Consider the following 57671-nt stretch of genomic DNA (forward strand, 5'->3'; position numbering starts at 1 on the left):
CACCCCCACGATGAGCACCGTGGCCCACAACGAGGACAGGAACACCCCGCTGCCGAGCACGTTCGCGTAATTATCGAACCCCACGAACCGCTGCTGGCCCGGACGCAGCAGATTCCACTCCCGGAACGAATAATAGATCGTCACCAGGAACGGCACCTGCGTGATCACGATCGCAGTGATCAAAGCCGGCCACACAAGCAACCGAGCCAAACGGATTCCAGACCTCGCCCGGGCAGAAGAACCCACCCGGCGCGGCGATGCCTGCGGGGAGGCGGTGACCGTGACCATGACTCTCTCCTTCGAGTGCGTGGATCGATTCCGACCGATCCTTCGACGAGAGCGCGGTGCCCCACGTGTTCACGGGGCACCGCGCCGCGCTGCTATTTCTGTGCGTCGCCGGCCTTCTGGGCCAACTCTTGAACCTCGGCCAAGGCGTCGTCGACCGACTTTCGGCCCGCGTACACCTCGGCGAAGACCTGCGAGGCGCTATTTCCCAGGTCCTGCCACTCGGGGATCGTGATGAACTGAATCCCGACATAGGGCTGGGGGTTGACGCCCGGATGCTCCGGGTTCACGCTCAGCATCGTCTCTTTGGTGATATCCGCGAAGGCGCCGGCCGCCTCCTGATATTCCGGAATGTCGTAGGTCGACAGTCTCGCGCCGGGGGGCACGCGGCTCCAGCCGAGCTCATTGCCGACCAGGCTCGCATAGTCCTTGCCGGTCGCCCACTTGATGAACTCCCACGCGGCCTCCTGCTTCTGGGAGGTCTTGGGGATCGCGAGGTTCCACGACCACAGCCATCCGGACTCGTCGGTCTCGACCACCGGGGCGTGTACGTAGCCGACGTTCCCGGCCACCTCGCTCAGGTCGGGATCCTCGACGCTGCCGGCCGCGCTCGTGGCGTCGTACCAGAAGGCCGCCTTCCCCTGCGTGAACAGGTTGAGGCACTCGGTGAAGCCGTAGGAGACCGGATCCGCCTCGCCCGAATCCCGGATCGTCTCCGACCAGAAGGTGAGAGCCTTCCGGAATCCCTCCTGGTCCACCTGCGCGTTCCAGTCCATGTCGAACCAGGAGCCGCCGAAGGTGTTGACGACCGTGTTGAGGGAGGCGATTCCCTCGCCCCAGCCGGGCTTGCCGCGCAGGCAGATCCCGGCGTGGTCGTCGGTGTCGACCTGCTTTGCCATCGCCGCGACCTCCTGCCAGGTCGGGCGCTCGGGCACCGTGATCCCGGCCTCGGAGATGATGTCCCTGTTGTACATGAGGAAGGACGACTCGCCGTAGAACGGTGCCGCGTAGAGGTCGTCGTCGACGGAGACCGAGGTGCGAACCGGCGGGAAGAGGTCGTCGATGTCGTACTCGGCGTCGTCGTCGGCCCATTGCGACAGGTTGACGATCCAGTCGTTCTGTTGCCACAGCCGGACTTCGTAGGCACCGATCGTCAGGATGTCGTACTGCCCGCCCTGGGTCGCGATGTCCTTGGTCACCGCATCACGCAGGTCGTTCTCCTCCATCTGGATGAAGTTGACCTTGATGTCGGGGTGGTCCGCCTCGAACTCCCCCTTGAGCTGCTCCATGTCGACCATCTGCGGGTTGTTCACCGTGGCCAACGTGAGCTCCGTGATGGTGCCGCTGTCGGCCGAGCTGTCACCCGCACCGCCACCGGCACCGGAGCAGGCGGTCAGTGCCAGTGCGGACGCGAAGAGGGCTGTGCCCCAGGCCGCTGCCCGTGATGTATTCAATCGTGAACTCATGAAAACCTCTCTGTCCTCAACGTACGGGTCTGCCACGTAGCTCTGGGAGCCGTGGCATGTCACCGGTGTCACGACGGACTATACAGACGCATGTCACCGATGACAAGCATCGTTCGTCAAGGCTACGATCGGACCGCGGCATGGCTGGACCAGCATGTCGGCCTGCGAATGTTCGGCGGCGTCGAGGTGCCGGTCGAGTTCGTCCGTAGGTGATCTGATTCGTCATGCAATCGAGTGGAAGGACAGACAGATGGGCGACTTCGGTGGGCGGACAGTCCTGGTCACGGGCGCAAGCGGAGGGATCGGCGGTGAGATCGTGCGCCAGTTGTGTAGCGCCGGGGCCGCGGTGCTCGCCGCGGGGCCGGATGGCGACTCGCTCGAAGCGATCGTCGCGGACACAGGCGCCCGCCCGCTTCCGTTCGACCTCGAATCCGAGGACGCAGTCCGCGGAGCCATCGAAGGTGTCGACCTCTACGGCGTCGTGAACTGCGCCGGGTGGGGCGGAATCGTGTCGCCGACGACTGAGGCCGATGTCGACGTCTTCGACAGGGTCATGGGGATCAACGCCCGCGGGACGCTCCTCGTGACCAAGTACGCGTCGCGGGAGATGATCCGCCTCGGGGTCGGCGGCTCGATCGTCAACGTCTCGAGCCAGGCAGCGCTCGTTGCGCTCGACGGGCACGGCTCCTACGGTGCCTCGAAGGCCGCGATCGATGCGATCACCCGCGTGGCGGCACTGGAGCTCGGTGCGCATGGAATCAGGGTCAACAGCGTCAATCCGACCGTCGTGATGACCCCGATGTCGGCCGGCTACTGGGGGCGTCCTGAGATCGGAGGGCCATTCCTGGAAATGATGCCCTTGGGTCGATGGGCGACCGAGAAGGACATCGCTGCGCCGATCGTCTTCCTGCTCGGTGACGGGGCATCAATGATCTCCGGGGTGTGCCTACCGATCGATGGCGGCTACTGCAGCCGATGAGGGCACGTCGCCCATTGCCCGGGTTCGAGGTGCCTCGACTGCCATGCACGACGAACGCTCGATGAGCGACACCGCCAGCACGTTGGACTTCTTCACGCGTCGACCGGGGAACTCGAGACGCAGCATAATGCGTTCGGCCGCGAGACGGCCCAGTTGAGCAGGATCCTGATCGATGACGCTCAGTGGGGGGTCGAGGAGGTCGGCCATCGGGAAGTCGCCGAAGCCGACCATCGGAATGGGTGCCGACCGCATCGCGCGGACGAGCATCATCGAACTGCGTGCATTGGAGGAGAAGATCGCAGTCGGCGGATCCGGGAGGGATATGAGGCGGCTGAGCGTGGCGTTCGTTCGTGACTGATCGGAGACATGGACGGCCACCAGGTCGTCGTCTGTGCCTCCGAGGGCCTCGTCGTGCGCGCGGCGCCACCCCTGCAGCCGCTGCCGTTCGGTGGACAAGTGGATCATGTCGCCGATGTAGGCAATCCTCGTATGGCCGTGTTCGAGGAGGTGTCGCGTCGCGACGTAGGCGCCTTCCTCGTCATCGTCGGTGAACGAGTCCGCGTTGATCCCGATGGGAGTGCGGTCGACGAACACGATGCTGGTGTGTTGCTGCCAGCGCGCAAGCCATGAATGATCGGTGCCGACAGGGGCGATGACCAGCCCGGAGAGCTGTCGGCTCAGGAGTGTCTCGATCGTTGCACGTTCCTCGTCCGGGTCCTCCCCGAGGCTCGTCACCACGGTGGACATACCGTGCTCGCGCGCGACCCGGTCGACCGATCGGATGATGAGCGCGAAGTACGGATCGACGACATCCGGGACCGCGACCCCGAGAACGAGACTACGGCCGGCGCGGAAATTGGTCGCGAGCACGTTGGGCACGTAGTTGAGATCCTTCATGACCTTCTCCACGAGCGCTCGCGTCTCCGGCAGCACATGGGCGTCGCCGTTGAACACCCGCGATACCGTTTTCGCGCTCACGCCCGCATGAGCTGCGACATCGCGCATCGTCACCAATGGATTCCACCTCCGGATCGGGAACGCCGTCCTGTCGACTACCGTACCGGAGCCCGCACAGGCGCGACTCCCGCCTGCCTTTCCGGCGGGAGTCGCAGCGACTAGCCGATCATCCGATGACGCCGGCCAGTTCGCGAAGGCGCGGAAGGGCGCGCTCGGTGAGGAGCCGGCGACGGGTGAGTTCGTCGTGCGAGAGGCTGTCCTTCCACAAGGCCCGGCCGGCCATCGCCCCCGCGGCACCGTTGGCCATCGCGATGCGAACCTGCTCGATGAACGTGCTGTGGTCCACTCCGGCCGACAGGGCCGCCCACGGCGCCCCGTGGGCTGCACGGGTGACGTCGCGACACGCCTCGGCGGATCCCGGGTACTGAAGCTTCAGCACCTTTGCGCCGCACTCGACGGCGAGGCGGGCGCCGTCCGCGACCAGGCCCGGGAACCGGCGGGCGTAATCGGCGTCGCTCTCCCCCTCGAGTTGGTACGTGAGGAGTTCGACGATGAGGAGGACCCCCTCTCGCGTGCACGAGTCCGTGAGGTCTCGGATCTCGTCTGCCAGCCGCGACGTCGCGTCCTGGCGGTCGGGTCGCGAGTAGAAGAGCATCTTCGCGGCGTCACCGCCGAGGTCACGGACGGTTCGTGCCGTGACTCCGGGGACGTACCGTGTGTATCGGAGTCCGTCGACGGTCTCGAAGCCCGAGGCATCCATTCCGACGACCAGACCGGTGTCGCGGCCGAGGATGCCGTCGTCGACGATCGCGGGTAGCGCGACCTCCGGATCGAGCAGGACCGCGGGTGCGTTGTTGGCGAGGTCTCGAACGAGGTCGGCCTTGACGGTGGCCAGTTCGGCTGTCGTGATGGCGGATGGGCCTTCCGGAGCGTCGGGGATGGCGGCCTTCATACCGTTGCGTTGGTCGGCCGCCACGATGAGCAGGTTGCCATCGGCGGTCGAGATGCGTCGCATGGCGCGACGTTCGAGGACGTTCAACGGATTCGCCGTTGCAGTCTTCATGGGTATTCTCTCCAATTCACTGTGGGTCTAACGGAGGGTCGGTTCTGCGTAGGCAAGCCGCAGTGCGGTCCGGGCCGCGCCGAATGCCGTCTCCTGTTCGCGCGTCGAGACGGACATGTTCGGAAGAATGTGGTCGCGGGCGCGCTGGACGGCGCGCATGCTCGCCCAGCCGCCGGTCAGTGTGCTCGACTGGGCAGGCGGAAGCTCACGGTCCATCGTGGCGAGGAGGAGTGCGATCTCATCGTTGCTGTGCCTCAGAATCGCGGCGAATATCTCTGCCGGGTTCACGTCATCGGTGCGGATCGCGAGCTGGAGCACGCCGTCGTCATTGCGGGCGCCGGAGACCATGACGCCCCCGTCGGCCAGCGTGCCTCGGTAGGGCAGAGCCATGACGGCGTCGTCGAGGCGATCTCGGCCCGAACGGTCTGTGATACCGGCGAGTTGCAATGCTCGACGCAGCAGCAGGCCCGTCTTGACCCCGGCAACCAGAACATGCTTGCCGGGGATGACGTGACGGACCTCGTTGATGAGATTCGCTGCGAGCCTGGAGCGGGCGTCGAAGCCGAGCGGGGTGTCGATGACGCGCACGAGGACTTCGGCGGTGCCCATCGATACGTGGTAGCGGTCGGAGTCCGCATCTTCGCCCGCCTGCATCGCTACGAGGTGATCGTGCCCGGCGACGGTCAATCGGGAGTCCGAGAACTGCGACGGCAGATCGGCTACTGCCCGCCCCCAGGCGTCCCCGGCCTCACGCAGGGGAGGGAGGAGCGCGGCCGTGGCTCCCAGCTCCTTGAGGATCTCCGGCCACGGCGCCCCCGTGTCCTGGTCGAGCAGGCCGGTGCGTGAGGTCAACGAGTACTCGAGCGCGACGTCACCTCCCAGTGACATCGCAACGAACTCAGGCAGATTGAGCCAGCGCAGTTCATCGAGTCGCAGGCCTTGATCGCGGAAATAGGCGAGCTTGGACACGGATACCTGAGCGCCGAGTGGAAGGCCCGTGCGACCGGAGAACTCATCGCGAATTCGCTCGGGGAACGGGGTCATCGGCTCCCGTGGATCGAACCAGGCGATCGCGGGCGTGACGGGCGAGCCCGCGCGGTCGATCAGGATTCCGGATTCGCCCATTCCTGCGATCGCGATCGACGACACTCGCGCGCGAGTCAGGGTTTCCAGACGCGCCGACGTCTTCTTCAGAAGCGCTCGGACTGCCGCGATGAGCCCGTCGGCAGTCATCTCGGTCGTGCCGGCGTTGCCGGCGCGCCACGGCGTGGCGATCTGCTCGCTCACGACCTCCTGGGCGGCTTCATCGACCACCAGCAGTTTGATCGATGTACTGCCGAGATCCAGGCCTGCCGCGAGGGCGTCGTGCCCAATTCTTCCGGTCGGCGATGAATCGGGCCCCAGGCACGTCGCCACAGCTCTCCCTCTCGTTGGTCTGGACAGATCCTGTTCAGTCGCACGATCTCAACGATGACACCGGTGACTTGATGTGTCCATCCTGGGTGTGCGCCAGTGCCGTGTCAAGTCCGCGAGTATCGACGCCGCGCGTGACTCGCGGGTCGGACCCGCACCTTGTAGCATTCCGCGTGACATCGGTGTCACTTCTCCGATGTCACGCCGTGCCCGGCAAGGGGCTCGGCCTGTCGACAGCGAGAGGATTTCCGATGACGGACTTCAACGGCCGGACGATTCTGGTGACGGGTGCGACCGGAGGGATCGGTGGCGAGATCGTGCGTCGGCTGCAGGCAGCGAACGCCGATGTGATCGGTGCCGGTCGGGACCCGGAGAAGCTCGCGGTCCTCGCCGATGAGACCGGTGCCCGTACGGCGCAGTTCGAGCTGACGTCCGAGGATGAGGTCGCGGGTGCTCTTGCGGGGTTGGAGCCGTGGGGAGTGGTCAACTGCGGCGGCTTCGGCGGCGAGATCGCGACGCCGATGGATACCGACATGGAGGTCTTCGACCGTGTCATGGCGATCAACGCTCGGGGAACCATGCTTGTCACCAAGCACGCCGCTCGTGCGATGGTCCGGCTCGGGCGGGGCGGCTCGATCGTCAACGTCTCCAGCCAGGCCTCACTCGTGGCGCTGCCGGGGCATGTCTCCTATGCGGCCTCCAAGGCGGCCATGGACAGCCTGACGAGGGTCAGTGCGCTGGAGCTCGGCCCGTACAACATCCGTGTCAACAGCGTCCACCCGACCGTCGTGATGACAGAGATGTCGGCCTTCTACTGGGGCCGCCCCGAGATCGGCGGGGCGTATCTCGAGCAGATGCCGCTCGGGCGCTGGGCAACCGAGGCCGAGATCGCCGAGCCTGTTGTCTTTCTGCTCAGTGACGGCGCGTCGATGATCACGGGGGCGCACCTGCCCATCGACGGCGGCTTCACCTGTCGCTGAGGCCACCGTCGATGAGTGTAGGCCCGATGTCGAACTCGGGCCGACACGCGACGAGTCGCGGGACACGGTCGATGGAGCGGGGGTGGGCGCTCGCGGTGTCGTGAGCGGGTACGACATCGGCGGCCCCGCCGGAACGGGGCCGCCGATGGTCGGGTCAACGGGTCAGCATTCGGAGGCGTAGAGCGCCGCCTGGCCTTCCTCCGTGTCGAGGTTCTCCTTCGTCACGATCGTGAAGCCGGTCTGGATCTTCTCCTCCGTCGGCTCACCGTTGATTGCGGCGATTGCCTGTTCCACACCCTGGTAGCCGATGTCGTAGGGCTGTTGGGCGATGATCGCCTGGAGCACGCCGTCCTCGAGCGCATCGACCTGTGCGGGACCCGCGTCGAAACCGACCACGTCGACTTCACCGACCGCGCCGGCCTGTTGGATTCCGGTCGCTGCGCCTTCGGCGCTGAAGATGTTCGTGGCGAAAATCGCCTTGAGGTCGGGGTAACGCTGCAGGGTGGACGTCACGATGTCGGCGGCCTTCGCGGGCTGGTTCTTCGCATACTGCACGCCGACGTATTCGAACTTCGGATCCTTCGCGACCGCCTCTTCGAAGCCCTTGACGCGGTCGACCGAGGTCGAGATCCCGGGCTGGTTGTCGATGACGAGGACCTTGCCACCGTCCGGAACGAGGTTCTGGATCGCCTCGAATGCGGCGGCTCCTCCGCCGATGTTGTCGGAGGCGATCTCCGAGACCGCGATCGAGGGATCCTCGATGGTCGTGTCGACCAGCACGATCTTGCTGTTCTGGGCGGCTTCTTCCAACGGCCGCTGCAGTGCACTCACGTCATTGGGGGCGATGAGGATCGCGTCGGGCTCGGTGGCGGTGACCGATGCCACGATCGGTTGCTGCAGCGCGGGATCCCACTTCTGGGGCCCCTGCACGCTGACCTCGGCGCCGAACTCATCGGCGGCTGCGCGGACGCCACATTCCATCGAGATGTAGAACTCGTCCCCGATGACGCCCTGGATGAAGGCGATGCTCGGTGCACCGGAGTCGTCCCCTCCGGTGTCGGTGGAGTTTGCGTTGCTCTCGGGGCTGTTGCCGGTGGAGCAGGCGGCCATGCCTGTTGCCATCGCCAACGCTGCGGTGGCGATGAGGATGCGGTTCCTGGCCATGTCAGACGTCCTTTCGGTTGGAGGAGAACATGCGGGTGAAAAGGTTGGTTGTGGCCTTGCCGCGGTTCGCCGCGGCTCGGCGGACCTGGTCGGCGTACACGGCGGCGATGAGGAACGCGCCGACAACGACCTGCTGCCAGTACGGCTGGACTCCGAGAATCACGAAGCCGTTCCGGAGCGTGGCGGGGATGAGCAGGCCGATCACGGTGCCGAACACTGCGCCGATTCCGCCGAACAGGCTCGTGCCGCCGATCACGACGCCGGCGATGACGTCCAGGTTCGTCAGACTGTGTCCGGCGATCGTCGTGGAGCGGAAGAAGGCGAGGTTGAGCACTCCCGCGAGGCCGGCAAGGAGGCCGGCGAAGGCATACACCTTGATCAACTGGCGATCGACGTTGATCCCGACCCGCCGGCATGCCTCGGGGTTGGAGCCGATTGCCGAAGTGTGGAGTCCGAACTTCGTACGATGGAGGAGGACGATGCCGAGGATGACGACGGCGGCAGCGATGAGTACGAGGATCGGAACGCCGAGGATCCGACCGAAGCCGACCGTGTCGACGAGGACGTCGGGTGCCGCGCGCAGGTCGATACCACCGGTGAGTACCTGTGCGAGCCCGAGCGCGGCAACGAACGTGCCGAGGGTGACGATCATCGGTGGCACCTTGAGTTTGGCCACGCAGAATCCGTTGAGGAGTCCCCAGCCGACGCCCGAGAGGAGGGCGGCCGCGATACCGGCGATTGCGACACCCCAGCCCTGTCCGTCCCCCATGCGTTCCATGACCATCGAGGAGACGACGCCGGAGAAGACCAGGATCGTACCCATCGAGAGGTCGATGCCGGCCGTGATGATGATGAACGTCGTGCCGACTCCGAGGACCGCGAGGATCGACACGCTGATGGCGATGTTCCGGAAGTTCGATCCATCGAAGAATGCAGTCGGGCTCAGCACGCTGAAGAGGATGACGATTCCGAGCCACACGAGCACGATCTGCATCGCCTGGGCCGCGACGGCGGCGCGGACACGTTCGCCGAGTCCCTTCTTCGGGAGCGTGGGGACGGCGGTGGGCGCGGGTTTGGTTTCGATGCTCATGCTGCATCCCTTTCATCCAGGGCGCCGGTCATGGCACCGACGAGTTCGTCGACGTTCGTCTCGGAGGACTTGTACAGCGCGACCCGTCGGCCGTGCCGTAGGACGTGGATCCGGTCCGATACCTGCAATACCTCGGGCATGGAGTGGCTGATGAGCACGACCCCCAGTCCGGTATCGCGAATGCGGCGTACGAGGTCGAGTACTCCCTTGGTCTGGACCACACCGAGTGCGGCCGTGGGCTCATCGAGGAAGATGACCTTGCTCGCCCAGGCGGCGGCGCGCGCGACGGCGATGGCCTGGCGCTGCCCGCCTGACATGCCGCCGACCGGACCGTCGTAATCCCGGACGGTCGCGCCGAGGTCGGCGAAGGCCTGCGCCCCGTGGTTGCGCATCTTGTTCCGCTCCATGAATCCGAGCTTTCCGAGCAGACCACGACGCATGACCTCGCGGCCCAGGTACATGTTCTGGATCGGGTTGAGATGGTTGGCGAGTGCGAGGTCCTGGAACACGGTCTCGATCCCGAGTTCTCGGGCATCTGTCGGGTTCGTCAGGGTGAGGGGCCGACCGTCGAAGTAGAGCTGGCCGGCGTTGGGCGAGTCCGCCCCCGCGAGGATTCGTACAAGGGTCGATTTCCCGGCCCCGTTGTCGCCGATCAATGCGGAGACCTCGCCGGGGCGGACATCGAAGTCCGCGCCCTGGAGGGCCTGGACGGATCCGAACGTGCGGGCTATTCCGCGCGCTTCGTAGATGGGAGCTTCGCTCATGGCAACGGTTCCTCCTAGGACGCGGTTGGTTGGGTGTCGCGGAGCGGTGAACGCGGTTGCGGGCGCAGTTCCCCGGATCCGCGTTGCACGAGATCCGCCGGTACGTAGATCACGGGCGTGACCGGGTCGGGCCGGTCGGGTTGGAGTCGGTCGAGCATGGCTGTTGCCGCGGTCGTCCCGATTGCTCGCGGTGAGTGGTCGATGATCGTCACGGCCGGGGAGAGGCTCTCGGCCATCGGGAAGTCTCCGAAGGAGATGAGGGCGATATCCGTGCGCCGGAATTGGTGCAGGGCGGGGAGCAGGCCGAGGGAGAGGCGCGTGTTGGTCGAGATGAGAGCAGTCGGCGGTTCGGCGAGGGCGAGGAGTTCGACAAGTGCCGGCAACACGTCTGGGGACTCCAGGCAGTCGGCACGGATCAGGCGTTCATCGACCCGAATGCCGGCCTCGCGCATTGCTGCCCGATAGCCCTCGTGTCGACGGCCGGTCGTTGCGACTGCCGGGGTGTCGCTCAGCAGGGCGATCCGCGTATGCCCGTGTTCGAGGAGGTGTCGGGTCGCCAGACGGGTCAACCCGTGGTCGTCGGCCACAACCGACTGGGAGTTGGATGTGGCTCCGACTCGGTCCACGAAGACGAGTGGGAGGTCGCCGATCCGTGCTTCTGCGAGGCAGTCGCGGTCGGTGGGGGAGAGGATGATTCCGGCGCAACGACGTTGAGCCAGACTGTGAACCGTTTCCAATTCACGCTTCGGGTCACGGTTGCTCGAGGCGATCAGGCAGCGGTACCCGTGGGCGTCGAGCACAGATTCGACTTGCGCCACGAGCGTCGCGAAGAAGACATCCGCGATGCTGTCGACGACGACGCCGATGGTGCGGTCTCGACCGGCCCGGAGGGACCGCGCTGCCGGATCCGGAACGTAGTGCAGTTCGAGCATCGCGGCCTGCACGGCCGCCCGGGTGTCGTCGGCGACTTTTGGATGCTCGTTGAGCACGCGGGAAGCGGTCTTGGTGCTCACGCCCGCCAGTTCGGCCACGTCCTTCAGGGTGGGGCCGGATTCATGAGGCCTCATCGCGCGGTCCGGGTGGAGAGCGCGCGAGGGGAGGCGGATCGGGTCGCCATGCGGGTCTCCTCGTCGAGTCGATGTCATCGATGTCATCGGTGTAGGAAAGACTATGACCCCCGCGGCACGTCCCTGTCAACCTTGTGTTCTGACGGTGACCTGATCGTGTTCCAATCGTGTCTGAATCGCCGCGACTTGGAGCGTGGCCGCCTCGTGTGAATCCACCTCGATGAATGGAACGGCCGGGGCCGTGAGGTCGAGCGATGCGACGTAGCCCTCCAGGTCTGCGAGCTTGGCCCGGTCGCGTGCGGCCGAGCGGGACCGGAGCCGCCGGACCAGCTCGCCGGCGCTGATCCGGAGCCATACGAGGTGTGCGGTTCCGCCGTGCGCCTCGATGCGGCGGGCGAGCTCCGCCCAGGCTCGTGGATCGCGACGTTCGGCGGTGAACGGAGCCACGACGACGGTCGATATGCCGGCGTGCAGGCAATCCTGGACGACGCGATGGACACACTCGTAACGTGGCTCTCGGACGAGCGCGGCGAGCCGTGGGTCGTCGAGCCCCGCCGCCCCGATGAGCGAGGCCACGACGTCCACGAGTGGGTTCGTCATCGAGTCCTGGTCCAGCAGCGTCGCACGGAGTCGGCTCGCCAGTTCGAGGGCGGTCGTCGACTTCCCGGAGCCCGGAGGGCCCGTCATGATGATCACCTGCGGTGCTGATGCCACGATCACGAGCATAGTGCCGAGACAGGCCCGGTTCCGAGACCGCACGTCACCCGCCTGGAGAGGAAGCGCTCTCGCCGATGACAGACTGTCCATCGTGAGGACGACGTACGATTCAGCTCCCGCTTCCCTCGATCCCTCCGGCCCGCTGCACGAGCTCCGCCTCGCCGCGGGCCGAGCGCTCCGGGCGAAGGTCGCCGGCCCGGAGGCCCGCGCCCGAACCCAGGAGATCTGGGGAACCCCCGGGAGCCGGTGGTTCACCCCGACCGATCCGATCTGGCGCGTGCACAATGACGCGGCCATGTTCGCCGGCGGCATCACCGCGCTGCTCGTGCAGATGCTCCACCCGGCCGCGATGGCGGGCGTCGGGGACTTCTCCGGCTACAAGTCCGACCCGTGGGGCCGGCTGCAGCGCACGGCCGACTACATCGCGGTGACGACCTTCGGCACGATCGAGGCCGCCGAGCAGGTCTCCGCCCGCGTCGCCCGGATCCACGATCGGGTGAGCGGCACCGACGAGCTCGGCCGGCCCTACCGCGGCAACGATCCCGACCTGCTGCTGTGGGTCCACGACGCCGAGATCGACGCGTTCCTGCGCGCCTACCAGGCCTACAGCCCCACGCCGCTCACACCCGCCGAGGCCGATACGTACGTCGAGCAGACCGCGATCCCCGCCCGGCTCCTCGGCATCGCCGACCCGCCGCTCACGGTGGCGCAGCTGCGATCACAGCTGCGCGGGTTCCGCGCCGACCTCGCGATCACGAACTCGGCCAGGGAGGCCTCCCGGTTCGTCGTGCTGCACCCGCCGGTCGGCTTGGCGGCTCGGCCCGCCTACGGGATGCTCGTCGCCGGCGGGGTGGCACTCGTGCCGGGCTTCGCGCGCCGGATGCTCGGCCTGCCGCTCGGCCCGCGCGCCGCGCGCTGGGTAGCCCGGCCGTTCGGACACGGGGCGGTCGCGGGAGTGCGGTGGGCCCTCGGCGGGCTCGACAAGGCGAACCGTCTCGCCCCGGCGGCACGCGGTCAGGGGCTGTGAGCGTGGGCGGGGCGCCGATCGCGGCACCGCCGGGGCGCGGTCTGCGGCGCGCGGGCGTGATCCTGGCCGTCGTCGGCGCGGTGCTCCTGGTCGGCGCCATCGCCGGGGGAGCGCTCCTGGCGAGCGCCGGCATCGGCGGCGAGATCGACAAGGTGCGCGACGCCGTCCCCGTCTCCGGGCGCGCCGAGCTCGACCTCGAGGACGGGCTCGACCTGCGCCTCTACCGCGAGGTCGGCACCGCGACACCGGACTGCCTCGTCTCGGACGAGGCCGGGACCGACGTGTCCACCGCGTTCTTCGGGTCGAGCACGATCAGCACGGGCGGTCGATCATGGACGGCGTTCCAGGCCTTTCGTACGGTCGGCGCCGGCACCTACTCGATCGAGTGTGGCTCGGCCGAGGTGCTCGTGGCGCAGCCGCTCTCACCGGGTGGGATCGTCGCCGGCGTCGGGGGGATCCTCACCGCGATCTTCGGCGGCTTCGCCGGCGGGATCGTGCTCGTGGGCGGGATCGTGCTCTACGTCGTGGGCCGGGTCAAGGCGAAGCGCATCGCGCCGCCTCCCGCCTGGGGAACGCCCCCGTTCTGACCCGGCTCCCGCTGGACTGGGGAGCGGTTTGGTTTCCTCGGCTGGGGAGCTTCGTGGTGGCGGGGCCCCGAGGTGTTTCCCCGCTCGGCTGGGTGGCGGTCTGGTTCGCTCGGCTGGGGAGTTTCCTGGTGGCGGGGCCCCGGAGAGTTTCCCCGCTCGGCGAGTGGCGGATGGCGGCACTTGTGACCACGCGTCGGTGCCGGCGACTGGTGACCACGTGTCGGCGGCGACTGGTCACCACGCGTCGCTGGCGCCGTGGCGGTGCGGCGTCGTGGTCACGCGGCGCAGGAACGCGACGAGCCGGCCGAGCGCGAGGCGGGCGTCGGAACTGCCCAGGTCGAAGTCGAACACGTGCCCGGATCGAGAGGTCTCCTCGAGCACCACCTCGTCGACGTCCCCGCCGACCTCGCGCAGCCGCGCGGCGAGCGCATGGGACTGCACCGCGAGCGGATCCCTGGGCCCCGAGGTGAGGAACGCCGGCGGAAAGTCGGCGTGGACGTGCGGGGTGATCGAGGAGTACGCGAACTCCGGGTCATTCGCGAAGCTGCGCGAGCCGCTGTAGGCCCACAGCACCGTGCGCAGGTACCACCGGAACGGCCCCCGCACGGCCATGGCCGCGGCCGGGTCGAACGGACCGCTCGCCAGCGCCACGCCCACGATCCGTGCGGGATCGAGGAACTCCGTGATCCCGGCGCCGGCCGCGTACTCGCGGTCGAGGGAGGCGAGCACGGCCTGGGCCACGATGTGGGCCCCGGCGGAGTCGCCGCCGAGCACGAGCTGGTCGGGGTCGATGTCGAGTTCGGCGGCGTGATCCACCACGTACTGCACCGCCCGGCCCAGCTGGTGCACCTGGTCGGGGTGGAGGGCCTCGGGAGCCGGCGTGTAGTCGAGGTTGACGGTCGTGAAGCCGTGGGAGGCGACCACCGACAGGTACGGGCGCAGCGGCTCCTTCGCGCCCGTGACGAAGCCGCCGCCGTGCACCCAGATGAGCGCGGGCAGCGGCCGGGTGCCCTCGTGCTGGTAGACGTCGAGCAGGCACTCCGGCCGGGAGTCGTCATAGCGGAGGTCGAGCCGCTGTTCCAGGCCCGGCTGGATATGCGGAGCCGTCGCGGAGACCGGATCCGAGCCGTCGCCGGCGAAGAAGCGCAACAGCCACACCCGTGGCCACGGACTGGCCTCGTACGCGACCGCGGCCGTCGCCACGGCCGCCGCGAGCCCACCGAGCACCCAGCCGCGCCGCATCGTCACCGCCCTGCCCGCACCGGGGGAGTGCGGCGCCCGCCGGTCGGCTCGGCGCCATCGATGCCCATGTCTCCATCATCCCTCGCGGCCGATCCCCCGGCCAGGGGTGGCGAGCTCTGCCGGCGCGGGACCGGGTGGGATCGGGGGTGCCGGGTGGCCCTCGTCCACCCCGGTGGAGCGGGTGCGGCCGGGCCGGCCGCGAACGCGCTTCGGGGTGGTCAGCGTGCCGCGATCGCCGACAGCGCCCGGGTGAGGATCGCCGGGAACGACGTGCGCCCGGGAGCCCCCCGGGACCAGGCGCGCAGGGCGGCGAGCAGCGCCCCCGCCTGCGCGGCGCCGACCACGTCGGCCTCGAGCGCGTCCATGCCGCGACGGCGCAGTCGACCGGCGAGTATCCGGGCCAGCCGCTGCTGACGCAGTGCCGCGGACTCCTCCAGCTCCGCCGCGACGCCCATCGGCTCGGCGTTGGCGAATGCGAGCACCACGGTGCCCGGGGTGAGCCGCTCGGCCAGGTGGAGCAGGGCCGCGGCCGTCTCCTCCCGCGGCGACGGCGCGGGCCGCACCGATGGCGCCGGCCCGGCGGATCGATCGTCCTGCGCCGCCGCGCCGTCGAGTCCCGTGCCCTCGAGTCCCGTGCCGCCGACTCCCGTGCTGCCGAGTTCCGTGCCCTCGGGGTCCGTGCCGTCGAGGCCGGCACCCTCGAGCTCGGCGGCCAGGGACTCGAAGGCCTCGTCGATCGAGGTCCACAGCAGGTCGCTCTTCGTGGGCACATAGTTGAAGAACGTGGCCCGGCTCACCCCGGCCCGGGCGGTGATGTCGGCCACAGACGTCGCGGCGTAGCCCTGCTCGAGGAAGAGTTCGCACGCCGCCTCCTCCAGGATCTCGCGGGAAGAGGCCCGTGGCCGGCCCGCGCGCTGACGTTGCCGCATCCCGAGATCCTACGGCAGCGGCCGGCTCGCGAGGCCTATTGTTAGACGCAGACCAACAATCCCGATCCGAAGGAGAACGACGTGGCCGATCAGGCGACCCGGGCCGGCGGGCCCTCGAGCACGCGCCGCACCCATCGCACCGCGGCACGCGCGGCCCTGGGCGCCGGCGCGGTCGTGGCCACCCTCGTGCTCGGCGCCTGCTCGGGCGGGGGAGCTGCGGAGGGCGAGGGGGCGTCGTCCGTCGGCTTTGACGGCTCAGAAGGATCAGCAGGCTCGGAAGGCGCAGCGGGCGGAACGCTCGTGTACGCGACCGGCGACGCGGAGCCCGACTGCCTCGATCCGCACGTCGGCGGGAACTACCCGCAGGCACTCATCTCCACCCAATACCTCGAGCCGCTCGTGGGCCGCGACGCGAGCGGGCGGATCCAGCCCTGGCTCGCCACGGACTGGGAGGTCTCCGCGGACGGCCTCACGTGGGACCTCACCCTCGCAGACGGGATCACGTTCACCGACGGCACCCCGCTCGACGCCGAGGCCGTCAAGGTGAACATCGAGCACCTCCAGGATCCGGACACCGCCTCCTCCACCGGCTACCTCGCCGTGGCCAAGATCGAGACGGTCGAGGCGGTCGACGCCACCCACGTGCGCTTCCACCTGAGCGAGCCCGACTCCTCGCTGCTCGAGTCCCTGAGCCAGCAGTGGACCGCGATCCAGTCCCCGGCCGGAATCGCCCGCGGGATGGACGCCAACTGCGCCGCCCCGATCGGCACCGGCCCGTTCACCGTGGCCGAATGGGTGCCCCAGCAACACGTGATCCTCGAGCGCAACGAGGACTACGCCACCCCCGGCCCCGGGACCGAGAACACCGGGCCCGCCCACCTCGAGCGCATCGAATGGCGGTTCATCCCCGACCCGGCCACCCGCTGGGCCGCCCTGCGCTCCGGGGAGGTGAACGTGATCGACAACCCCGAGCCCGGCGCGATCACCGCCGCCGAGGCGGGCGAGGATATCGCCCACATCGACGCCCCGCGCCCCGGCTCCGTCAACCGCATCGAGCTGAACTCCGGCCAGGCGCCCTTCGACGACATCCGGGTGCGGCAGGCCTTCGTGCTCGCCGCCGACCCGAACCCGGGCATCGCCTCCCTCTACCAGGGCACGGCCACCCGGTCGTACTCGCCGCTGTCGAGCGTCGAGCCGGACGCCTACTCCGATCCGGACCTGTTCAACACCGACCCGGCCCGGGCGAACGAGCTCCTCGACGAGGCCGGCTGGACCGGGCGCGACGACCAGGGGTACCGCACGAGGGACGGCCAGCGGCTCACCGTGGCGTTCCCCGTGAGCACGAACCAGTCCGTGGCCGCCGAGCAGTCGCTCTTCGAACAGATCCAGGCGAACGAGAAGGCCGTCGGCTTCGAGGTCGTGCTCACCCCGCTCGACCTGAGCGCCTGGTACGAGGCCCTCGCGGCGCCCGAGAACCCCGAGAGCCCCGACGCCGGATACGACTACGACGCCGTGAGCGCCCCCTACACCAAGGTCGGCCCGGACGTGCTGCGCATCCTCTACCACTCGAGCGGCCTCACCCCGGCCCCGAGCGGCTACTTCGCCAACCACGCCCAGATCGACGACCCGGCGCTCGACGCGCTGCTCGAGGAGGCGGCCGCGGCCACCGATCCGGCCGAGCGCGCGAGCCTGTACACCCGGGCCCAGCAGCTCGTGCTCGAGGGCTACTACATCCTGCCGCTCTACGACCAGCAGAACCACTTCCTCGTGCGCGGCGCCACGGGGGTGCGCACCCTCGGCACGGTGGCCACGCCGACGTTCGTCGACGCCCGGCTGACCGACTGATCGGGCGGGTGGGCAATGGCCATCCTGCGCTGGCTCGCCGGCCGGCTCGCCGCGGCGGTGCTCGTCGCCTGGGTCGTGGCCACGCTCGTGTTCTTCGCGCTCCGGGCGGCCGGGGGAGACCCGAGCGAGGCCATCCTCGGCGGGCCCGGCTCCCAGGCGAGCCCGGAGGCGATGGCGCGGGTGCGCGAGGAGTACGCCCTCGATCGGCCGATCCTCGTGCAGTACCTGCACCAGCTCGCGCGGGTGGCCACGTTCGACCTGGGCGATTCCTATTCGAGACGGCGCCCGGTCGCCGAGCTCATCGGCGCTCAGCTCGGGGGCACGCTCACCCTCGCGGTCGTCTCCCTCGCGCTCGCCTGGGTCCTCGCGCTCGCCGTGGCCACGGTCGCCGTGCTCTCGCGGGGACGACGCGGCCGGGCCGGTGTCGGCCTGCTGCGGGGGGCGGAGGTGGTTGCCTCCGTCATGCCGCACTTCTGGCTCGGCGCGGTTCTCATCGCCGTGTTCGCCGGCGGGCTCGGGTGGCTGCCGGCCACGAGCAGCGGGCTCGCCCCGGCCGGGCTCGTGCTGCCGGCGATCACGCTCGCCGTGCCCGTGGCCGGATTCCTCGGACAGGTCATGCGCGACGGCCTCGACGAGGCGCATGCGGCCCCGTTCGCCACGACCGCCCGCACCCGGGGGGCGAGCGAGGCCCGCGTGCTGTGGTTCCATTCGCTGCGGCACGCCGCCCTGCCGGCGATCGCGCTGAGCGGGTGGGCGTTCGGCGCGCTGCTGTCGGGGGCCGTGGTCGTGGAGACCCTGTTCGCCCGGCCCGGCCTCGGGCGGCTGCTCATCGAGGCGACCCACTCCCGGGACGTGCCCCTGGTCATCGGGGTGGTGCTCGTGGTGGCGCTCGGCTACGTCGTGGTCATGTCGGCCACCGACGTGCTCGAACGCATCGTGGACCCGCGCCTGCGCGGCCGGACGCAGGTGGTCGCGGCCGCCCCGGCGGGGGAGGTCGTCGGATGAGCACTCGACCGGGCGGGTGGCTCGCGGGGCTGGGCCTCGGCGGCACGGTGAGCCTCGCGATCGTCGCGGCGCTGCTCGTCGCCGCGCTCTGGCCGGGCCTGCTCGCCCCGGGCGACCCGACGGCGATCGCGCCCACGGAGGCGTTCGCGCCACCGGGGCGGGCGGGGATCGCCGGCACCGACGCCTCGGGCCGCGACGTGTACACCCGCATCGTCCACGGCACGGGCCTCTCGCTGGGCATCGCGGCGGCCGCGACCGCGATCGGCCTGTCCCTCGCGGTCGTGCTGGGATTCGGCGCGGCCCTCGGCCCCCGCCGCCTCGACGCCGGCCTCAGCCGGATCATCGAGGTGATGTTCGCGCTGCCCTCGCTCGTGCTCGCCCTGCTGCTCGTGGCCGTGCTCGGCGCCGGGGTCGAGGCCTCCGTCATCGCGGTGGGGCTGGCGACCGCGCCCGGCTACGCCCGGATCCTGCGGGCCCGCGCCCAGGCCGTGGCCCGCAGCCCGTACGTGCTGGCCGCCCGGCTCGAGGGACTCCCCGGCCCGCGGGTGTTCGCCCGTCACGTGCTCCCGAACACCGTCTGGCCGCTCGTGGCCGTGGCCACCCTGGGGGTCGGGCAGGCGATCATCTGGGTCTCGGCGCTCAGCTATCTCGGGCTCGGGTCGCTGCCGCCCTCGCCGGAATGGGGGGCGATGCTCAACGACGGCCGGCTCTACATCGACAGCTCCTGGTGGCTCACCCTCGCCCCGGGGCTGGCCATCACCGTGACCGCCGCCGCCCTGACCCTGCTCGGGCGGCGCATCAGCGCGGCGGCCCCGGCATGAGCGGGCGCGCCGCGGGCGACCCGGTGCTCGACCTCGCCGGCCTCACCGTCGCCTTCCCCGGGGTGGGAACCGTGCTCGACGGCGTCGACCTGCGCCTGGCTCCGGGCCGGTGCCTGGCCGTCGTGGGGGAGTCCGGGGCCGGCAAGTCGGTGCTCGCGCGCAGCCTCGTCGGGCTCGCGGGCGAGGGCGGATCCCCCGCACGGACCTCGAGCGATCGATTCCTCGTCGCCGGCCGCGACGTGCGCCGTGCCACCGCGGCACAGTGGCGCTCCCTGCGCGGGCGGCAGGTCGGCTTCGTGCTCCAGGACGCCCTCGGCTCGCTCGACCCGCTGCGCACCGTCGGCGCCGAGGTCGGCGAGACCCTCCGGCTGCGCGGTGTCGGCCGCATCGAGCGCCGGCGCCGCGTGCTCGAGGCCCTCGCACGCGCGGGCCTCGACGAGCCGCAGACCCGGGCCGCGCAACGCCCGGGGGAGCTGTCCGGGGGGATGCGGCAGCGGGCCCTCATCGCCTCCGCGATCGTGGGCCGGGCGCCGCTCCTCGTGGCCGACGAACCGACCACCGCGCTCGATGCCACGACCGCCCGCGGCGTGCTCGAACTGCTCGCGGGCCTGCGCGATCGGGGCACCTCGATCGTGCTCGTCACCCACGACCTGTCCGCCGTGGCCCGGCTGGCCGACGAGGTCGCCGTGCTCGAGGCCGGCCGGATCGTCGAGCACGGCGAGACCGGCGAGGTGCTCGGGCGGCCCCGCCATCCCCGCACCCGGACGCTGCTCGACGCCGTTCCACGGGGACCCCGGCGCCCGCGCGGGTCGCGAGGGTCACGGGGCCCGAGCGAACCGCTGCCGGAACCCGCGGCGCACCCGAGCACCCGAGGCGAGCGGGCGTCGTCCCCACGCGGTCGCAGCGGCACGGCCTCAGGCGAGGAGCTGGGCGAAGCTCGGGGCGTGGATCGGGGGGAGGCGGGCCGCGAGGTGCTGCGCGCCACCGGGCTGCGGCATCACTACCGGCTCCCGGGCGGGCGCTCCCTCGCGGCCCTCGACGGCGTGGACCTGTCGGTCCGGCGCGGGGAGTCGCTGGGAATCGTCGGCGAATCGGGCAGCGGGAAGTCGACGCTCGCGCGGATGCTGCTCGCGGCGGAGCGCCCCGACGAGGGCCGCGTCGACCTCGCCGGGGCCCCGTGGACCGACCTGAGCGAGCGCCGCCGCCGGATCCACCGCGGCCGCATCCGGCTCGTGCCCCAGGACCCGCTCGGCTCCTTCGACCCGCGCTGGAACGCCGGCACGATCCTGCGGGCGGCGATCGACGTCGCCGGCACCGACCACACCCCGCGCGACCTGCTCGAGGCCGTGCGCCTGCCCGTGGCCGTGCTCGACCGCCGCCCCCGCGCGCTCTCGGGGGGGCAACGCCAACGGCTCGCGATCGCCCGCGCCCTCGCCGCCGACCCCGAGGTGCTCGTGCTCGACGAGCCCGTCTCCGCCCTCGACGTGACCGTGCAGGCCTCGATCCTCGACCTGCTCACGGACCTGGCGCGGCGCACCGGGACCGCGCTCGTGTTCATCTCCCACGACCTGGCGGTCGTACGCACGGTGTGCGAGCGGGTGGCCGTCATGCATCGGGCCCGCCTCGTGGAGGAGGGGCCGGTCGAGGCGGTGTGGGCCGCCCCCGCGCACCCGGCGACCCGGGCGCTGCTCGAGGCCGCCGAGGTGCCGATCCCGGCCCCGGAGGGCGCCTGATCCGGTGCCCATCCGTAACCGATCGACAGGTCACTACCATCGACTGGCATTTATGTCCAGATTATGAGACAATGGTCCAGTCGACTCGCGGAGGTCGGGCACAACCACCAGATGTGATTGTGAATTCCTCCGTGTCTCCACTGCTCCACCCGGAGGGGGAATGGCGGGGAGCGAGACAGTCTCTGGCGGCCGGCAGAACGCGGAAATCGAGGCTGAGTGCGGCGCACTCATGTGGGAAGGGATTCTTCAGTGAAGTTCTCCAAGGGCCAGATCATCGTCCACCCGCAGCACGGACCCGCGACGGTCGACAAGCTCTCCACCCGCAAGATCCGGGGCGAGAGTAAGCGGTACCTCATGCTGACGGTGAGAAGCGACGGGATGGAGGTCGCCTTGCCGGTCGACCTCGCGGAGGAGCTGGGCGTGCGCGCCGTGGTCGACGCCGACGGCGTCAAGGAGATCTTCGAACTGCTCGTGGCCGACAGCGAGCCCTTCGACAACGTGTGGTCGCGCCGCTTCAAGAGCTACACCGAGCGGCTGCGCAGCGGGAACCTGCGCACGCTGGCCGGGCTCATCCGCGACCTCGCCCGCCGGAACGAGGAGAAGAAGGTCTCCTACGGGGAGGCGAACATCCTGCGCGAGGCCACCGCCACCTTCGCCGCGGAGCTCGCGATCGCCCTCAAGGTGAGCGAGGAGCAGGTCGAGGAGATGATCTTCACCGCGGTGCTCGAGCGCGAGGTCCCGCCCCTGACCGCCGAGGCGCTCGCGCTGGCCAGCTGAGTCACGCCTCGTGGGTCGCACCCATGAGGTGGAGGAGTTCGTGCACGGTCGGATCGACCAGCGTGTAGCGAACCGACCGGCCGCTGCGATCGTCGCGCACCCAGCCTTGCAGGCGCAGTAGGCGCAGCGCCTGCGAGGCGGCGGTCTCCGTCATGCCCGCGCTCCGGGCCAGGTCGCCGACCGTCGCCGTTTGCGGGCCGGCCTCGTGCATGGCCGCGAGCAGCCGCAGCCTCGTCGGCGCCCCGAGGAGGCTGAAGCGCTCCGCCCAGGCCGCGATGTCCGGGCCGTGCTCGTCTGCGTGCATCCGCCCACTCTGCCCGATCGGCACAGATCGGGCCATACCTGCTGATATGTGCAGGTGTTCAGATTAGACTCGGCCGATCGTCATGACCCGATCGGAAGGCTCCGCGTGAGAGCGCCAGCGACACGAGCCCGCATCGCAGCGGGGGCATTCGCCGCACTCTCGCTCGCCGCGTGCACGGGCGGCCCCGCCACCGGGTCGGGCGCCGGGTCGGGCGCCGGCGGGGAGGACCCGGGGGCGGCGGGCGAGACCCTCGTGCTCGGCGACCCCCAGCCCCTGGGCGGCTACAACCCGATCAACGGCTACGGCGAGCTGGGTGTCTCTCCCCTCTACGACGGCCTGCTGCGCCCGCAATCCAGCACGGACGGCGCCCTGCCCGCCCTCGTTCCGGCGCTCGCAGCCGCCGACCCCGTGGGCAACGCGGACAGCACCCGCTGGGAGGTCGACCTGCGCGAGGGGGTCACCTTCTCCGACGGGTCCGCCTTCGATGCCGCCGACGTCGTGGCCACCTACGAGGCGGTCTCGGACCCGGCGTCCGCGTCGGCCGTCGCCGCCGCCTACGACGTGATCGGGTCGGTCACCGCGCTCGACCGCCACCGCGTGCGCTTCGACCTCACCCATCCCTACAGCGCCTTCCCCGTGCTCCTCCTGCTCGGCATCGCCCCCTCCGAGGCCCTGACCGGAGGCCCCGCGGTCGACTCGGCCCTCAACCGCGCCCCGATCGGCACCGGACCGTACGTGCTGGCCGACCTGAGCGCCGACCAGGCTGTGTTCGAGGCCCGGGAGGACTACTGGCGCGGTGAGCCCGAGGTGAGCCGGTTCGTGGTCGCCCACCTGCCCGACGACAACGCGCGCGCCCAGCGGATGCGCGCCGGCGGCCTCGACGGCACGGTGCTCCCGCCCCGGCTCGCCGCCACCTTCGAGGGCGTCGACGGCGTCCAGGTGGTCTCCGCGCGCTCGGCCGACTGGCGCGGGGTGTCCCTGCCGGCCACGAATCCGTTCACGGCCGACGAGGCCGCCCGGATCGCGATGAACCTCGGGGCCGACCGGGCCGGGCTCATCGCCGACGTGCTCGCCGGCCGCGGCCGGCCCGCCCACACCCCGGCCGCCGCCGTCTACGGCGACGCCTTCGACCCCGCGGCCACCTTCGCCTACGACCCCGACCGGGCCCGGACAATGCTCGACGAGGCGGGGTGGCTGCCCGGCCCGGACGGGATCCGCGAACGCGGCGACGACCGGGCCGAGTTCACGCTCATGTATCCGGCCTCGGACTCCCTGCGGCGCGATGTGGCCACCGCCTTCGCCGCGGACATGGCCGCGCTCGGCATCCGGGTGGAACTCGAGGGCGCCTCGTGGGACCGCATGGACGCCCGCCTCCCCGACGTCGCCATCCTCTTCGGCGGCGGCGACAAGCCCTACGACCTGGACACCCAGCTGTACGGGGTGCTGCACTCCCGCGGCCCCGAGACCGCGCCGTACGACAACCCGGCCGGGCTGACCATCCCCGGCGTCGACGCCGCGCTCGACCGGGCACGCCGCAGCCTCGAGGAGGGCGAACGGGCCGAGGCCTACCGCGCCGCCCAGGCCGCGTACATCGACCACCCCACGCACGTGCTGCTCACCTTCCTCGACCACACCTACGTCATCGCCGACGACGACTGGGACCGCGGGCCCCTCGTGCTCGAGCCCCATTCCCACGGGGTCACGTGGGGGCCCTGGTGGAATATGGCGGGATGGCGCGGCTCGCCATGACCGACCCGACCGACACGATCGACAGAGTTGACCCAGCCGACAGAATTGCCAGGGCCGCCGTCGGGAGCCCACCACGGGGCAGGTGGCGGCGCCGGCGCGGCGACCTGGCCCGGCTCGGGGGCCGGCGGCTCGCGGCGGCGGTGCCGATCCTCGTGGCGGTCTCGGCGGGGGTGTTCGTGCTCGCGTCCCGCTCGCCGTTCGACCCGCTGGCCGCCTACCTGGGCGACCGGTACCAGCACACCTCGACCGCCCAGAAGGCGTCGATGAGCGAGCACCTCGACCTCGACGCGTCGTGGTGGCACGGCTGGCTCGCGTGGGCCGGGGACCTGCTCGGCGGCGACCTGGGCTGGTCGCGGGTCTATTCGGCCCCGGTCACCCAGGTGATCGGGGAGCGGCTCGGCTGGACCGTGCTGCTCTCCGCCGGTGCCCTGGTGATCGCGGTCGCCGCGGCGCTCGTGGGCGGAACGCTCGCCGGGCTGCGGCCCGGCTCGCCGCTCGATCGGATCTGCTCCGGGTGCGCCGTGGTGATCCAGGCGATTCCACCGTTCGTGCTCGCCCTCGGCGGCGTCGCGGTCGTCGCCGTGCTGCTGCGCTGGGCCCCGGCGGGTGGGGCGAGCGCGCCGGGCCGGGCACCCACGGTCGGGTCGGTGGCCGCGCACCTCGTGCTGCCCATGCTCGTGCTCGCCCTGAGCCAGCTCCCGTGGCTGCTCCTGTCCGTGCGCGCCTCGGTCGCCGCCTCGGTCGGCTCCGATGCCGTGCGCGGCGCGCGTTCACGCGGGCTGGCGCCGGCACGGATCGTGGCCGCCCACGTGCTGCCCGTCTCGCTCGCCCCGCTGGTGACGATCATCGGAGCGCGCCTGCCCGAGCTCATCGTCGGCGCCGTGCTCGTGGAGGAGATCTTCGCCTGGCCCGGCGTTGCCGGCGCGGTGGTCACCTCCGCCCAGGCGCTCGACCTGCCGCTGCTCGCCGCCCTGACCGTGGCCACCACCGCGGCCGTGCTCGCCGGCTCCCTTCTCGCCGACGCCGCCTACCTCCTGCTCGACCCCCGGGTGAGCCGTGACGTCTGAGCCGACCCGGACCGCGCCCTCCCGCCGCCGGACCCCCATCAGATGGACCGGCCGCGCCCGCATGGGCCGGTTCGGGGTGCCGCTCACGGTGCTCGCGCTGGTCGCGGGCTACGCGATCGTCGTGCCCTGGCTCGCCGGCGGGGCGACCGCCGACTTCTCCCGCGCGCTCGAGCCCCCGAGCGCCGCGCACTGGTTCGGGACCGACCACTCCGGCTACGACCTGTTCGTGCGCACCGCCGCGGGCCTGCGGATCTCGCTGATCATCGCGGCCGTGTGCGCCGTGGTCGCGACCGCGGCCGGGGGAGCGGTCGGGGCACTGGCGGCCACGATGGGCGGCCGGTTCGACACCGTGGTCATGCGCCTGACGGACGCCGTCAACGCCCTCCCGCACCTGCTGCTCGGCATCGTGCTCGTGGCCTTCTACCGGGGGTCCGTGCCCGCGATCATCGCCTCGATCGCGCTCACCCACTGGCCCCAGATCGCCCGGATCGTCCGCGCCGAGATGCTCACCGTGCGCGGGGCCGACTACGTCGAGGCCGCCTACCTGTGGGGCGCCACCCGTGGACGCGTCCTGCGTGAGCACCTCGTGCCCGCCGCCCTCCCGCAGGCCGGCATCGCGCTCGTGATGATGCTCCCGCACGCGATCTGGCACGAGTCCACGCTGAGCTTCCTCGGCCTGGGGCTCTCCCCGGACCGGCCCAGTATCGGCACCCTGCTGGAGATCTCTCGCGGTGATCTGCTCACCGGCGCCTGGTGGTCCTTCGCCGCGCCCGCCGGCCTGCTCGTGCTCACCACCCTCGCCGTCGCCGGCCTGGGGGCCGCCGCCCGCGGGCGCCGGCCACGCGAGGCGATCGCGTGAGGACGACGCAGCCCGCCCCGGCCGCGCCCATCCAGGTCGCGCGGCTCACCCTGCGGCTGCCGGCCGGTGCGTCCTGGGTGCATGCGGCCACCGACGTGAGCCTCGACCTCATGCCCGGCACCGTGACCGTGCTCGCCGGCGAATCCGGCAGCGGCAAGACGACCCTCGCCTCGGCGCTGTGCGGATTCCTGCCGCCCGGCACCCGGGCGAGCGGGTCGATCCGCGTCGCCGGCACCGAGATGCTCGGCGCCGCGGACCATCGGTGGCGGCCGCTGCGCGGACGATTCCTCGGGTTCGCCGCCCAGTCCGGTGCGACCACGTTCACGCCCGTGCGCACGCTCGGCAGCCAGCTGGACGAGGCGCTCCGGGCCACCCGGCCCCGCGGTCCCCACGGTCCCCACAGTGCCCGCGGTCCCCACAGCGCCCGCAGTTCCCGTGGCTCCCACCCGCCCCGCCGGATCGGCGGCCCCGGCCGGGACGGTGGGGCCGCGTCCCTCCTGCCCACCGGTGAAGCGGCCGCCTCGACCGCGGACCTGCTCGCGCGCGTCGGGCTCCCCGCCGCCGTGGCGGGGCTGTATCCGCACGAACTCTCCGGCGGGATGGCCCAGCGGGCCGCCGTCGCGGCCGCCCTGGCCGGGAACCCACGGGTGCTCGTGGCCGACGAGCCGACCGCCGGCCTCGACCCGGACCTGTCGAGGCGGATCCTGGCGCTCCTGCGGGAGGTGGCCGACGCCGGCGCCGCGGTCCTGATCATCACCCACGACCTGCAGGCGATCGAGACGACCGGCGTCGCCGACCACCTGGCGATCATGTACGCGGGGCGAATCGTCGAGACCGGGCGAGCGGGCGCCGTCCTCACGCATCCGGTTCACCCCTACACGGCGGCGCTGCTCGCGGCGCTGCCCTCCCGCGGGCTCCAGCCGATCCCCGGGCTGCCGCCCGAGCTGACCGACCTGCCCGCGGACTACTCGTTCGCCGACCGGCTCGCGGCCGCGGGCCCCACCGCGGGAGGTGAGGATGGCGCTCGTGGCCGCTGACGTGGGCTTCCGCTACGACGCCGGCGGGCCCTGGGTGCTCGAGGCCGTGAGCCTGCGGGTCGAGCCGGGCACGGTCGTGGGGCTGCGCGGGCCCTCGGGCGCGGGGAAGACGACCCTGACCCGGATCCTCACCGGCCTCCGGATGCCCGGCAGCGGCCGCGTCACGGTCGACGGTGTGGCCGTCGCGACGCGGCGCGGGCGCATGGACGGGCGCGTCGGGCTCGTGCACCAGAGCCCGCGCACCGCGACCGATCCCCGCCGGCGACTCGAACGGATCATCACCGAGCCGATCCGCCACGGTGCGGGCCGGGCGGGCCGGGCCGGCTCTGCCGATCGGACCGACCGGGTGACTGCGGCCGCCCTCGCGCGCCGGGCCGGGCTGACCGAGGACCTGCTCGACCGGCTGCCGGGGCAGGTGTCCGAGGGGCAGCTGCAGCGGGCGTGCCTGGCCCGCAGCCTCGCCGCCGCTCCCGACTACCTCATCTGCGACGAGCCGACCGCGATGCTCGATGCCGCGGCCACCGCCACGATCGCGCACCTGCTGCGCGGCCTGGCCGCGGCGGGCACGGGGGTGCTCGTGGTCAGCCACGACCGGCTGCTGCTCGGGGCGTTCGCGGATCGAGTGCTCGAGCTGGACGAGCTCGAGCGAACGGGCCGACCCGCTGCCGAACCCGGGACTGCGTGAAGGCTCCGGCCCGATCCCTCGACAGCATCCCGCATTCGGCGCCCGGTGCTAATCAGCTGCCAGGGCGGGGGCCGGGTCCGGGATGAGCGAGGGCTCCGAGGGCTCCGAGGGCTCCGAGGGCTCCGAGGGCGCTGGCGACGCTGAGGACCCTGACGACGCTGAGGGCTCCGATGACCCTGACGACCTTGGGGACGCCGGGGACTCCGGGGCGAGGAACTCCTCGTGCCAGCGGTCCCAGGAGCCGGCCACGGACTCCTCGGCGGTGTGCGCGTGCGGAGCGAGCGCGCGGGCCATCGCCCCGGGGCCCGCGAACCGGGTCTCGTGGCCGCCCGTGACCCGGTCCGGGCGGGAGCCGAGCAGCAGCACCGAGGCCATCGCCCGGTTCGGGCCCATGATGCCGGGCAGCTCCCGGTCGGGGGCGGCGCGCAGGTCCAGATCCTCGACCAGGAGGGCGTGGCCGTCGTGGTTCACGTGCGTGGTGGACCGCAGCGGGCCGCCCGTCGCCTCATAGGTGCGCCCGAACATGAGGGTCTCGCGCAGGAGCGCCCGGGCGCCGGCGGCGAGCTCGACGTGAGTGTGCCGCACGAGGTTCGCCCCGGCGGTGATCACGAACGGGGACGCGGGCCAGACGAGCCGGGCCCCCGGCCCCACCGTGACATCGGCTCTCCAGTGGGCGACGCCGCCCTGCACGTGATACGCCACGGTCCCCGACGGCTCGATCACCTCCAGGTACACGCCGGGGCCGACCTCGAGGTCGATGCGCAGGTCGTCGCCGGCGAGGAGGGTGGCATACGTGCCCACGAGCGCGAGCCGGGCCGAGGCGCCGTCGACGTCCATCGGTCGCGGGCGCAGGTACGTGCCGACGCCGAGGTCGGTGAACCGCGCGCGGCCGTCGACGAGGTGGACCCGCGCGCGCGTCGGCCGGGTCATCCGAGCGATGCCCCGGGCCGGGCGTGACTGTGCCCATGTTCCTCGCCGTCGGCGTGACTGTGCCCATGTTCCTCGCCTTCGGCGTGGCTGTGCCCATGTTCCTCGCCGTCGGCGTGACTGTGCCCATGTTCCTCGCCTTCGGCATGGAAGTGCGGCGCCATGGGGCCGGGGTCGCGGGGGACGTGCCGCCCGTGCCGATAGTCGTCGAGGATCGTGCGCACCCACTCGGCCTGGGCGGCGATCGTGTGCTGGTCGTGCTGGCTCATCGCGAGCACGGGCAACCCGCCGCGGGCCGCGCGGGCGTCGGCGACCATCCGCTCGACATCCACGCCGACGTAGGGGGCCAGGTCGATCTTGTTCACGAGCAACAGGTCGGCGCGTTCGATCCCCGGCCCACCCTTGCGCGCGACGTCCCCGCCGCCGGCCACGTCGAGGCAGAAGATCTGGGCGTCCACGAGCGCGGGGCTGAACGTCGCGGTGAGGTTGTCACCGCCGCTCTCGATGATCACCAGATCGAGCGGGGCGAACTCCTCCTCGATGTCCTCCACGGCGAGCAGGTTCGGGGTGATGTCGTCGCGGATCGCGGTGTGGGGGCAGGCGCCGGTCTCGACCGCGTGGATGCGCTCGATCGGGAGCACTCCGGCCGCGCGCAGCAGCCGGGCGTCCTCGTCGGTGTAGATGTCGTTGGTCACCACGGCGATGCTCAGCTCGTCGGCGAGGGCGCGGCACATCGTGGCGATCAGGGTGCTCTTGCCGGTCCCGACGGGGCCGGCGACCCCCAGTCGCATGGCGCGCCGGGTGGCGGTGTTGTTCTCAGGCACGGAAGATTCTCCTTGTCTTGCCGGCGTGATCGAGGGACCACTGTTCGGCCGATGGGGCGGTCAGGGCGGGCAGGTCGGTGACCGTGTCGATGGCGAGGACCTGGGCGATGAGGGCCTCGATGAGTGGCTCGAGGTCGATCAGCCAGCCGACCGTGTCCACCGGGTCGATCGGGGCGAGCTTGAGGGTGGCCGAGGTGACCGTCTGGATGTCGTCGTAGAAACTGGCGCGGGCCAGCGCCTCCGCGCTCATGCCCATGGCGGCGGCGACGGCCCCGAGCGCGATCGGGCGGAGCGGGGTGTCGATCCCGCGCAGCGCGATCACGCCGGGATGGTCGGGCCACAGGCGCCGGGCCATCCGAAGCAGGCCCCGCCCCAGGAATCCAGAGATCTCCCGCAGCGGCTCGCTCGGGGTGCGTGCGAGCAGCGCCTCATGAACCCGCGCCAGGCGGTCGGGGGCGTCGAGCGCCGATCGCTGCGCGAGCACGGCGGCGCTCGCCTCCACCAGGGCCACGGTCCGGGCGCGGGCACGGATATAGGCGGGAATGTCCGCGGGGGCCAGCCCGGCACCGAGCGCGGGCTCCAGGCCGCCGGAATAGGCGTAGCCGCCCGAGGGCAGGCGCCCGTCGGTCAGGAGCAGGGCTCCGAGCGTTCCGGCCATCGGCGCCGTCAGAACATGAGGTACCGCTGCGCGAGCGGGACCTCGGAGACGGGCTGGGGCCGCACGAGCTCGCCGTCGATCGTGATCGCGAAGGTCTCCGGATCCACGTCGAGGGCGGGCAGGGCGGTGTTGTTGGGCATGTCCTTCTTGCCGATCTCCCGGGTCGGGCGCACGGCGGCGAGGCGGCGGGTGAGGCCGAGCCGGTCGGCCAGGCCGTCCTCGAGGGCGGCCGGGGAGACCCAGGTGGTGGCCAGCCGTGCGGCCGAGGAGGCCTCGGCGGGCAGTGTCGGGCGCACGAACACGGGCTGCGGGTTGGGCACGGCCCCGTTCGGGTCGCCCAGCGGGGCGGCCACGATCGCGCCGCCCTTGATGACCGCCCAGGGCCGGATGCCGAAGAACGCGGGATCCCACAGCACCGCGTCGGCGAGCTTTCCCGACTCGATCGAGCCGATCTCGTGGTCGATCCCGTGCGCCACGGCCGGGCAGATCGTGTACTTGGCCACGTACCGGCGCGCCCGCTCGTTGTCGGCGGGCAGCTCGGAGTCGAGACGCCCGAGCCGGTTCTTCATCACGTGCGCCACCTGCCAGGTGCGCGTGATCAGCTCTCCGATGCGGCCCATGGCCTGCGCGTCGGAGGAGGTGATCGACAGGGCGCCCATGTCCTGCAGGATGTCCTCGGCGGCCATCGTCGAGGCGCGGATCCGGGATTCGGCGAAGGCGAGGTCCTCGGGCACCCGCGGGTTGAGGTGGTGGACCACGAGCAGCATGTCCAGGTGTTCGTCGACCGTGTTCACCGTGTGCGGCAGGGTCGGGTTGGTCGAGGCGGGGAGCACGTTCGCCTCGGCCGCGACCGTGATGATGTCGGGGGAGTGGCCCCCGCCCGCGCCCTCGGCATGGAACACGTGGATGCCGCGGCCGGCGATCGCATCGAGGGTGTCCTGCACGTAGCCGGTCTCGTTCAGACTGTCGGCGTGGAGCGCGACCTGGAGCCCGAACTCGTCCGCCGCCCGCAGCGACGCGTCGATCGCCGCCGGGGTCGCACCCCAGTCCTCGTGCACCTTCCAGCCGCCGGCGCCGGCGAGCGCCTCCTCGGCCAGGGCCGCCTGGGAGACGGTGCTGCCCTTGCCGAACAGGATGACGTTGAGCGGGAGATGATCGAGCGCGCGGTGCATCATCGCCAGCGACCACGCCCCGGGCGTCACGCTCGTGGCCTTCGAGCCCTCGGTCGGGCCGGTGCCGCCGCCGGTGACCGTGGTGATCCCGGTGGCGAGGGCTTCGTGCATCTCGAGCCGACTGAGGAAGTGCACGTGGGTGTCCATCGCGCCCGGGGTGAGGATCTTCCCCTCGCCGGCGATGACGTCGGTGCTCGGGCCGATCTGCATCCCGGCCGTGATCCCGTCCATGACATCGGAATTGCCGGCCTTCCCGACGGCGACGATGCGCCCGTCGCGGATGCCGACGTCGCCGCGCACGATGCCCCAGTGGTCGAGCACGACCACGTTGGTGATGACCAGGTCGAGGGCGCCCTCGGAGCGCAGCGTCGACCCCTGGCCCATGGACTCGCGGATCGTCTTGCCCCCGCCGAAGGACGTCTCGTCCCCGCCGGCGGTGCGGTCCTCCTCGATCTCGATCCACAGGTCGGTGTCACCGAGCCGGATCTGGTCACCCACCGTGGGCCCGTACAGCTGGGCGTATTGACGACGGTCGATCCAGCTCATGAGGGCTCCTCCTCGGACTCTCCGGTGACATCGGCGGCGTCGGGGGCGTCGTCGCTGATGCGGATGTGCATCCCCATCGCCCGCGGAGGCTTCTCGCTCTCGGTATTGGGCGTGCCGAAGGGGACGACGCGGCGCGGCTCGCGTTCGACGGCGTGCCCCTCGAGGGGGCGGTCGCGCAGCTGCAGGCCGGGCACGTGCCTCCGGCCGCCGAGGGCGACGAGATCGACGGTGCGGCTCACGCCCGGCTCGAAGCGGACGGAGGTGCCGGCGGGGATGTCCAGGCGGAAGCCGACGGCCGCCTCGCGGTCGAATTGCAGCGCCGGGTTCGCGTCGGAGAAGTGCAGGTGGGAGCCGACCTGGATGGGCCGGTCACCGCCGTTGACCACCACGAGCGGCTTGCGCTCGCGGCCGGAGTTCATCTCGAGCGGCTCGGGCCGGGTGCGGATCTCGCCGGGGATCATTGGATCGGATCCGTGATCGTCACGAGCTTGCGGCCGTCGGGGAACGTGGCCTCGACCTGGATGTCGCCGATCATCTCGGGCACGCCCTCCATGACCTCCTCCCGGCCGAGGACCGTGCGCCCCTCGGCCATGAGATCGGCGACCATCGCCCCCTCCCGCGCCCGCTCGATCACCCAGCACGACAGCAGCGCCGTTGCCTCGGGATGGTTGAGCAGGACTCCTCGTCCGCGCCGGTCGCGCGCGATCATGCCCGCGACGCTGAGCAGCAACTTCTCTGTGTCGGATGGAGCCAGATGCATGAGTGACCTCTCTTCCGCCTGCTCGGCCGACACTAACAGCGGAAGGTTCCGGCGTCATCGGCTCGCGGGCGATTGCGGGCCCGGTCTTGCACCGACGGGCGGCCACCGCGTTCGGTGACCGCCCGCGTGTGCCCTTCGGATCAGTGCCGGCGCGACTCCTGCGGGAGTTCGTCGAGGGTCGAGTCGATCGAGGCCATGTCGGGCATCGTCAGTCCCTCGACCCCCTTCTTCTTGAGCAGGAAGGAGAAGTAGACGGCGCCGATGGCGAGCATGACGAACACGTACGCCCACGAGGCCCGGAACGACTCGTCCCGGAAGATCGCGAGCTCCCACACGAGCCACACGACCGCCACGACGAGCACGGGGATCTCCCATCTGCCGAGGCTGAACCCGCGGGTGGGCGGCAGCTGCTTGCGCTTGACGATGTAGAGCAGCACGGTGCCGGCGTAGATGCAGGCGGGCAGCAGGGTCGCGGCGGAGAACAGCGCGAACAGCGCGTCGGTGCGGAAGGAGAAGACGCCGAGCACGATTTGGCCGATCGCGAACATGAAGAACGTCGCGTTCATCGGCGTGCCCCGGTTCGGGTTGATCTTGCGCCAGGCCTTCCAGCCCGGGAAGCGCTCGTCGCGGGACATGGCCCACACGAGCCGCGACCCGCTCAGGGTGATCACGAGCCCGCAGGAGAAGATCGAGATGACGACGAGCACGAGGAGGGCCTTGCCGACGAAGCTGCCGAGCACTCCCTGGATGATGTCGGCGACCGGGGTGGCCGACTGGGCCAGGCCCACCGGGTCGCCGGCGAGGCCGGTCACCGCGACGATGAACAGGAAGCCGATGATGCCGAGAGTGAGTACGGCCTGCCACATCGCGCGGGGCACGACGCGGGCCGGGTCGCGGGTCTCCTCGGCCAGGTTGGCGGCCGACTCGAAGCCGACGATCGTGAACGCGCCGATGAGGAAGCCGAGCGCCCAGGGGCTCACCTGGGTCAGCGAGCCGAGGCCGAAGTAGCTCTCGGCCGGGATGTCCGCCTTGGTGAACAGGTTGGCCACGTCGAACTGGCCGGTGGCGATCCCGACGGCGAACAGGAGCACGACGAGCAGGATCATGCCGGTCAGCTGGATCGTGACGGCGGTGTTGTTCACCTTCTGGGTGGCGTGGGTGGACAGGGCCACGAGAAGGGCCTGCAGCATGATGACCACGGCCGTGATCGCCCAGGCGTTCGTCGCGGTGCCGACGTAGCCGAAGAGCACGGGCAGGATGGCCGAGGCGATCGTGTAGTCCACGGCGACGACGACCACGCCGAGGAACATGAACGAGACCCAGCCCATGATCCAGCCGAGCACGGGGTTGGCGAGGCGCGAGACCCATTGATACGCGTACCCCGTGACCGGCACGCGCGCGGCGAGCGAGCCGAAGATGAGGGCGACGGCGAGCTGGCCCACGACCACGATCGGCCAGGTCCACATCCCGAGCGGCCCGGAGGTGAGCAGGACCGAGCCGTAGGCGGTGAAGATACCGGTGGCGATCGACACGAAGCCGAACGCCACCGCGAACAGGGTGAACGGGCTCAGGTCCTTGGCCAGCGTCGGCTGGTCGGGGGTGCCCGAGCGCGGCTCGGGGTTGAGTGACTGCGTCATTGCGTTCCTTCGTGACTGGCCCCCGGCGTCGGCCGGTGAGCGGGGGGACAAGCGGGGTGGGGGATCTCAGAGCGAGATCGTGATCGGGCCCGCCCCGGGGACGGCGCCGGTGAGCAGCGACCACGGGATGCGGAAGACCCGGCCGGGTGAGGCGGGCCACGGCAGGCGGCGGCGCCCGATGACCGCTCCCGCCTGGGAGACGGTCACGGTCGGTGCGCCGATGTACTCCTCGCTCCACGTCAGGATCCGCTGACGCGCGGGCGGCAGGTGCGGGTGAAACCAGCCGGGCGAGGCCCAGCGCAGCGGTGCCGCGACCTCGATCCGCAGCCCGCCTCCCCACGCGGGGGAGTCCGGGTGGGCGAGGAAGCGGGCGATGGCCCCGGCCGCGTGCCGGCCGCCGAGCGCCGCGACGTCGGCGGTGTCCACGGGGTGGACCGCGTTCCCGGCGGCGAACACGCCGACGTGGCTCGTGCGGCCGAGCGCGTCGACCAGCGGCCCGCGGGTGCCCGGGTCGAGGGCGAGCCCGCCGGCCCGGGCGAGTTCGTGGTCGGGGATCCAGTCCCCGGTGAACACGACCGTGTCGCATTCGACGATCCGGCGTTCGCCCGTGCGGGAGTCCTCGAGTTCCACCCCGGTGACCCGGTGGCGGCCGAGCACCTGGGTCACCCGGGCGTGGGTCGCCAGGGGGGTGCGGAACATCGCCCGGCCCCCGAGGTTGAACACGCCGTAGGACTCGGGGCGGGCGTGGCGGGTGACCATCGCGACCGTCTCGCAGCCGGCCTCCCGCAGGGTCATGACGGCGGACCAGGACACGAGTTCCCCGCCGACGACGACCGCCTTCGTGCCCGCGCCCCGGTGGTGGAGGTGCACGGTGTTCTGCAGTTCCCCGGTCGTGAGCACCCCGGCGGGCCGGCCGCCGGGGATCATCCGGGCCGACCGGGGGCGCTCGCGCGCGCCCGTGGCGAGCAGGGTCACCCGTCCGCGCAGGCGCGAGTGGCCGGCGGGGCTCGTGCATTCGGCGCCCGTCTCCGGAGTCCAGGCGGTGACCATCGTGCCGGTGCGCAGCTCGACGCCCGCGTCGAGGGCGGCGTCGACGAGCCGGGCGGCGTACCTCGGGCCGGTCGTCACGGTGTGCAGGTCGCGCATGCCGTAGCCGATGTGGTCGCTGTGGCGGGGGATCCCGCCGGCGGTCCGCTCGCGCTCGAGGACGACGACGCTCGCCCCGGTCCGCAGCCGCAGCTCGGTGGCGGCCGTGAGTCCGGAGGGCCCGGCGCCGATGACGAGGACGTCCGGGTTCGTGGTCATTCCTGCTCCTCAGGCTGCTGGTTCTGCTCGGGCTGCCGGATCCGGCAGGGCGGTCCGGGGTCCCGGCCGTGCTCGGTGATGAGCGCGTCGACGGCGGCGCCGCAGAAGAATCCCTGGCAGCGCCCGTTCGTGGCGCGGGTGCGCCGGCTCACCCCCGCCCGATCCACGGCGGGGACGGCGCAGCACAGGCTGTCGCGGATCTCGCCGGCACTCACCCGTTCGCAGAAGCAGACGATCTCGCCGTAGCTCGGGTCCGCCGCGATGCGATCCGGCTGCTGAGAGGCCCGGGGGAAGCGCTCGCCGAGGTTGGGCATGACCGGCACGGGGGCCGGATCCGGCCGGGCGGGCAGGTTCAGGCCCGCGGCGGCGAGCTGCTCCTCGGCGTACTCGGCGATGGCCAGGGCGGAGGTGAGGCCGGTCGATCGGATGCCGCCGACGAGCAGGTACCGTTGCGCGGCGTCGACTTCGATGAGGTAGTCGGGGTGGTCGATGCTCGCCCGCAGCCCCGCGTAGGAGGCGGTCACCTCCTCGTCGAAGAGGCGGGGCATGAGCCGCTCGCCCTTGCTTCGCAGGAACTCGAACCCACCCTCGGAGGTGTTCGTGGCGGTCCGGTCCTCGAGGTTCTCGGCCGTCGGGCCGAGCATGACGTTCCCGAACGCCGTCGGGCTCACGAGCACACCCTTGCCGAGCGCCGTGGGCACCGGCAGCACGATCCGGGTCACGAGCGGGGCCGCGAGCTTGTCGAAGACGAGGAGTTCGCCGCGGCGCGGGGTGACCGTGAACCGGTCGTGGCCGAGGAGCCGGTCGAGGGTGTCGGCGCCGAGCCCGGCCGCGTTGACGAGCCAGGTTGTGGTGACGTCCCCGGCGCTCGTGTGCACCGTCGTGGTCGAGGCTCCGACACTCACGCCGGTGACCTCCCGCCCGAGCAGGAGGTGCGCCCCGTTCGCCGTCGCCTCGGTCGCGAAGGCGAGCGACGGCGTCCATGGGTCGATGATCGACTCGTCGGGCACCGTGAGCCCGGCGAGCGCCCCGGGCCCGAGGTGGGGCAGTGCCGCGTAGACCTCCTCGGCGGGGACGATGCGGCAGGCGTCGTAGCCGTTCGCCTCGGCCTTGGCCTTGAGGGCGGGCAGTGCCTCGACCTCGGTCTCGTTCCAGGCGACGAGGATCGCACCGGTGCGTTCGACGGCGATCCCGGCGGCCCGTGCGTAGTCGCCGAGCAGCCGGTATCCGCGGCGCACGAGTCGGGCCTCGAGCGTGCCGGGCGCGGCATCGAAGCCGGTGTGGAGGATGGCGGTGTTCGCCTTGGAAGTCCCGGTGCCCACGTCGTTCGCGGAATCGAGGACCGCAACCGAGGCGGTCGTGCGGCTGAGCCCGCGCGCGAGGGCGGCGCCGACGACGCCGGCTCCGACGATGAGGATGTCGTAGGTCATGAGCGCTCCTGGGGAAGGTTCGCGGTGAGGGCCGAGAGCCAGTCCGACCGGAATCGGGTGGCCTCGGCGCGGTCGATCGCGGGGGTGTGAGACTGGGACGGCTGCCAGGGGATCGGGGCGTCGGTGAGGGGCAGGGCCGGGTCGAGGGCCATGCGTGCGCACGCCGCGGCGCCGAGGGCGGTCGCGTGGGGGGAGGCGAAGACGTCCACCGGTGCCTGGAGCAGGTCGGCCTGGGTCTGCATGAGCACGCGCGAGCGGGTGAGGCCGCCGTCGACCCGGAGCCGCTCGATCGACTGCCCGCCGGCCCCGGATTCCACGAGACCGGCGAGGTGTGCGACCTGTGCGGCGATGCCGTCGAGGACGGCGCGAACGATCTGTCCGCGGCCGGAGGCGAGGCCGAGGCCCGTGAGCACGGCGCGCGCGTCGGAGCTCCACCACGGGGCCGCGAGGCCGGCGAAGGAGGGCACGCACATGACGCCCTCGGCGGAGGCGGCGGCCACGCCGTCGAGCGCGGCCGCCGAATCGATGAGGCCGAGGTCGATGAGCCAGCGCACGGCGGAGGCCGCGGTGTAGACCTGACCGTCCGCGCAGTAGGTGGTGGCGCCGCGCAGGGTCCACGCGACCGAGGTGGTCAGGCCGTTGTCGAACCGGGTGGGGGTCGGGCCGAGATTGGCCAGCAGGAACGCCCCGGTGCCGTAGGTGCACTTCGCGGTGCCGGCCACGGTGCAACTCTCGGCCAGCAGCGCGGCCTGCTGGTCCACGATGAGGCCGGTGACCGGCACCTCGCCGCCGAAGAGCGTGGTCGTGCCGACGATCTCGTCGCTGGCGACGAGCTGCGGGAACTCCTCGGAGTCGAGGCCGAAGAGGCGCGCGAGGTCCGGGTCCCACGTGACGCGGTCGAGATCGAGCAGGAGGGAGCGGGAGGCGGTCGAGGTGTCGGTGACGAACCGCCCCGTGAGGTGGTGCACGATCCATGCGTCGGTCGTGGTGACCACGCCGGCCGCGGTCCAGTGACGCCGGAGCCAGGCCATCTTGGGAGCCGTGAAGTACGGGTCGAGTTGGAGCCCGGTGCGGGCCTGCACGCGCGCGGCGTGGTCGGCCAGCTCGGTGCAGATCTCCTCGGCCCGCCGATCCTGCCACGACAGTGCCGGCGTGAGCGGCTCGCCCGTCTCTCGGTCCCAGGCGAGCACGGTCTCGCCCTGGTTCGCGAGCGCGACCGCACTCAGCGGCACTCCGGCCGCGGCGACGGCCTCACGGGCGGAGTCGAGGATCGAGGCGAGGAGCTCGCCGGGATCCTGTTCGACGACGCCGCCCGGGCCGTAGTGGGGGCGGATCTCCCGGTCCGCGACGGCGAGGATCGTCTCACCGTCGACGACGATCGCCTTCGTTCCGGAGGTGCCTTGGTCGATTGCGAGGATGGCCATGGGGTTCCTTCAGGAGTGGATGGGGCCGACGATGACGTCGATGCCGTGGGAGTCGAACGCGTCGCGGTCACTCTCGGAGATCCCCGGATCGGTCACGACGGCGTCGACCTCGGACAGGTCGCAGACTCGGTAGGGGGCTCGGACGGCGACTTTCGAGGAGTCCGCCAGGGCGTAGGTGTGGGCGCTGTTGGCCATGACCACACGCTTGATGTCGACCTCGGCGAGCTCGAAGTCGGTGATTCCCGCCTCGAGGTCGACCCCGCCGGTGCCGAGGAGGGTGACGTCCGGGTTGATGTCGGCGAGGAAAGCGCGTGCGGTCGGACCGGAGATCGACATGTCTCCGCCGCGGACCCGGCCCCCCGGGACGAGCACCTCGATCGCGGCCGACTCGCTCAGGATCTCCGCGACCCGCATCGAGGGCGTGACCACGGTGCCCCGGAACTCGGGGGCGAGCACGGTCGCCACCGCGGCCGCCGTGGTGCCGATGTCGAGGAAGACCGTGCGGGATTCGGCGACCAGCGCCGCGGCGGCGTGGGCGATCACGTTCTTCTCCGCGGCCGCGAGGTCCTGCCGAGCCGGGAACGACGGTTCGGTCGAGACCGCGGTGCGCCGGCGGACGGCGCCACCGCGGACCCGCTGGAGGGCGCCCTGCCGATGGAGATGGTCCAGGTCGCGGCGGACCGTCTCGACCGAGACGTCGAGTTCGGAGGCGAGGGCGTCGTTGGAGATCGACCGGTGTGATCTGACGAGGTCGACGATCCGGGCGCGCCGCGTCGCTGCAAGCATGAGCCGTCCTTGGTCCGGGGATGATTACCGATCGTGCCCGCAAGCACGCAAGACCGGGCAGCTTCTGTCAAGAACGGGCAGCGGTCACAGCCTCGGGCTGGCCGGGAGTCCGCCGCTTCGACCAAAGTCGATCGATCGAGTTCTTCGGTAGCGGACAGGGCTTGACAGCCGCGTTCGGACCCCCATAGGTTGTCTGTGCCAGATAGGAAAGTTTCCTTCCAATTAGGAGAGTTCGATGACGAACTTCAGGACCCGACGGTCCCGTACTGCCCTCGGAGCGGGCGTGGCCATCGCCGGCCTCGCCCTCGCGGGCATCGCGGCTCCAGCCCAGGCGGCGCCGACCGAAGCGGGGGATCCGATTCCCCCGCATGTGTTCGCGCCGTATTTCTTCAACGACAATCCCACCGACGAACTCTTCGAGGTGAGTCAGGAGTCGGGGGCGCAGTACATGACCCTCGCGTTCCTCGAGACCCTCCAGCCGGGGGACTGCACCGTGTACTGGAACGGTCGGTCCGACTCCCCGATCGGACCCACCTATAGCGACGGCATCGAGGCCATCCGGGCCGCCGGCGGCGACGTGTTCCCCTCCTTCGGGGGTGCTCGGACCGGATCGAACGGTACCGAGCTGGCCGACAGCTGCACGGACGTGAATGCGATCGCCCGGGAGTTCATCCGGGTGATCGAGGCCTACGACTTCACCCGGATCGACCTCGACATCGAGGGCGGGTCGTTGACCAAGCCCGGCGCCGACGCCGCCATCGACCGCCGCAACCAGGCGATCAAGATCGTGCAGGACTGGGCCGCCGACGAGGGCCGCACGGTCGAGTTCGTGTACACCCAGCCCACCTACGCCAGCGAGGGCCTCAACGCGGGCAGCATGAAGCTGCTCCGCAGCGCCGTCGAGCACGACGTCGAACTCGCCGGGGTCAACATCATGACCTTCGACTACTACGACGCGGTCTCGAACGCCTGCCGGCGCGGCGACGGTCCGCCGCACGACATGGCCGCCTCGACGATCAGCGCCGGCACGGCGCTGCACGGAATCCTCGCCGATCTCTACCCGGACAAGTCCGACAGCGAACTCTGGGGAATGATCGGGATCATCGAGATGCCCGGCAACTCCGACTTCGGCCCATGCGAGGCCTTCAGCACCGAGGATGCGGTCAAGGTGCTCAACTGGGCGATCCAGAAGGACATCCTCGCGCTCTCCTTCTGGGTGCTGCAGCGTGACGCCCGTGGCCTCAACGGTGCCGAGCCCTACCAGTTCTCGCGGATCTTCGCCCCGTTCACCCACGGTGACAACGAGGCGCAGACGACCGTGACCACGACGGTCAAGGCGGGCCCGCTCAGCCTCGAGGCCGATCTGGCCCCGGTCGTGCTGCCCGACGTCACCCTCGACGGCACCGACCAGGTCGTCTCCGGGGCGCTGGGTCAGGTCACGGTGGTCGATGCCCGCGGCACCGGTGCGGGCTGGTCCCTCACCGGTCAGGCGAGCGACCTGCGCGCACCGGCGGGTGACCACGTGCTCGATGCGGCCAACCTCGGGTGGCGTCCGGCCGCCTCGGTGGCCGCAGGCGGCGATCTCGCCGGAGACGACGTCGCGGTGAGCGCGGGCGAGGACCAGCCCCCGGGCTCCGGACTCGACGAGGCGAGCACGCTGTGCTCGGCGACCGGTGCCGGATCGGGCGGCAGCTTCGACTGCTCGGCCGACCTCGACCTCGGGGTGCCCTCGAACACGACCCCGGGAACCTACACCGGGGTGCTCACCCTCACCCTCATCTAGAACGACGCCACCAGGCCTCGCCTGCTGGACCGATGTCAGGAGCGCCGAACCCCTCGGCGCTCCTGACATCCCCGAACGGCGCTCCCGTGGCACCATGCCCTGGGGCCGCGCAGGCGGCACGTTCCCGGAAGGACATCACCGTGGCATCAGCACACCCCCGATTCCCGGCCCTGCTTCGACAACGCGCCCGCGCCGCTGCTCGCCTCGGCCTGCTCGCGGTCGCTGCCGTGATCGCCGCCGTCGTGGCGGTGCCCGCACCGGCCACGGCCGCCGACGAGGAGGGCGACCGGGTGCAGTGGTCGATCGGCCCGGGCGAGTCCCTCTCGGGGGAACCGCGCACGACGATCGACTACACCGTCGAGCCCGGCATGACGGTGACCGAGGAGGTGCTCGTGTCGAACCTGGGGGAGGAGCCGCTCACCCTCGACCTCTATGCCACCGATGCCCTGGCGACCCGCGACGGCACCTTCACCGTGCTGCCCGCGGCGGAGGAGCCGGTGGCGCTGGGAGCCTGGATCACCCCCGCGGTCGACGAGGTCGAGCTCGCGCCCGGGGAGGCGGCCACCGTGCCCATCACGATCGACATCCCCGCGAACGCGATGCCCGGCGACCACGCGGCCGGGATCCTCGCCGCCCGCACCTCCGGAGCCGCGAACGACGCCACGAACGTCACCGTGGACCAGCGCGTGGGAACCCGCGTCTACATCCGGGTCAACGGCGACCTGACGCCGCAGCTGTCCGTGACCGACCTGTCGGTCCGCTACGGCGGGGCGTTGTGGCCCTTCCGGCGTGGCCCCGCCACGGTCGACTACGAGATCACGAATACCGGCAACGTCCGCCTCGCCGGCTCGGCCACGATCGCGCTCCAGGGCCCCTTCGGGCTGCGGGTCGGCGGATCCGAGCCGATCGAGATCGCCGATCTGCTCCCGGGGGGATCCGTGACCGGATCACTCACCCTCGAACCGACGTTCCCGCCGGGGCGCCTGAGCGCCGTGGCCGACGTCGACGGCCTCAACCTGCCCGGCACCGTGCCCGTGACGGTCCCGCACGAACGCGCCACCGCGACCATCTGGGCGGTCCCGTGGGCGGCGGTGGGCATCCTCGCCCTCGTGGTGGCGACCTGGTGGTGGCGCCGGCGCCGGCTCGTGCGAGCCCTGCGGGCCGAGCGCGCCCGGGCCGACCGGGCCGACCGAGCCGTCGCGGCGGCGGCCGTCGCGAGCCCGGAGGGAGCATCGCCCGGCGCGGCACCCGGCGCGGACTCGCTGGTGCCGTGACCTGCGAGTGAGCGAGACAATGGTGCCATAGCCTGCACGAACGGGCCGGAGCGATCGAGGTCGTCGCGGCACCGCGACCAGTCCCGGCACGGTCCGAGCGGAGGGGAGCACATCATGGACAACGGGCGCATCGCCGGTACACCGAGCCTGCTGCGGTCGCTCAACGATCGCACGACCGCCGGGCTGCTGTTCGATCACGGCACGCTGTCGAAGGCCGAGCTGGGGGCCGCGAGCGGGCTGTCCAAGCCGACCGCCGCCCAGAGCCTGCAGCGGCTCACCGACCTCGGCCTCGTGACCACCGGCGGGTCGCGCACCGGCGGCCCCGGCCCGGCCGCCCAGCTCTTCGAGCTCGACCCCACGACCGGCTACGCGATCGCCGTCGACGTGGCCAACGAGATCGTGCGCGCGAGCATCCACGGCCGGGACGGCTCCGTGCTCGGGAACCTCACGAGCATCCCCGGGGGCCGGATGGCCGGCGAGGTGCTCGTCGAGATCTTCACGACGCTCACGGCCGAGGTGCCGATCTCGCCGCAGACGACCTATTCGATGGCGGTCGGGGTCTCCGGTGCCTACGACGAGGTCGCCGACCTCGTGCGGCACGGCGACCACCTGAGCGAGCTCGTCGGCGGGCTCGAACAACCCGGCCTGCGGGAACGCATCAGCGCGGCCGTGCCCGCCCGCGTGACGATCGAGAACGACGTCAAGCTCGTGGCCCTCGCCGAGAGCAGCACGGGCGCCGCCGCCGAGGCCGCCACGTCGGTGTTGTTCTGGGCCGAGGCCGGGGTGGGGGCCGCGGCGGTCCTCGGGGGGCACATCCACCGCGGCGCCACGGGCAGCGCGGGGGAACTGGCCTACCTGCCGGTGGCGGGCGGACCGCACACGAGCCCCCGGGAGCCCCGCGGCGGATTCCAGGTCGTGGCCGGCGGGGCCGCCCTGACCGAACTGGGCCGAGCGTGCGGCCTCGCCGGGGACCCGGCGGGCATGATCGCCGCGGCCGCCGCCGCCCCGGGCACCCATGGCGAGGAGTTCCTCACCGAACTCGCGCGCCGCTACGCCACCGGCATCTCCGCCCTCATCGCCGTGCTCGACCCGGAGGTGGTCGTGCTGTCCGGGAGCTATGCGGCGGCCGGCGGCCAGGTGCTCGCCGACCGGGTCGCCGGCGCGGTCGCGGACCAGGCCATGCGCCCGGTTCCGGTCGTGCTCGGCGCACTGACCGACCGCCCCGTGCTCACCGGTGCCGCGCACCTGGCCCGCTCGAAGCTGCGCCAGGAGGTGCTCGAGCGCATCGGCCCGGTCGCCTGACGACCCGCGCTACCGTGGACGGGATGACCGCCGCCACGATCGGGCACTCGAACCGCACGGCCGAGGAGTTCCTCGCGCTGCTGGGCGAGCACGGCATCACCCACCTCGTGGACGTGCGCCGCCTCCCCGGCTCCCGCCGCTACCCCTGGTTCGACCAGGAGAACCTGCGCGCCGCGCTCGAGGCGAGCGGCGTCGTCTACACGCACCAGGGCGCGCTCACCGGCCGCCGGCGCACCCCCGCGGGCACGCCGAGCATCAACGGCGGCTGGGAGAACGCGAGTTTTCGCGCCTACGCCGACCACATGCAGACCGATGAGTTCCATGCGGCCGCGGACCGGCTCGCGCAGGCGGCGCAGCGCGAACCGGTCGCGGTCATGTGCTCCGAGGCGGTGCCGTGGCGCTGCCACCGCCGGATGATCGCCGACGCCCTGCTCGTGCGCGGAATCGCCGTGACCGACGTCATCGGCCCGAACTCGGCCCGCCCGCACGAGCTCACCCCGTTCGCCCGCCGCGAGGGCACGCGGCTGTGGTACCCGCCGGAATCGGATTGACGACCGAGCCGGCTCAGGCCTCCCACCGCACCTCCTCGGCGGACACCTCCGGCCGCCACCCGCGCCAGACCGGCTGCCGCAGCACGCCGGCCCGGGTCGGGCCCGCATGGCGCACCTCGCCCACCCGGGTCGGCCGCACCCACCGCGCATCGCGGGCGATCGCGGCCGGGATGTCGCCCGCCGGCGGTGTCTTGCGCTCGAGCGAGTGCAACGCTCGCGGGATGTCGGCGCGATCCGCCTGGCGCAGCCCCGTGCCGACCCGGCCGGCGTAGCGCAGCCGGCCGTCCTCGGGCACGGCGAGCAGGAGCGAGGCGAGCTCCTCGGCGTTCTCCGCCCGCGGCCGCCAGCCGATCACCACGACCTCCTGATGGCGCTCGTGCTTGATCTTGATCCAGTCCCGCGTGCGCCGCCCCGAGGTGTAGTGCGAGTCGTCGCGCTTGGCGAGCACCCCCTCGAGCCGGAGTTCGCGCGACGTGCGCATCGCCGCCTCGAGATCGTCGCCGTGCACCGGCGGCACGTGCACGAACTCGCCCTCGCCCACCTGCGCCTCGAGTTCGGCGCGGCGCTCCGCGTAGGGCGCGCGCAGCAGCCGCCGGGGCTCACCGTCGGCGGCCCGCAGCTGCAGGGCGTCGAACACCATGAAGTGCACCGGAGTCCGCTCGCGTTCCGCCTCGACCCTCGCCGGCGTCGACAGGTTCATCCGCCGCTGCAGCACCCCGAAGTCCGGGGCGCCGTGGCCGTTCAGCGCGACGATCTCGCCGTCGAGCACCGAGCGAGGCGGGGCGAGGTCGGCCAGCTCGGCGAGTTCGGGATACGCAGGGGTGAGGTCGGTGCCGTTGCGGGAGAGGAGCGTCACCTCGCCCGAGGCGCTCGTGAACGCGATCGCGCGCACGCCGTCCCACTTCATCTCCATCCTCCACCCGGCCTCCCGGTCGAGGTCCGCGGCCGAGCCGGCGGTGGCGAGCATGGGGGCGGGGAGCGTCGACCGGGTGAGCGGGTGCGCGCTGCCCGTCGTATCCGCCTGCGGCGAGCCTACGGACGACGCCGTCCCCGCCTCGCGCATCAGCCGTTGCGCCGCGCCGTCCGCACCCCCCGCACGCGTTCGCTCGGGCTGCTCCTTCATCAGGTGCAACAGCCAGTTCTGCTCGTCCTCGGGCTTTCCGCCGGTGTGGATGAGGGCGTACCGGCGATCGAGACCGCCGAGGCCGCCGGTGCCGTCGGAGGAGCCGGGGGAGTCGGGCGAGCCGGGGGAGTCGGAGGCGGCGGGGTGGAGTACGACGATCACCTCCTCGCCCTCGCGCCACTTCTCGGCGGTGTAGGTGCCCGAATCCCAGATCTGCACGGTGCCGGCGCCGTACTCGCCCGTGGGGATCGTGCCCGAGAACGTGGCATAGGACAGCGGGTGGTCCTCGACGCGGACCGCGAGCCGGTTCGAGCCCGTCTCCAGCGGCGGGCCCTTGGGCACGGCCCAACTGGCGAGCACGCCGTCGCGTTCGAGCCGGACATCCCAGTGCAGCCGGGACGCGTGGTGCTCCTGGATCACGAAGATCTTCTCCCCGGTGCGCAACTGCGGCGGGTCGGCCGGCACCGGCTCGGGCGTCCTGGCCGGATCGCGCATCGAACGGTACGTGGCGAGCCGGTCGTCGGCCACGCTCGAGCGCAGGCCGAACGGCGACATCGGGTCGATGCCGGCGGCCACCCGCTCGAGCACCTGCCGGTACTGCAGCTGCGCGAGCCTCGGGTCGTCGATCTCCTCCCACGTGCGCGGCGCGGCGACGGTCGGCCGGGGCCGGCCCCGCAGGGAGTACGGGCAGATGGTTGTCTTCGCCGCGTTGTTCTGGGACCAGTCGATGAGCACCTTGCCGCCGCGCAGGTCCTTGCGCATGGTCGAGACCGCCAGATCCGGACGGTCGGCCTCGATCGCCCGGGCGAGCTCCTTCGCGACCGCCGACGCGTGCTCCGAGGTGGTCGACCCGTCGAGCCGGGCGTACAGGTGGATGCCCGTCGAGCCGGAGGTCACCGGAACGGCGGTCAGGCCCATGCCCTCGAGGACCTCCCGGCACAGCCGCGCGACCTCGGCGCATTCGGCGAGGCCGGCACCGGGCCCGGGATCGAGGTCGAGCACGAGCCGGTCGTGGTTGGAGCGCCGGCCGCCCGCATCGACGCGCCACTGCGGCACGTGCAGCTCGAGGGCGGCGAGCTGGCCGAACCAGGCGAGCACCGCCGCCTCGGTCGCGAGCGGGTAGGTGTTCGTGCGCTCCTTGTGACGGTAGGTCACCCGGGGCACCCACACGGGGGCGTCCGGCTCGAGATCCTTGCGGAAGAACCCGGGTGCGGGCTCGGCCGCCGTGCCCACGCCCTCGACCCAGCGCTTCCGGGTGACCGGTCGCCCGGCCGCGAGCCCGATGAGCGCCGGGGCGATCGCCACGTAGTAGTCGATCACGTCGCCCTTGGTGGTGCCCGTGGCGGGGTAGAGCACCTTGTCGAGGTTCGTCAGGCGCAGGGACCGGCCCGCGACGGCGGTCGTGGCGGCGGCGGGCATGCGGTCCTCCCTCTGGAACCAGTGTCCCCTCCGCCGGTTCCCGAGGCTACGGGGCCGCGCTGATAACCTCACGCCGTGGTGCATAGACGACCGACTTCGCCCGCCACGCAGCGGCGACACGACATCTCGGCCTGCCTCGACCGGGCCTACGACCGCGGCGGGCTGACCCTGCTCGTCGACGGCCTCGCCGGGATGGGGAAGACGACGATCCTGCGTGAGCTCGCGCGGCAGGCGTTCGAGGCCGACCGGTGGCCGGTCACGTATGTCACCGCCGACGAGGTCGAGCGGGCCGAACCGTACGCGTTCATCGGGCGGCTGTTGGCGAGCGGGCTGCCCACCGACGGGGACCTCGTGCCCGACGCCACCACCCAGACCGTGCCGGTCGCGCAGGCCTGCCTGCGCGCGATCCTGGCACCGCACGGGGCGCCGGGCCGGGTCATCGTCGTGGACGACGCCCAGTGGGTCGACCCGGAGTCCGTGCGGGTCCTGCGCTACGTCCTTCCCCGCGTCAACCGCCGTGTCCTCGTCGCGATCGGGGTCCGCACGCCCCACGAGCCCGGCGGCTTCGGCGACTATCTGCACGGACTGACCTCGGGCAGCCACCACGACCTCCACTATCGCGCGGAGCCGCTCACCGCCCCGCAGATCCAGGCGCTGGCGGTCGAGCAGTTCGGCGTGGGGATCGCCGCCCGCAACGCCGAGCAGCTGCGGTTGAGCACGGGCGGCTCGTTCCTGGCGATCGACTCGATCTTCGGCCGGCTCACGCGCGCGGAGATCTCCCAGCTGCACCTCGCCTGGAACATCCCGATCCGCCGGGTGGGCGCCGTGGACAACCCGTTGCTGCACCGGCACGAGCGGATGAGCGCCCCGGCCCGCGCCACGGCGGAGCTCGTCTGCCTCGCCGGGCACGAGATCTCCCGGGCGACCCTGGCGCGCGCGGCCCGGCGACTGGGCGAGGGCGTGCACGTGGAGGAGGCGATCGGAGCCGGGGTGCTCTCCGAGTCCGGCTTCGGTGCGACGATCATCCCCGCCCACGACCTCATCGGCCACGCCATCGCCCAGACCGTCGACCACGAGCGCTCCCGGGCGGTCTCACGGGTGCTGGCGGACGTGACGGACGGCTACCGATCCGTCATGCACGCGCTGCGCGGAGCCGAGGAGTGGACCGCGCAGCTGCGCGGGCAGGTCACGGACTATGTGCGACGGGCCGTCGCCCGAGCGAGCTACGCCAACGCCTCCCGGGTGCTGCGCGCGGCCCTCGACCTGGCCACGGACGCCGCCGTCCGCCACGACCTGCTCGTCGACCTGGCCCTCGTCCACCTCCGCAACAACAGCGGCTACGAGGTGCTCGACCTGCTGCCGGAACTCGAGGACCTGCCGCGCAGCCTCCTGCGCGAGTTCATCGTCGTCATGATCGGTGCGCACCGCACCGACCAACCATTCCCGCACGAGCGGACCGCGGCCATGCTCGCGCCGAGCGAGGATCCCGACGAGCTCACCATCCAGGCCTTCCTCTCCTTCGTCCTGGTGATCATGACCATGCGCACCGCCGACCGCTCCCCGGTGCCCGGCCTCATCGCCGCCGCCCGGCACTTCTTCTCCCTCGTGCCGGCGACCCCCGAGGCCCTGAGCGACGAGCGGTTGGCGTGGATGGTCGCTCCCCGCGAATACCTCGTGCTGCTCGACGCCTACGAACTCGTGCAGTTGCAGCTGGGCGGCGACCTGCGCGCGCTCGCCTCCCGGCTGCCCGAGGTCGAACGGGCCCGGCGCGCGATGCCGGAGGGATCGCTGCGGGTCGACGTGACCGTGGCCCTCGCCGGCAACGAGGTGGCGCTGGGCAGGCTCGGGCGGGCGCGGGACCTCGCCGAGGAGGCCACGGACCTGTCCAACCGGGTGAGCAAGGCCTGGGCCGCGGGAACCGTGCGCATCATCCTCGCCGACTGCATGATCCGCCAGGGCGACCTCGCCGCGGCCACCGACGTGCTCGCGGTGATCGTCGACCTGTCCTACGACGTCCTCGACGTCGAGACCCGCCCGGTCGCGGCGGCGATGGCCGCGATCGTGGCCGCGATCCGCGGGGAGGAGACCGCCCATCTGCTCGCGCAGGCCCGCGTCATCGACGACATCGCCTGGGAGGGCTACGGGCGCGACCTGCCCGTGCTCGCCGGGTGCGAGGCGGCCCGGGCGCTCGGGGACCCGGCCGAGATCCTCGCCCTGACCTCCCCGGACCGGGTGGGCGGCATCGTCAACACCCAGTACGGGTTCCTCACGTATCGGGCCCACGCGCTCCTCGACCTCGGCGACCACGTGGCGGCGGCGGAGCTCATCGGCGAGCTGGAGCGGCGCCGTGCGGCGGGGACGTGGCTCGAATACTGGGGCACCCTCGCGTGGCTGCGGGCCCGGCTGGCCGAGCATCACGACGCCGGCGCGGCCCGCGCCATGTACGAGGACGCGGTCGCCACCCGCGACTACCCGCTGCCGGCGGCGCTGACGTATATCGACTACGGGCACCTGCTCGCCGGGCAGGGCGATGCGAGCGGGGCCCGGCGCGCGTGGGACAGCGCCCGGGCGATCCTCGAGCGCCTCGGGGCCGGCGCGTACCTGCCCCGGGTGCGGGCGGCGCTCGAGTCCCTCGCGGACGGGGACCGCATAGCGCGCTCCCGCCTCGTCGCGGACCTGACCCGCCGTGAGCACGAGATCGCCGGCCACCTGGCGCAGGGCCGGTCCAACCAGGAGATCGCGGTCCTGCTCGTCGTCTCCGAGGCCACGGTCCGATTCCACGTCTCGAACGTGCTGCGCAAGCTCCACCTCTCCTCCCGCGCCCAGGTCGCCCGGGTACTCCACGGCCCCGGAGACCCTGCCTGAGCAGGGCACTCCGGGGCCGCGGGGGCGGGATCAGCCGTTCGCGCGGATCCGGCGGACGGACAGGAGCAGGCCACCGCCCAGGAGCAGCCCGGCCGTGAGCCACAGCGCCGCGCCGGACGATCCCGCCCCGGTCTGCGGGAGCGGTTCCGACGAGCCCGAAGACGCCGGGCCGGTCGGCTCAGGGGTGGGCTCAGTCGGCTCAGTCGGTTCGGTCGGCTCGGGGGTCGGGGGCGGGGTCGGCTCGGGGGTCGGCTTGGGGCCGACCACGACCGTCTGGCGCTCGTCGTCGAGGTCCTCGTGCGTGGCCAGCAGCCTGCGGTCCTCGATGGTCACCTCGGTGGGCACCGCCATCGTGCGCGCACCGCCGGCGAGCATCGCCGTGCGGGAACGCTCGAGGTACAGCCGCTCGAACACGACGAGGGTCGCATCGGCGTAGCCGGCGGGAACGTCGAAGTCGACGTGGACGATCCCGGCGGAGCTCTCGGCCACGAAGGAGGTCTCGGAGGTGAGGCCGGTCGACTCGCCCGTGGCGTGATCCCTCACCTCGCCGGTGACCACATACGACTCGCCCACGACGAGACCGGAGTAGGAGACGTCGTCCCTGAGCGTGGAGCCGTCCGGATCGAGCAGCTTCTCACCCGTGGCCAGGTTGTAGGCGTAGGTGTCGATCGCGGGCCGGTAGACGGTCTGGTTCTCGTCGTCGATGTCGGCGTGCGCGGCGACGGGAACGCCGTCGCGGTAGAGGTGCTCGAAGACCACGATGACCTCGCCGGTCAGGGCGCCGGCGGGAATCTCGAAGGTGAGATCGACGCTGCCGGTCGGGGTCTCGGGGGTGAAGGTGGCGGTGGCGGTGAGGCCGGTGGGCGTGCCGCCGGCCTCACCGCGGGTCATGAGCTCGCCCTCGATCGTGTACTCGGTGCCCGGCACGAGGCCGTCGTAGTCCACGGTGTCGACGATCGTGGCCGGGCCGGACTCGGGCAGGAACCTGCCGCCGTCCTCCCCGTTCACCGCGGTCGTGCCGATCCGCGGGACGGCCTCCCACTCGACGGTGGCCGTCGCGGTCACCTCCACCTGCTCGCTTCGGGCGATCATGAGGGACTGGGTGCGGGGCTTCGTGTTCGTGACCAGCACGCCGGTGCGCTCGGGCCCGGTCACGGTCGCCGTGATGCTCACGTCGCCCGCGGGGGCGGCGGCGGGCACGTCGAGGAAGAGGTCGACGCCGGTCGGGGCGGCGGACACGTCGACGGGCGTGCCGTCGGCGAGCACGAGCGGGTAGGGGCCGGCGACGGTGGCGACCACCGTGGGCTCGGAGGAGTCGAAGACGATCGGGCCGACGAGGGTGCCGGCCCGGCCGGTCGCCCGGGGCGGTGCGACGCTCAGCTCGGGTCCCTCCGATTCGGCCCGTCCGGTGTTCGCCTCGCCGGTGAGGTAATCCACGAGGTCCTGCACCCGCAGGGCCGCGGGCGAGGTGGTGTCGGTGGCGCCGGTGCCCTCCCGCAGGCCCTCGTAGGCGAATCGCGCCTCCGCGGGCGCGGCGTCGGTATAGGACCAGATCGCGGCCTGCGATCCGGTGATCGCCTCCTTCTCGGTCAGGCCCTCGATGCCGGATCGGTCGGCGAGCTCGGCCAGGGTGATCTGCGGATAGGTGCCGTGGACGATCCAGGCGACGTGTTCGCGCACCCGCTCGTCGGTTCGGAAGTTGTTGTTGCCGGGGAAGTCGTCCCAGCCGCCGATCTCCAGGCCGATCTCGTAGTGGGCTCCGACCGTGAACTCGACGCAGTAGGCGAACAGGTCCGGCGTGCCGTCGTCGTCGGAGTGGAGGGCGAAGAGGGTCGTGCCCTCGCGGCCCGCGGGTGTCTGGATGCCGTAGCCGCGGACGGCCTCCTCGTGGGTGCCCATGGCGGGGTATCCGGGATCGAAGCCGGTGTCCGCCCGGGCGGGCCCGGCGGGGGACCAGAGGCCGAGGGTGGCGGCGAGGGCGGCCAGGAGAATGATGATGCCGGCGCGGCGGCCGGTGGATGAGTGACGTTCGAGCATGGCGCCAACCTAGGAATTCCGCGGCCGGGTGACCCTAGCGGAACGGCTGGGTTCCGCGTTGGACTTCCCGTTGGGGCCGGCGGGCAGGCGACTCCTCGCCCGGCCGGGGTGCGCCCTCCCCGGCGGGGCTGTGCCAGAATCGCGGCAGGAACCCAGTCGAAGGAGACCACCCGTGTCCGTGTTGACCCAGCTCGTGACCGACCTGCGCGAGGGCCGCATCGAAGTCGTCGACCTCACCGCCCCGTTGAGCAGCGAGACCCCGATCCTCGAGCTCCCCGAGATCTTCGGCCAGACGGCCCGATTCGAGCTCGAGGAGATCTCCCGCTACGACGACCGCGGCCCCGCCTGGTATTGGAACAACTTCCGCACCGGCGAGCACACCGGCACCCACTTCGACGCGCCGAACCACTGGGCCAGCGGCCGCGACCTGGCGGACATCTCCGCGGTGCCGGTGTCGAGCTTCGTGGCCCCGGCCGTCGTGCTCGACGTGACCGCGGACGTGGCCGCCGACCCGAACTTCCTCATCGAGCGCCACCACGTCGAGGCGTTCATGGCCGAGCACGGCCCGCTGCCGGCCGGCGGCTGGCTCCTGTGCCGCACCGGCTGGTCGGCGCGCGCGGGGCAGGCCGACATGATCAACCGCATCGACGGCGAACCGGCGAGCCCGGGGCTCTCGGCCGAATGCGCCCAATGGGTGGCCCAGGAGACGCCGCTGCAGGGCCTCGGCGTGGAGACCGTCGGAACCGACGCGGGCGCCGCGGCCGGCTTCGACCCGCTGTTCCCCTGCCACGACCACTTCATGGGCGCGGGCAAGTACGGGCTCGCGCAGCTGCAGAACCTCGACCGACTCCCGCCCACCGGGGCGGTCGTGCTCGCCTCGCCGCTGAGGATCGTCTCCGGAAGCGGGTCGCCCGTGCGGGTGCTCGCGCTCGTCGAACGGTGACGGCCGACACGTGCGCAGGCGCGATCGGGCGCGCGCTCGTGGACGCGGGCATTCGCCACGTCTTCGGCGTCGTCGGATCGGGCAACTTCCACCTGACGAACGCGATGATCGCGGCCGGGGCGACGTTCACCGCGGCCCGGCATGAGGGCGGGGCCGCCACGATGGCCGACGCCTATGCCCGCACGAGCGGTGCGGTCACCGCGGTGAGCGTGCACCAGGGGTGCGGTTACACGAACGCGATCACGGGCATCGCGGAGGCCGCCAAGTCCCGCACCCCGCTCGTCGTGCTCGCCCCGCTCGCCACCGCGCCCTCCTCCAATTTCGCCATCGACCAGGGGGCGATCGCCGCCGCCGTCGGGGCGGAGTCGGTCACGCTCACCGACCCGGGCGCGGCCGCCCGGGATGCGGCCCGTGTCGTCGCCCGGGCGCGGGAGGGCCGCCGCACGATCGTGCTCCAGTTGCCGCTTCCGCTTCTGGACGACGTCGCTCCCGCGGGTGCATCGGCCCACCGTCCGGGTGGGTTCGCCGCGGCGGGGGCGGGCGCCGTCGAACCGGGCGAGGCCGACCTGGCCGCGCTGGCCGCGCTGGCCGCGGCGATCGGGGCGGCGAAGCGGCCGGTGTTCGTGGCCGGGCGGGGCGGGCGCGCGCCGGGGGCGCGGGAGGCTCTGCTCGACCTCGCCGAGGCGAGTGGCGCGCTCGTGGCGACCTCCGCCGTCGCTGCCGGGCTCTTCCACGGCGACCCGTGGGACCTGGGCATCTCCGGCGGGTTCTCCAGCCCCGGCGCGGCCGAGCTCATCCGCGGCGCCGACCTCATCGTGGGCTGGGGATGCGCCCTGAACATGTGGACGATGCGGCACGGCCGGCTCATCGGCGATCGAGCCACCGTGGCCCAGGTCGACGACACGACGGGCGCGCTCGGCGCCCACCGGGAGATCGACGTGCCCGTGGTCGGCGACGTGAGCGCCGTGGCACGCGCCCTGCTCGGCCGGATCGGGCCGCGTGCGGGCTACCGCACCGGCGAGGTCGCCCGCCGGCTCGCGGCCGGGATCGGCTGGCGGCACACGCCGTTCGACGACGCCTCCACGGCCGAGCGGATCGATCCCCGCACCCTGACGCTGGCGCTCGACGAACTGCTGCCCCTCGAGCGGGTGATCGGCGTGGACTCGGGCAACTTCATGGGCTACCCGAGCGCGTTCCTGCGGGTGCCTGACGAGCGGGGCCTGTGCTTCACCCAGGCGTTCCAATCGATCGGCCTCGGGCTGGCGACCGCGATCGGCGCCGCCCTCGCCCAGCCGGACCGGCTACCGATCGCGGCCCTCGGCGACGGGGGAGCCCTCATGGCCGCCGCGGAGTTCGAGACGCTCCGCCGGCTCGGCCTGCCGATGCTCGTGATCGTCTACAACGACGACGCCTACGGGGCCGAGGTCCACCACTTCGCGGGCGAGGACCTCGACACGGTCACGTTCCCGCCCACCGACATCGCGGCGATCGCCCGCGGCTACGGCCTCGAGGGCGTGACCGTGCGCCGGCCCGGGGACCTGGACCCCGTGCGCGCCTGGCTCGATGGGCCCCGGGAGCGTGCGCTCGTCATCGACGCGAAGGTCACCTCCGAGCCGTCCTGGTGGCTCGCCGAGGCCTTCGGGCACTGAGGAGCCGGGCGTTCCTGCCCACGCACCAGCGCGTGCGGCCGGCCCATCGAGGCCGGCCGCACGCCTTGGATCCGCGCGGAATCGTCAGCGTCCACCCGCGCGACGCTTGTTGTAGACGTCGAACGCGACCGCCAGAAGAAGCACGAGTCCCTTGACCACCTGCTGAGTGGACGAAGGCAGACCCATGAGCTGCATGCCGTTACTCATGACGGCCATGATGAGGCCACCGATCATGGCTCCGGTGATCCGGCCGATCCCACCGGTGATCGCTGCGCCACCGATGAAGCACGCCGCGATGGCGTCGAGCTCGAACATGTTCCCCGCGCCCGGTTGGGCACCGTTCATGCGGGACGAGTAGACGACCCCGGCGACGCCGGAGAGCAGCCCCATGTTGACCATGATGAGGAAGTTGTCGCGCTTGACCTTGACACCCGAGAGCAGGGCGGCCGGAAGGTTGCCCCCGATCGCGTAGACATGCCGGCCGAACGTCGTGCGCTGCATGACGATCGAGTACACGATGATGAGGACCGCGAGAATGATGAGCACGTAGGGAAGACCGCGGCTCCGGGAGAGCTGGTACGCGAAGGCCATGACGATGGCCGCAACCGCGACGAGCTTGAGCAGGAACAGCGGGAAGGCGGCGACCGCCTGGTTGAATCGGAGAGTCGCCCGACGATCCCGAATCTGTATGACGACGTACCCGACGACCGCGAAGGCGAAGATGACGAGCGTGAAGACGTCGAAGCCGTAGCCACCCAACAGCCCGTTGAAGAATCCGTTGGCGATCTCGTAGTACGGGCCGCCGAAGGGTGACAGCGAGACATTGTTGAGCACCTGGTACGTCAGGCCCCGGAAGAGGAGCATGCCGGCGAGCGTGACGATGAACGCCGGGATTCCGACGTAGGCGACCCAGAACCCCTGCCAGACACCGGCGAGGAGTCCGACCGCGAGCGCGGCGAGCACACCCACCCACCACGGGGCCCCGTGCTTGATGACGACCACGGCCGAGACCGCGCCCGTGAGGGCGAGGAGGGAGCCGACGGACAGGTCGATATGGCCACCGACGATCACGATCATCATGCCGATCGCGAGGATGAGGATGTAGGAGTACTGCAGGACGATGTTCGTCAGGTTGCCGGGGCTGAGGAAGTTCGGATTGAACACCGAGAAGAACATGACGATCACCGCGAGGGCGATGAGGATTCCGCTCTGTCGCAGATTGCTCGACCAGAGCACTCGGAGGTTCGCGATTCCGGTCATGCTGCTTGTACCTTCTCCCTGGTCATGAGCTCCATGAGATTCTCCTGGGTTGCTTCTGCTCGCGGCAGTTGTCCTGTCATCCGTCCGTCGGACAATGTGAAGATACGATCACATACTCCGAGAATCTCTGGGAGTTCGGAGGAGATGATGACGACTGCTTTTCCGGCCGCGACCATGCGGTTGATGATCGTGTAGATCTCGTACTTGGCGCCGACGTCGATCCCGCGTGTCGGCTCATCGAGGATGAGCACCTCGGGCTCGGTGTAGAGCCACTTGGACAGGACGACCTTCTGCTGGTTCCCACCGGAGAGGTTTCCGGTGATGGTCATGACATTCGGTGTCTTGATGTTCAGATTGGTTCGGTACTCCTCGGCCACGCGGAGTTCCTCATGGGCGTTGACCCAGCCACGCCGGGTCAACCGCCGCAGGCCGGCCGCCGACACGTTGCGGCGGACGTTGTCGATGAGGTTGAGCCCATACTGCTTACGGTCTTCGGTCACATAGGCGACGCCGTGAGCGATCGCTTCGGAGACCGTACGCATGCGGATCTCCTCACCGTCGAGATACACGCGGCCGGAGATGTCACGTCCATAGCTCTGGCCGAAGAGGCTCATGGCGAGCTCGGTGCGGCCCGCGCCCATGAGGCCGGCGATTCCGACCACTTCGCCCGCGCGTACGTCGAAGCTCGCCCGATCGACGACCTTCCGGCCCACCTGGCTCGGATGGTAGACGGTCCAATCCTCCACCCGGAGCACTTCCGCACCGATCTCCGGCACGCGCTGGGGGTAGCGATGCTCGAGGTCTCGGCCGACCATGCTCCGGATGATACGTTCCTGCGTCGCATCGGCATCGGCCATGTCGATGGTCTCGATCGTCCTGCCATCGCGAATGATGGTCGTGCGGTGAGATATCGCCGCGATCTCATTGAGCTTGTGCGAGATGATGATGCACGTGATGCCACGCTCGTTGAGCTCGCGTAGTAGATTGAGAAGATGTTCGGAGTCGTTGTCGTTCAGGGCGGCCGTGGGCTCGTCGAGGATGAGGAGTGACACGTTCTTCGACAGTGCCTTGGCGATCTCCACCAGTTGCTGCTTACCGACACCGAGTTGGCCGACGCGTGTTGTCGGCTGTTCTGCCAGGCCGACCTGTCGCATCAGCTCTGCGGCCCGGGAGCGGGTCTCGTGCCAATCGATCATTCCCAGCCGGCCGCGGACCTCGTTACCGAGGAAGATGTTCTCGGCGATGGACAGCTCGGGTATGAGGGCCAGTTCCTGATGAATGATGACGATACCGTGGGCCTCGCTGTCGTTGATCGAGGCGAAGCGAACCTCATCGTCGTTGAAGCGGATGTGACCGGTGTAGCTGCCGTACGGGTAGACGCCGGAGAGCACCTTCATGAGGGTCGACTTGCCCGCGCCATTCTCACCGCAGATCGCGTGGATCTCGCCGCGGCCGATCTCGATGGTGACGTCCGTGAGTGCCTTGACGCCGGGGAAGGTCTTCGTGATGTCGTGCATCTCCAGGATGTTCTCGGTCATGACGAGCGACGTCCTCCAAATTTGAGGGGATGGGCCGCGCCTCTCGTTCGGGCGCGGCCCATCCCAGCGGTGGCTCACTGGCCGGTGTCGACCTGCTCCTGGGTGTAGTAGCCGGAATCGATCAGCAGCTCGGAGATGTTCTCCTTGTACACGATGTCCGACTCGAGCAGATAGGACGGAACGATCTTGACGCCGTTGTCGTACGTCTCGGTGTCGTTGGCCTCCGGCTCGTCCCCCTCGAGGAACGACGTGGCGGCGGTCACCGCCTGGCTCGCCAGCTTACGGGTGTCCTTGAAGATCGTGGCGAACTGGACCCCCTGGTCGATGAGGCTGACCGAGGCGATCTCCGCGTCCTGCCCGCTGACGATCGGCAGACCCTCCTCGAGGCTCGGACCGTGCCCGGCGCCCTGGAGTGCCGTGATCACGCCACGGGAGATTCCATCGAAGGGAGACAGCACGCCGTCGAGTTCCTCACCGCCCGAGTAGGTCGAGGTGAGTAGGTCCTCCATGCGGGTCTGTGCCGCCTCCTGGCTCCAGCGGAGCGTCGCGACCGTGTCGAAGTCCGTCTGGCCCGAGGGCACGACGATCCGTCCGTCCTCGAGGTACGGCGCGAGGGTCTCCATGGCTCCGTCGAAGAAGAATCCGGCGTTGTTGTCGTCCGGGGAGCCGGCGAACACCTCGATGTTCTGCGGGCTCGTGGGCGCGTCGGCCGCCTCGGTGCCATCCTCCTCGAGGAAGCCGAGGCCGACGAGCAGCGAGGTGGCCTGTTGGACGCCGACGTTGTAGTTATCGAACGTGACGTAGAACTCCACGTGGTCGCTGCCGTTGATGAGGCGGTCGTACGCG

The 57671-nt window shown here is 71.3% G+C and carries 49 protein-coding genes and 1 pseudogene (1 of these 50 running past the window's edge); 21 read left to right on the plus strand and 29 right to left on the minus strand.

From position 1 onward, the window contains the following. Window positions 1–288 (minus strand): annotated as a pseudogene (locus tag GCG21_RS06540) (sugar ABC transporter permease); the annotation flags it as partial. Between the two features lie 92 nt (window positions 289–380). Then, window positions 381–1751, minus strand: coding sequence for an ABC transporter substrate-binding protein (locus tag GCG21_RS06545; protein ID WP_152818483.1), 1371 nt, complete (start codon window positions 1749–1751; stop codon window positions 381–383). A 250-nt stretch (window positions 1752–2001) separates the two neighbouring features. On the opposite strand from GCG21_RS06545, the gene GCG21_RS06550 reads away from it, so the two are divergent. Then, window positions 2002–2730, plus strand: coding sequence for an SDR family oxidoreductase (locus tag GCG21_RS06550; RefSeq protein WP_152818484.1), 729 nt, complete (start codon window positions 2002–2004; stop codon window positions 2728–2730). Here the strand turns inward: GCG21_RS06550 and GCG21_RS06555 are convergent. The 3 genes from GCG21_RS06555 to GCG21_RS06565 all read right to left on the minus strand — a co-directional run bounded on the left by GCG21_RS06555 (window position 2698) and on the right by GCG21_RS06565 (window position 6166). Further along, a complete protein-coding gene (locus tag GCG21_RS06555; protein WP_152818641.1) occupies window positions 2698–3735 on the minus strand; it encodes a LacI family DNA-binding transcriptional regulator in 1038 nt (345 codons plus the stop codon). The genes GCG21_RS06550 and GCG21_RS06555 overlap by 33 nt on opposite strands. A 118-nt stretch (window positions 3736–3853) precedes the next feature. After that, window positions 3854–4750 carry a hypothetical protein gene (locus GCG21_RS06560; RefSeq protein WP_227993450.1) on the minus strand — a complete coding sequence of 299 codons (897 nt, stop codon included), beginning with the start codon at window positions 4748–4750 and terminating at the stop codon, window positions 3854–3856. Window positions 4751–4777: 27 nt separating this feature from the next. Next, the gene (locus GCG21_RS06565) at window positions 4778–6166 is read right to left on the minus strand and encodes an FGGY family carbohydrate kinase (RefSeq protein ID WP_370517349.1); all 1389 of its coding nucleotides are present in this window, start codon (window positions 6164–6166) and stop codon (window positions 4778–4780) included. A gap of 203 nt (window positions 6167–6369) precedes the next feature. Between GCG21_RS06565 and GCG21_RS06570 the strand changes: the two genes are divergently transcribed. Continuing rightward, on the plus strand, window positions 6370–7143 hold the full coding sequence (locus GCG21_RS06570) for an SDR family oxidoreductase (RefSeq protein WP_370517350.1): 774 nt from the start codon (window positions 6370–6372) through the stop codon (window positions 7141–7143). A 162-nt stretch (window positions 7144–7305) separates the two neighbouring features. Here the strand turns inward: GCG21_RS06570 and GCG21_RS06575 are convergent, their stop codons facing one another. The 5 genes from GCG21_RS06575 to GCG21_RS06595 all read right to left on the minus strand — a co-directional run bounded on the left by GCG21_RS06575 (window position 7306) and on the right by GCG21_RS06595 (window position 11942). Beyond that, window positions 7306–8307 carry an ABC transporter substrate-binding protein gene (locus GCG21_RS06575; RefSeq protein ID WP_152818485.1) on the minus strand — a complete coding sequence of 334 codons (1002 nt, stop codon included), beginning with the start codon at window positions 8305–8307 and terminating at the stop codon, window positions 7306–7308. Window position 8308: 1 nt separating this feature from the next. Further along, on the minus strand, window positions 8309–9397 hold the full coding sequence (locus GCG21_RS06580; RefSeq protein WP_152818486.1) for an ABC transporter permease: 1089 nt from the start codon (window positions 9395–9397) through the stop codon (window positions 8309–8311). Beyond that, window positions 9394–10161 carry an ATP-binding cassette domain-containing protein gene (locus GCG21_RS06585; RefSeq protein WP_152818487.1) on the minus strand — a complete coding sequence of 256 codons (768 nt, stop codon included), beginning with the start codon at window positions 10159–10161 and terminating at the stop codon, window positions 9394–9396. Before GCG21_RS06585 ends, GCG21_RS06580 begins: the two co-directional genes overlap by 4 nt. 14 nt (window positions 10162–10175) lie before the next feature. Beyond that, window positions 10176–11228, minus strand: coding sequence for a LacI family DNA-binding transcriptional regulator (locus GCG21_RS06590; protein WP_194164970.1), 1053 nt, complete (start codon window positions 11226–11228; stop codon window positions 10176–10178). 126 nt (window positions 11229–11354) lie between these two features. Further along, complete coding sequence (locus tag GCG21_RS06595) at window positions 11355–11942, minus strand: AAA family ATPase (protein ID WP_194164971.1); 588 nt, start codon at window positions 11940–11942, stop codon at window positions 11355–11357. A gap of 94 nt (window positions 11943–12036) precedes the next feature. On the opposite strand from GCG21_RS06595, the gene GCG21_RS06600 reads away from it, so the two are divergent. Together GCG21_RS06600 and GCG21_RS06605 are read left to right on the plus strand one after the other, a co-directional pair. After that, window positions 12037–12972, plus strand: coding sequence for an oxygenase MpaB family protein (locus tag GCG21_RS06600; RefSeq protein WP_370517351.1), 936 nt, complete (start codon window positions 12037–12039; stop codon window positions 12970–12972). A gap of 2 nt (window positions 12973–12974) precedes the next feature. Next, window positions 12975–13559 (plus strand): hypothetical protein, encoded by a 585-nt coding sequence (locus GCG21_RS06605; protein ID WP_152818490.1) that lies wholly within the window; start codon window positions 12975–12977, stop codon window positions 13557–13559. Window positions 13560–13793: 234 nt separating this feature from the next. Here GCG21_RS06605 and GCG21_RS06610 read toward each other — a convergent pair whose 3' ends face one another. Together GCG21_RS06610 and GCG21_RS06615 are read right to left on the minus strand one after the other, a co-directional pair. Beyond that, the gene (locus GCG21_RS06610) at window positions 13794–14801 is read right to left on the minus strand and encodes an alpha/beta hydrolase (protein WP_227993472.1); all 1008 of its coding nucleotides are present in this window, start codon (window positions 14799–14801) and stop codon (window positions 13794–13796) included. 218 nt (window positions 14802–15019) lie between these two features. Beyond that, window positions 15020–15730, minus strand: a complete 711-nt coding sequence (locus GCG21_RS06615; protein WP_152818492.1) for a TetR/AcrR family transcriptional regulator — start codon at window positions 15728–15730, stop codon at window positions 15020–15022. 81 nt (window positions 15731–15811) lie between these two features. On the opposite strand from GCG21_RS06615, the gene GCG21_RS06620 reads away from it, so the two are divergent. From GCG21_RS06620 to GCG21_RS06640, 5 genes are all read left to right on the plus strand, one after another. Continuing rightward, window positions 15812–17575 (plus strand): ABC transporter substrate-binding protein, encoded by a 1764-nt coding sequence (locus GCG21_RS06620; protein ID WP_370517352.1) that lies wholly within the window; start codon window positions 15812–15814, stop codon window positions 17573–17575. Window positions 17576–17590: 15 nt separating this feature from the next. Further along, on the plus strand, window positions 17591–18580 hold the full coding sequence (locus GCG21_RS06625) for an ABC transporter permease (RefSeq protein ID WP_152818493.1): 990 nt from the start codon (window positions 17591–17593) through the stop codon (window positions 18578–18580). Further along, on the plus strand, window positions 18577–19401 hold the full coding sequence (locus tag GCG21_RS06630) for an ABC transporter permease (RefSeq protein ID WP_152818494.1): 825 nt from the start codon (window positions 18577–18579) through the stop codon (window positions 19399–19401). Before GCG21_RS06625 ends, GCG21_RS06630 begins: the two co-directional genes overlap by 4 nt. Further along, complete coding sequence (gene nikE, locus GCG21_RS06635; RefSeq protein ID WP_152818495.1) at window positions 19398–21134, plus strand: ABC transporter ATP-binding protein; 1737 nt, start codon at window positions 19398–19400, stop codon at window positions 21132–21134. Before GCG21_RS06630 ends, nikE begins: the two co-directional genes overlap by 4 nt. A gap of 249 nt (window positions 21135–21383) precedes the next feature. After that, complete coding sequence (locus GCG21_RS06640; protein WP_152818496.1) at window positions 21384–21911, plus strand: CarD family transcriptional regulator; 528 nt, start codon at window positions 21384–21386, stop codon at window positions 21909–21911. 1 nt (window position 21912) lies between these two features. Here the strand turns inward: GCG21_RS06640 and GCG21_RS06645 are convergent, their stop codons facing one another. Beyond that, the gene (locus GCG21_RS06645; RefSeq protein WP_194164972.1) at window positions 21913–22215 is read right to left on the minus strand and encodes a metalloregulator ArsR/SmtB family transcription factor; all 303 of its coding nucleotides are present in this window, start codon (window positions 22213–22215) and stop codon (window positions 21913–21915) included. Between the two features lie 105 nt (window positions 22216–22320). Between GCG21_RS06645 and GCG21_RS06650 the strand changes: the two genes are divergently transcribed. From GCG21_RS06650 to GCG21_RS06670, 5 genes are read left to right on the plus strand one after another with little or no spacing between them, the layout of a single operon-like run. After that, window positions 22321–23964, plus strand: a complete 1644-nt coding sequence (locus GCG21_RS06650; protein WP_370517353.1) for an ABC transporter substrate-binding protein — start codon at window positions 22321–22323, stop codon at window positions 23962–23964. Then, window positions 23961–25031, plus strand: a complete 1071-nt coding sequence (locus tag GCG21_RS06655; protein ID WP_152818654.1) for an ABC transporter permease — start codon at window positions 23961–23963, stop codon at window positions 25029–25031. The genes GCG21_RS06650 and GCG21_RS06655 overlap by 4 nt, the downstream gene beginning before the upstream one ends. After that, window positions 25021–25890, plus strand: a complete 870-nt coding sequence (locus tag GCG21_RS06660) for an ABC transporter permease (protein WP_370517354.1) — start codon at window positions 25021–25023, stop codon at window positions 25888–25890. The genes GCG21_RS06655 and GCG21_RS06660 overlap by 11 nt, the downstream gene beginning before the upstream one ends. Beyond that, entirely contained in the window at window positions 25887–26927 is a 1041-nt protein-coding gene (locus GCG21_RS06665) for an oligopeptide/dipeptide ABC transporter ATP-binding protein (RefSeq protein WP_370517355.1), read from the plus strand. The genes GCG21_RS06660 and GCG21_RS06665 overlap by 4 nt, the downstream gene beginning before the upstream one ends. Then, a complete protein-coding gene (locus tag GCG21_RS06670; RefSeq protein WP_370517356.1) occupies window positions 26917–27612 on the plus strand; it encodes an ABC transporter ATP-binding protein in 696 nt (231 codons plus the stop codon). Before GCG21_RS06665 ends, GCG21_RS06670 begins: the two co-directional genes overlap by 11 nt. A 48-nt stretch (window positions 27613–27660) precedes the next feature. On the opposite strand, the gene GCG21_RS06675 is transcribed toward GCG21_RS06670, so the two are convergent. From GCG21_RS06675 to GCG21_RS06725, 11 genes are all read right to left on the minus strand, one after another. Then, on the minus strand, window positions 27661–28542 hold the full coding sequence (locus GCG21_RS06675) for an urease accessory protein UreD (RefSeq protein WP_152818499.1): 882 nt from the start codon (window positions 28540–28542) through the stop codon (window positions 27661–27663). After that, on the minus strand, window positions 28539–29363 hold the full coding sequence (gene ureG / locus GCG21_RS06680; RefSeq protein ID WP_370517357.1) for an urease accessory protein UreG: 825 nt from the start codon (window positions 29361–29363) through the stop codon (window positions 28539–28541). Before ureG ends, GCG21_RS06675 begins: the two co-directional genes overlap by 4 nt. Next, entirely contained in the window at window positions 29356–30021 is a 666-nt protein-coding gene (locus GCG21_RS06685) for an urease accessory protein UreF (protein WP_152818500.1), read from the minus strand. The genes ureG and GCG21_RS06685 overlap by 8 nt, the downstream gene beginning before the upstream one ends. A gap of 8 nt (window positions 30022–30029) precedes the next feature. Next, a complete protein-coding gene (locus GCG21_RS06690; protein WP_152818501.1) occupies window positions 30030–31739 on the minus strand; it encodes an urease subunit alpha in 1710 nt (569 codons plus the stop codon). After that, window positions 31736–32200, minus strand: a complete 465-nt coding sequence (locus tag GCG21_RS17220; protein ID WP_152818502.1) for an urease subunit beta — start codon at window positions 32198–32200, stop codon at window positions 31736–31738. Before GCG21_RS17220 ends, GCG21_RS06690 begins: the two co-directional genes overlap by 4 nt. Continuing rightward, window positions 32197–32499 carry an urease subunit gamma gene (locus tag GCG21_RS06700; RefSeq protein ID WP_152818503.1) on the minus strand — a complete coding sequence of 101 codons (303 nt, stop codon included), beginning with the start codon at window positions 32497–32499 and terminating at the stop codon, window positions 32197–32199. Before GCG21_RS06700 ends, GCG21_RS17220 begins: the two co-directional genes overlap by 4 nt. Before the next feature lie 140 nt (window positions 32500–32639). Continuing rightward, a complete protein-coding gene (locus GCG21_RS06705) occupies window positions 32640–34136 on the minus strand; it encodes an APC family permease (protein ID WP_152818504.1) in 1497 nt (498 codons plus the stop codon). A gap of 66 nt (window positions 34137–34202) precedes the next feature. Beyond that, window positions 34203–35441 carry an NAD(P)/FAD-dependent oxidoreductase gene (locus tag GCG21_RS06710; protein WP_152818505.1) on the minus strand — a complete coding sequence of 413 codons (1239 nt, stop codon included), beginning with the start codon at window positions 35439–35441 and terminating at the stop codon, window positions 34203–34205. Then, complete coding sequence (locus GCG21_RS06715; protein ID WP_152818506.1) at window positions 35438–36871, minus strand: NAD(P)/FAD-dependent oxidoreductase; 1434 nt, start codon at window positions 36869–36871, stop codon at window positions 35438–35440. Before GCG21_RS06715 ends, GCG21_RS06710 begins: the two co-directional genes overlap by 4 nt. Further along, window positions 36868–38295: an FGGY family carbohydrate kinase gene (locus tag GCG21_RS06720; RefSeq protein WP_152818507.1), complete on the minus strand. Its 1428-nt coding sequence runs from the start codon at window positions 38293–38295 to the stop codon at window positions 36868–36870. The genes GCG21_RS06715 and GCG21_RS06720 overlap by 4 nt, the downstream gene beginning before the upstream one ends. Window positions 38296–38304: 9 nt before the next feature. Beyond that, on the minus strand, window positions 38305–39081 hold the full coding sequence (locus GCG21_RS06725) for a DeoR/GlpR family DNA-binding transcription regulator (protein WP_152818508.1): 777 nt from the start codon (window positions 39079–39081) through the stop codon (window positions 38305–38307). Window positions 39082–39316: 235 nt separating this feature from the next. On the opposite strand from GCG21_RS06725, the gene GCG21_RS06730 reads away from it, so the two are divergent. From GCG21_RS06730 to GCG21_RS06745, 4 genes are all read left to right on the plus strand, one after another. Beyond that, on the plus strand, window positions 39317–40864 hold the full coding sequence (locus GCG21_RS06730; RefSeq protein WP_152818509.1) for a glycosyl hydrolase family 18 protein: 1548 nt from the start codon (window positions 39317–39319) through the stop codon (window positions 40862–40864). Between the two features lie 140 nt (window positions 40865–41004). Continuing rightward, a complete protein-coding gene (locus GCG21_RS06735) occupies window positions 41005–42138 on the plus strand; it encodes a WxL protein peptidoglycan domain-containing protein (protein ID WP_194164973.1) in 1134 nt (377 codons plus the stop codon). 114 nt (window positions 42139–42252) lie between these two features. Beyond that, complete coding sequence (locus GCG21_RS06740) at window positions 42253–43440, plus strand: ROK family transcriptional regulator (protein ID WP_152818511.1); 1188 nt, start codon at window positions 42253–42255, stop codon at window positions 43438–43440. 23 nt (window positions 43441–43463) lie between these two features. Then, window positions 43464–43991 carry a DUF488 family protein gene (locus GCG21_RS06745; protein WP_152818512.1) on the plus strand — a complete coding sequence of 176 codons (528 nt, stop codon included), beginning with the start codon at window positions 43464–43466 and terminating at the stop codon, window positions 43989–43991. A gap of 13 nt (window positions 43992–44004) precedes the next feature. Here the strand turns inward: GCG21_RS06745 and GCG21_RS06750 are convergent, their stop codons facing one another. Continuing rightward, complete coding sequence (locus GCG21_RS06750; protein ID WP_152818513.1) at window positions 44005–46533, minus strand: ATP-dependent DNA ligase; 2529 nt, start codon at window positions 46531–46533, stop codon at window positions 44005–44007. Between the two features lie 75 nt (window positions 46534–46608). Between GCG21_RS06750 and GCG21_RS17225 the strand changes: the two genes are divergently transcribed. Continuing rightward, window positions 46609–49398: a LuxR family transcriptional regulator gene (locus GCG21_RS17225; RefSeq protein ID WP_152818514.1), complete on the plus strand. Its 2790-nt coding sequence runs from the start codon at window positions 46609–46611 to the stop codon at window positions 49396–49398. A gap of 30 nt (window positions 49399–49428) precedes the next feature. Here the strand turns inward: GCG21_RS17225 and GCG21_RS06760 are convergent, their stop codons facing one another. Further along, window positions 49429–51435, minus strand: a complete 2007-nt coding sequence (locus tag GCG21_RS06760; protein ID WP_152818515.1) for a VaFE repeat-containing surface-anchored protein — start codon at window positions 51433–51435, stop codon at window positions 49429–49431. Window positions 51436–51607: 172 nt separating this feature from the next. Here GCG21_RS06760 and GCG21_RS06765 point away from each other — a divergent pair, with 172 nt between their 5' ends. Both GCG21_RS06765 and GCG21_RS06770 read left to right on the plus strand, forming a co-directional pair. Next, window positions 51608–52378: a cyclase family protein gene (locus GCG21_RS06765; RefSeq protein WP_370517358.1), complete on the plus strand. Its 771-nt coding sequence runs from the start codon at window positions 51608–51610 to the stop codon at window positions 52376–52378. Then, window positions 52375–54027, plus strand: a complete 1653-nt coding sequence (locus tag GCG21_RS06770; RefSeq protein ID WP_370517359.1) for a thiamine pyrophosphate-binding protein — start codon at window positions 52375–52377, stop codon at window positions 54025–54027. The genes GCG21_RS06765 and GCG21_RS06770 overlap by 4 nt, the downstream gene beginning before the upstream one ends. Window positions 54028–54111: 84 nt before the next feature. On the opposite strand, the gene mmsB is transcribed toward GCG21_RS06770, so the two are convergent. The 3 genes from mmsB to chvE all read right to left on the minus strand — a co-directional run. After that, the gene (mmsB, locus tag GCG21_RS06775) at window positions 54112–55287 is read right to left on the minus strand and encodes a multiple monosaccharide ABC transporter permease (protein ID WP_152818516.1); all 1176 of its coding nucleotides are present in this window, start codon (window positions 55285–55287) and stop codon (window positions 54112–54114) included. Further along, window positions 55284–56825 carry a multiple monosaccharide ABC transporter ATP-binding protein gene (gene mmsA, locus GCG21_RS06780; RefSeq protein ID WP_152818517.1) on the minus strand — a complete coding sequence of 514 codons (1542 nt, stop codon included), beginning with the start codon at window positions 56823–56825 and terminating at the stop codon, window positions 55284–55286. The genes mmsB and mmsA overlap by 4 nt, the downstream gene beginning before the upstream one ends. A 74-nt stretch (window positions 56826–56899) precedes the next feature. Beyond that, on the minus strand, window positions 56900–57671 hold the 3' portion of the coding sequence (gene chvE / locus GCG21_RS06785; RefSeq protein ID WP_152818518.1) for a multiple monosaccharide ABC transporter substrate-binding protein. Its footprint extends 389 nt past the window's final position; the window shows 772 of its 1161 coding nt (coding positions 390–1161); its start codon lies off the right edge, out of view; the stop codon is at window positions 56900–56902.

Source organism: Pseudactinotalea sp. HY160, assembly GCF_009372055.1.
Lineage (GTDB): Bacteria > Actinomycetota > Actinomycetes > Actinomycetales > Beutenbergiaceae > HY158.

Coding starts and splice junctions, on each gene's coding strand:
- mmsB (WP_152818516.1), bottom strand. CDS start 55,287: ATGACCGGAATCGCGAACCTCCGAGTGCTCTGGTCGAGCAATCTGCGA.
- GCG21_RS06645 (WP_194164972.1), bottom strand. CDS start 22,215: ATGCACGCAGACGAGCACGGCCCGGACATCGCGGCCTGGGCGGAGCGC.
- GCG21_RS06610 (WP_227993472.1), bottom strand. CDS start 14,801: ATGCGGCGCGGCTGGGTGCTCGGTGGGCTCGCGGCGGCCGTGGCGACG.
- GCG21_RS06760 (WP_152818515.1), bottom strand. CDS start 51,435: ATGCTCGAACGTCACTCATCCACCGGCCGCCGCGCCGGCATCATCATT.
- GCG21_RS06655 (WP_152818654.1), top strand. CDS start 23,961: ATGACCGACCCGACCGACACGATCGACAGAGTTGACCCAGCCGACAGA.
- GCG21_RS17220 (WP_152818502.1), bottom strand. CDS start 32,200: ATGATCCCCGGCGAGATCCGCACCCGGCCCGAGCCGCTCGAGATGAAC.
- nikE (WP_152818495.1), top strand. CDS start 19,398: ATGAGCGGGCGCGCCGCGGGCGACCCGGTGCTCGACCTCGCCGGCCTC.
- GCG21_RS06700 (WP_152818503.1), bottom strand. CDS start 32,499: ATGCATCTGGCTCCATCCGACACAGAGAAGTTGCTGCTCAGCGTCGCG.
- GCG21_RS06740 (WP_152818511.1), top strand. CDS start 42,253: ATGGACAACGGGCGCATCGCCGGTACACCGAGCCTGCTGCGGTCGCTC.
- GCG21_RS06575 (WP_152818485.1), bottom strand. CDS start 8,307: ATGGCCAGGAACCGCATCCTCATCGCCACCGCAGCGTTGGCGATGGCA.
- GCG21_RS06710 (WP_152818505.1), bottom strand. CDS start 35,441: ATGACCACGAACCCGGACGTCCTCGTCATCGGCGCCGGGCCCTCCGGA.
- GCG21_RS06720 (WP_152818507.1), bottom strand. CDS start 38,295: ATGGCCATCCTCGCAATCGACCAAGGCACCTCCGGAACGAAGGCGATC.
- GCG21_RS06750 (WP_152818513.1), bottom strand. CDS start 46,533: ATGCCCGCCGCCGCCACGACCGCCGTCGCGGGCCGGTCCCTGCGCCTG.
- GCG21_RS06615 (WP_152818492.1), bottom strand. CDS start 15,730: ATGCGGCAACGTCAGCGCGCGGGCCGGCCACGGGCCTCTTCCCGCGAG.
- GCG21_RS06730 (WP_152818509.1), top strand. CDS start 39,317: ATGACGAACTTCAGGACCCGACGGTCCCGTACTGCCCTCGGAGCGGGC.
- GCG21_RS06715 (WP_152818506.1), bottom strand. CDS start 36,871: ATGACCTACGACATCCTCATCGTCGGAGCCGGCGTCGTCGGCGCCGCC.
- GCG21_RS06545 (WP_152818483.1), bottom strand. CDS start 1,751: ATGAGTTCACGATTGAATACATCACGGGCAGCGGCCTGGGGCACAGCC.
- GCG21_RS06690 (WP_152818501.1), bottom strand. CDS start 31,739: ATGAGCTGGATCGACCGTCGTCAATACGCCCAGCTGTACGGGCCCACG.
- GCG21_RS06555 (WP_152818641.1), bottom strand. CDS start 3,735: ATGCGCGATGTCGCAGCTCATGCGGGCGTGAGCGCGAAAACGGTATCG.
- mmsA (WP_152818517.1), bottom strand. CDS start 56,825: ATGACCGAGAACATCCTGGAGATGCACGACATCACGAAGACCTTCCCC.
- GCG21_RS06590 (WP_194164970.1), bottom strand. CDS start 11,228: ATGAGGCCTCATGAATCCGGCCCCACCCTGAAGGACGTGGCCGAACTG.
- GCG21_RS06585 (WP_152818487.1), bottom strand. CDS start 10,161: ATGAGCGAAGCTCCCATCTACGAAGCGCGCGGAATAGCCCGCACGTTC.
- GCG21_RS06685 (WP_152818500.1), bottom strand. CDS start 30,021: ATGGCCGGAACGCTCGGAGCCCTGCTCCTGACCGACGGGCGCCTGCCC.
- GCG21_RS06705 (WP_152818504.1), bottom strand. CDS start 34,136: ATGACGCAGTCACTCAACCCCGAGCCGCGCTCGGGCACCCCCGACCAG.
- GCG21_RS06745 (WP_152818512.1), top strand. CDS start 43,464: ATGACCGCCGCCACGATCGGGCACTCGAACCGCACGGCCGAGGAGTTC.
- GCG21_RS06630 (WP_152818494.1), top strand. CDS start 18,577: ATGAGCACTCGACCGGGCGGGTGGCTCGCGGGGCTGGGCCTCGGCGGC.
- GCG21_RS06560 (WP_227993450.1), bottom strand. CDS start 4,750: ATGAAGACTGCAACGGCGAATCCGTTGAACGTCCTCGAACGTCGCGCC.
- GCG21_RS06580 (WP_152818486.1), bottom strand. CDS start 9,397: ATGAGCATCGAAACCAAACCCGCGCCCACCGCCGTCCCCACGCTCCCG.
- GCG21_RS06675 (WP_152818499.1), bottom strand. CDS start 28,542: ATGACCCGGCCGACGCGCGCGCGGGTCCACCTCGTCGACGGCCGCGCG.
- GCG21_RS06550 (WP_152818484.1), top strand. CDS start 2,002: ATGGGCGACTTCGGTGGGCGGACAGTCCTGGTCACGGGCGCAAGCGGA.
- GCG21_RS06725 (WP_152818508.1), bottom strand. CDS start 39,081: ATGCTTGCAGCGACGCGGCGCGCCCGGATCGTCGACCTCGTCAGATCA.
- GCG21_RS06625 (WP_152818493.1), top strand. CDS start 17,591: ATGGCCATCCTGCGCTGGCTCGCCGGCCGGCTCGCCGCGGCGGTGCTC.